This is a genomic window from Altererythrobacter sp. Z27, assembly GCF_052683155.1.
Window position 1 is genome coordinate 2,450,237 of sequence record NZ_JBQYMC010000001.1, and the last position, 57,671, is coordinate 2,507,907.

Sequence of the window (57,671 nt, forward strand, 5' to 3'; positions counted from 1 at the left end):
GAGCCGGAGGCGCGGCAATGGAGAACTCCATCAGGGAATCATCATGCGCCTCGTCCGGCAGCCGCTTGGCCTCACTGGGCAGGCGCGTGAGGCTCCCCGATCCGTGGCGACTGACAACGAAGCCAAGATCGCGCAGTCCGGCATAGGCTGCACCAATTGTGGTGCGGCTCACCCCAAGCACTTCGGCCAAATGACGTTCCCCGGGGAGGCGCACTCCAATTGGCAAGCGACCGTCAAGTATCAGCAGGCGCAGTGCGTGCTGGATTTGGCGATACGCGGGCACCTTCCCACCTACCCTATGCCATCCACCCATCAGTCGGGCGAGCGAAGCGGGGCCAATCTTGCGTGTCGACATCAGTCCACTGTCGCAAAAGTGGCTATTTAAATCAATACCACTTTGGGCGAAATGCCTGGCATGATTCGCAGATTGATCCAGCTATTCCTCGGCCTCGCGCTCTATGGCCTGTCCATCGGCTTTGTCATCCGATCGGGCCTTGGCGGCAATCCGTGGGACGTCTTTCACCAGGGCGTTTCGGACCATTCGGGCGTCAGCATCGGCACAGTCATCATCTTGACCGGTGCCGCTGTACTGCTCCTTTGGGTGCCGCTTCGCCAACGACCGGGCATCGGCACGATCAGCAATGTCTTCATGATTGGCATCTTTGCCGACTTCGGCCTTTGGCTACTTCCACAGGCTTCGAGCATTTCGTGGGCCTGGGTGATGCTCATCACCGGGATTCTCCTCAATGGAATCGCTGGCGGCGCATATATCGGTGCAGGCCTTGGCCCAGGCCCACGTGACGGCCTGATGACCGGGCTGGTCAAGCGCACTGGAGGCTCGGTTCGCCTTATCCGGACAAGTATCGAACTGCTGGTTTTGGCCATCGGCTGGATGCTTGGAGGCACCGCCGGAGTCGGCACGGTGATCTATGCTCTAGCGATAGGTCCAATTGTCCATCGCACGCTTCCGTTCTTCACGATTCCGGATAACAAACCACTGGTATTGGTTTCGTGCCAAACCCAGGATTGCGGTCAGCCCTTGATCCCACAGGAATGATCCGTGTTTGATTGATAGGAAAAGAAGGCGGAAAGCCCGCCTTTTGGGTCGAAGGCCAACCGGCTGGTACTGGGTGAAAGGCGGACATTAGCGATAGCTCAAACCATCGCGTTTGATGCCCTCAAGAGTCCCTTTGCATTCAGGACGATCGTGTCTTCTGCCGATGGCCTAGTCGATGTGCAGTTCTTCGGTGGCCAGCGCTCTTTGCACCGAAGGGCGCGCCAGCATCCTGTCCTTGTGCGCGGTCCATGCGGGGTATTGGCTCATGTCGATCCCCACAAGCCCGCCCCAACGGTAGAATACCAGCATGTAGGGATCGGCGATCGAAAAGCGCTCCCCGACGAGCCAATCGCCCGCCTTGGCCAATTCTTCGAGTTCATCGAAATGCCGCCTGATGGTTTCGAGCGCATCCTGCTCGATCTCAAGCCGTGCGTCCTGGCTGCTGGCGAACCGTTCGGACCGCCAAAGCTGCGCAAATGCGACATGCACGGTTGAGGTGAAGAAATTCAGGAGCTGCGCGGTTCTCCCGAGCGCCTGAAGGTCGTCGAGGTCCAGCAGTTGCGCCTGCCCGCCAAGGTGGCCGAGATAATGCAGTATGGCCGGCGCTTCGGTCAGTACGAAGCCGTCCTCGACCAGGGTCGGCACGCGGCCATGCGGATTGAGAGCCAAATAATCGGGCGTTTGATGCGCACCTTCCCTGATTGCGACCCTGATCGCTTCGAATGGAATGCCTATTTCCTCGAGCGCAATATGCACCGCAAGCGAGCATGCGCCGGGTGAATAGTAGAGCTTTCGCATGGCCGGATGATCCCTTCCCTTTCCGGGGTCGTCAGAAATTGCGCGCGGCTTCGTCCACGGTGCGCTGTGCCGCCTTGGCTGCAATGGCGCGCAGCGGCCACGCCTCGTAATGCTCCAGGGACTGGCGCACCGCGCGCTCGAGTTCCGCGCGTGTGTAGAGCTTTCCTCGCAGGACGACTGCCTCGAGGCTGTCCAGCGCACCGAGCGACTGCGTCGGATCCCGGCCGAAGATAAGAAGGTCGGCCTGCGATCCCTGTGCGATGCGGCCCGCCCCATTGCCAAGCGATGTGCCCGCCACATTGGTGGCGTAGGCCAGCACCTGTTCAGGAGCCACCCCCGCCTTTTCGAACAGGCGCATTTCCCGCCAGAATGACCAGCCGGGCGCGGTGAATGGCTGGCCCGCATCGGTCCCGATATGGAGCACGGCTCCCTGGTCGGACAGGCGCTTCACCAATTGCTGCTTGAGCGCAAGCGCACCGGCGGCCTGTGCGAAGCGTTCCTTTTCCAGCCCGCGGTAGACCGGAAGGCCCGTTTTCGAATTCCACACCACATCGGCGAAGAACGAGGGCAGCAAAGCCTTGGACCTGCGCGACGCCACCGCAGGATCGGTAAGCCCCTGAAAGCCTTCGAGCGTCGCGATGGTCGGAGTGTTCCGGATCCCCTTGGCGAGGATATGGGATTGCACGGCGTCGAGCCGTTCGGCTCCCACATCCGACCAATCGCCATTGCGATAGGTCACTTCATGCCCGTCGAGCGTCGAAGGGTCGGGAACACCGAAGAAATGCTGGACGTCGGGAATGCCCGACTTTTCCAGCGTCATTTCGACCGGAACGTGGCCGATCACATGCATGCCGCGCGCATCGGCGGCGGCAATCAGCCCGCGGATCAGCTCGGGTGTTAGCCCTTCATATGCCTTGATGCAGCCATTGCCACCTTCGGCGACCCTGGCGACCGCACGCTCCGCGTCGCTGACCGTCTCGACTAGCAGCGTATTGGGCCAGACCTTCTTGCCCTTCGAAACGAACGGGCCGCAGGAGATCATGCTCGGGAAGGGAATGTCCTTTCCGATCAGCTTCCTCGCCGCGGGATCCGCTGTGCCGTCGATATCGCCCGCGCTGCGAATGGTCGTCACGCCATGCGTCAGGTGCAGCAGGCCATAGTGCCGGGTCAGCTTGAGCAAATTGTCGCCCGGCAAATGGGTGTGCATGTCGATGAAGCCGGGCAGGACGAACTTGCCGCGATATTCGTCCAGCACAGGCAGGTTGGTGCCTGCGTCCGACAATCCGACCTTGCCGCCCTCCACCTCGATCCTCGCTTGCGAGGTTCGATCGAGCATCGGATTGACGATCGTCACATCCTCGAGCGCGAAGGCCTCATAGGCAGGCGAAGGGGGAGCGGGAACCCGGAAGACCAGCAGCCAGATGGCCACCGCGAGTAGAGCCAGCAGCAAGAGCGCGGCAAGCGAGCGCTTGAAGAACAGTTTCACGAATTGAGGCCCTTGATAGCCCGGAGTTCCGCCTGGTCCAGCGGCACGGCTTGTCCGTTGGCATCGACCAGTCCGATTTTCAGCCGCTCGCCGGTCTTCTTGTTCACCAACCGCGTCAGCGGGTCGTCGTCGCGCAGGACATTGTCGCCCCATTCCTTCATCGCGAGGATGACGGGCAGCAAGGCGCGTCCGGCTTCGGTCAATTGGTAGGCTTCGCGCGTGCGTTCGGTTTCGACCTTGTAAGGAACACGCTCGAGGACGCCGCTGTCCACCAGCATGGCGAGGCGCTTCTGCAAGGTTGCGGGAGGAACGCCCAGGTCCGCCTGAATGTCGCCGAAGCAGGAAACGCCATAGAAGACTTCGCGCATGATCAGCAGCGTCCACTTGTCGCCGAGCAATTTGGCAGACATCGCCATGCCGCAGTCGGAGGTTGCTATCGGCGCGCGCTGGCGCGGCGGAGGGTTCGCATCAAACTTCATTTTTTGAACTTAGCGCACGGATTCGCTGGCGTCAATTATTGAAGGCAGCTAATTGTGGCGCGGGTGGTTTTGTCGCGGGTTTGTCGGGTTTGGGCGATTAGCTCGCGCAATCGGCGGCCAACTCCGCGAGAGGCTGCTCAATATGGGCAGGCCCACTCAACGGATGCCCGGCAATTGGAGCCGCACGATGCGTTTCACGATCATTCTACTCGCCGCCATGCTTGCTGGCGGATGTTCGGCCATCAAGCCGGCCGCGATGCGCATGCCGTCCGGCCTCGATGTGGCGTCGGAGCGCCTTCCCTTCAGCGGTATCGGCGGCGGCACGAAGGGCCGCTTCGCCGTTGGCGCTTATCGCGGCGAATTCGAAAGATCGGAAAAGCGGCTCGCCATCTTCGACGTTTTCGAACGCAACTATGGCCATGCCGAATATGTGGTCGAGGGCCCTGCGATCAGCAGCACGATCGAAGCGAATTGCCGCTTCGCCGAGCGGCTGGTCGATCTCGAGATCGCCGAATTCAAGCCGAAGAAGATGGCCTATCGCTGCGAGTACACTGCCGAAGGGCGCCCCTTCCCCGCGCGCTTCGAATTGCAGGAGGTCAGCCGCGGGCTGGCCGGTGCGCTTTCGAAGAACGAACGCCACGGCGAGATTGCCCTTGGCGGAGAAACGGTGCAAATCCGCTCCGTACACAAGCTTGTCGGAACGCCAATCGCCATGGCCAATCCCATTGGATATGTTTTCGAGCAAGACGGCCGACCGGTCGGCGCAATCGAGCTCAACGGATCGCCCGTGATGTTCGTTTCCGACGGTGCCGACGAAGGGCTGGCGCGAACCATCGCCGTTGCATCGGTTGCGCTCGCAATATTCTGGGATCCTGCAAACAGTGCGCTTGATGACGACTAAGGTCGCTTCCGGGAAAGCTGGTGGGTCGGACCATCTGGTCGCCGCCACTCCCGATCCCGGCTTCCTGAAGCGTGCGCTCCTTTCGCTAGGCGGTGAACGCAAGCAAATCCTGCTTCTGATTTCGATTACCTGGCTGGTCTGCAGCACCTTGTTCACTTTGCCATTCATCACATTCGCACAGCAGATCGACTGGCCGGCGATGCTGGCGCACGCGATTGTCGGTGCGGTGGGCCTGCTCGCGTCGGTCGTACTGTTTGCTGCGGTGATCTGGGCGACCGGGTTCAGGCGGCGCCACGCGATACCGATCGTCTTTTCGGCTGCCATAGCATTGAGCGTGGCGATGAGTTTTGCCGACCTTGCGATTTTCGACATGATCGACAGCCGGCTTGGGCGCGAGTTCCAGCCCGGCGTTTCGGACCTGACCCGCTGGTTCGGCAATTTCGCGATCTTCATTTCGCAATTCGCTGTCATCGCCGCGATGACATGGAGCCTTGAGGTCTTCTCGAGGAACCGGCGGCAGGAAGCGGAAATCCAGGCTGCGCGGCTTGCCGCCGCACGGGCGCAGGGCGCGGCGCATGCAGCGAACCTCGCCGCATTGCGCTACCAGCTCAATCCGCACTTCCTGTTCAACACGCTCAACTCGATCTCCTCGCTTGTAGTGACCGGGCGCAACAAGCTCGCCGAACAGATGCTGTCGCAGCTGTCGGACTTCCTGCGCGTCACTCTCGCAAGCGATCCGAATGCCGCGCAGACGCTCGAGCAGGAGCTCGAGACGATCGAATCCTATCTCAATATCGAACGCATCCGCTTCGGCGACCGGATGGCGGTGGAATACAAATGCCCGCCCGAATTGCGCGATTCCGAAATGCCCAGCTTCATTCTCCAGCCACTGATCGAGAATGCCGTGAAGCACGGAGTCTCCGAACACGCAGGTTCGGTCGAGATCATGATCGAGGCGACGCTGGAAGGCGAGCATTTGGTCATGCTGGTCGACAACAGCATCGGCACTGAACACCGCGCCCAATCGGGGACGGGGGTCGGCTTGCGCAACGTGGCGGATCGCTTGCAGGCGCTCTACGGGACGGGCGCCTCGCTTGAGACAATCCGGCGCGAAACGGGATTCCTTTCGATCGTCCGGCTACCCTACCGGGTTGCCGGGCAGTGAAGTTGCTCAGGGCCCTGCTGGTGGACGATGAACAGCTGGCGCTGGACCGGCTGCACGGTTTCATCGACGATATTGGCGAGCTTGAAGTGGTGGGCACGGCCTCGACCGCCAGGGAGGCGAAGGATGCGATCGAGCAGTTCCGGCCCGATATCGTGTTCCTCGACATACAGATGCCGGGCGGCAGCGGCATGGCGCTTGCCTCGGACCTGCCGATCGACGATCGCCCGGAGATCATCTTCGTAACGGCGTTCGAACATTTCGCGCCCGACGCGTTCGATGTCGAAGCGGCAGATTACCTGCTCAAGCCTGTGCGATTCGACCGGCTTCGGCAGGCGCTGACGCGCGCGCGGCGTCGCATCAAGCTTGCCGAGACCGAGCGTTCGTCTGCCGGCGTGGACCAATCCGGCAATGATTACCTCAAGGAAGTCTGGATAGCGACGCGCGGGGGCCAGGTTCGCCTTGAGGTCGGGATGATCGACTGGATCGAGGCCGCCAAGGATTATGTGCTGCTGCACACTTCGACGCGCAGCTATCTGCACCGTGTCTCGATGAATTCGCTTGAGGCCAAACTCGATCCGCGGGAACTCATGCGGGTACATCGTTCGGCCTTTGTCAGGCCCGATCTGGTCGAACGGCTCGAGCGGCCGGGCAAGGGCAGCCTCAATCTCGTGCTGCGCGACGGTGCGATCGTCCAGGTCGGGCCAAGCTACGTCAAGGAAGTGCTTGGCCGTCTCGGCGCGAAGCAGGACTGATGTCCGCATCCAATTTGCTCACATCGCTGGCAACAGAAAATGCCCGCCCGGCAAAAGCCGGGCGGGCACGCTTCCGAGTTAGGGGTTGGGGGCGAGGAGTTAACTCAGAAGCGCAAACCTGCGGTGACCATCACCTGGTGGCGATCGGTTTCCAGATCGCTGTCGGAGAAGGAACCGTAATCCGAATAACGGTATTCGATGCGAGCGAAGGGCTTGCCGATCTTGAATTCCATACCGGCGCCCAGGCGATAGCCGCCGCTGGTGGCCGAATATTTGGTCACTTCGTCATCAAGCGTGTAGGCCGCTTCATAACGCAGGTCGGTGTAGCCGGCCTTGGCGTAGGCCATCATCCGGTTGCTGATCGGCAGGCCGACGCGGATGCCAGCATAGATGTCACGACCGGCCGAAAGGCGCAGTTCGTCGCCAGCCTCGATGATATCGGCGCCATGCGCGCTGACCGAGCTTTCGCCGAGTTCGGCTTCGATACCGAAGATCATCCCGGCAAGCTTCATGTCATAGCCAGCCGCAATGCCGTATGCGACGCCGTCTTCCGAACCGCTGTCGGTGCCGTCATTGGCGCCGATGCTGTCGTAACCGGTGGTTGCTCCGACCCACGGGCCTTCGAACGCGTTTTCTTCCTGCGCGAATGCAGGGGTTGCAGTGGCACCCAGGGCCAGCGCAGCAATAACCAACTGTTTCATCTTTGAACCCTCAAAACTGCGGCATTCACGACCGCCTGGCTTCGAAGCACCGGACGGTCCGGCCTTCGAGCGGCGCAATGTCAGTTTCGCCAGGGTTTCACATCGAGACTTATCCGAACGCACACGCTCGCGCGCCCAATGGCGACGCCATGCGACGAAACCGGCCATCGCTGCGACGAAGGTCAAAACCAGATGTCAGGCCGAGCGGCACCTGGGCAAAGAGGCATGCATGAACGTGGCCTCACGCCCCCTTTTTCAAGTTTGAGAGCAAGCATCGGGACGACGCCCTGAACTTACCCTCCTAGTGCCGCCGCCGGCGCAATTTGAAGCGCGGAACTATGGAGTCTGGAAGATGAAGCGAGAGTTGTTGAGCGGGATTGCTCTGGCGGGATTGGCCCCAGGCGTGGCCTTTGCGCAGGCCAATGCAAACCCGGTCACCGAAGCCGAAGACGCCTTCGGTTATCGCACCGGCGATGAAGCCGTAGGCATTTACGATGAGAGCTCCGTCAGGGGCTTCAGCCTCGAGGCGGCCGGAAACTATCGCGTGCACGGTACCTATTTCGTCAAGAATTCCGGAGTCAGCAGCTTCTTCCTCGAGAATACGACGGTCCGCATCGGCACCAACACGCTGGGTTCGGTCCTGCCCGGTCCATCGGGCGTGGTCGACTATCGCTTGCGCGACCCGGGCGCGGACGAGCCGAGCGTGATCAACCTTGGACTGGACGAATATCTGAAGCCTTATGCAGAGCTGCATTTGAAGGGGCGCGATCGGCGGAACCGCTACAGCTATTCGCTGGGGCTTGGCCGCGTATTTCAGGTACGCGACCTTCAAGGAGGGAATTACGGCGACACGATCCTGATCGCGGGCAGCGGGCGGATCGGATCGGGTCGGGCCATCGCGCGCGTGTTCGCAGGAGAATATCAGTATGAGCGCCCCGGCCAGTTCCGGGTGTCGCCCGGCGCCGAACAACTACCGTCCGAGATCGAGCGGGGCCGGTTCCTTGGTCAGGATTGGGCCAGAGAACGAGGTCAGAGGCGCATAGCTGGCGCGCTCTTCGACCTTGGCGAAACCGACGATATCGGCGGCGGAGCAACACTGGTCTTCTCGCAGGATGACCCGACCCGGGCCTTCCTGCAACTGTTCTCGGACCTGCTGCCAGACGGGACCGCTCACGCCAAAGTAGTCGCCACGCCGCAACAGCGATCAACCGCATGGTCGGGGCAGCTTCGCGCTCATGCCGGCGGCCAGACGGGCAAGGTCGCGCACCGGATCCACCTTACCCTTCGCGGCCGGGTGCAGCGCGCCAGCATTGGCGGTGCGCAGGTGGTCGACCTGGGGCGAACCGCCTTCGGAGAGCGCCCCTTGAGTGTCGTTGCACCGGAGTTGGACGATCACGAGGCCGCACTGCGGGATTCGGTCGACCAATACGGCGTCGGCCTGACCTATCTGGCTGTGGCCGGCACAAATTTGCGCGTCAATTTGGGCGTGCTCCGGAGCGATTACCGCAAGCGTATTCGCGCAGCAGACGGGATCGTCAGGGAGAGCAGTTCCAGCCCATGGCTGTTCAATGCCGCGGCCGGATGGCGGATTCTGGACAAGGTCGAACTCTACGGAAGTTACGCTCGCGGGATCGAAGAGGCGGGAGTCGCACCGCTTGCCGCAAGCAACCGCAACGAAGTTCTTGAAGCCATCCTTGTAACACAGCGCGAACTGGGCCTTCGTTGGTCTCCAAGCAGCAAGTTCAACCTGGTCGCGGCAGCCTTTCACACCGACAAGCCCTATGCGGGTATCAATGCTGCGTCAGGGGAATATGGCTTCCTGGGCCAGGTCAGACATCGCGGCATCGAGGTTTCTGCATCGGCGCGCCCGCTACCAGGGCTTACGATCGTCGCCGGCGGTGTACTGATTGATCCAAAGCTGAGCGGACCGTCGGTCGACAACCGCATCGTGGGCAACCGCCCGGTCGGCGTGCCGAAAGTGCGCAGCCTTTTGAGCGCCGACTTTAAAATTCCCGGAACCAAAGGAATGAGCGTGGACGCCTCGTTGAGCCATGTCGGCAGTCGAGCAGCCAGATCGGCGCTTGCGGCGGATGGCGGCCAATTGTTGGTCAAGCCCATGACCACTCTCAATCTAGGCCTCAGGCGAAGCTTTGGCATCGCCGGACGCGATCTTGTCGCGCGGTTGCAGGTACTCAATGCCTTCAACCAGTACTCATGGGACGTCAACAACTCGGAGACGCTGAACTACACGCCGCCACGCCGGTTCAGGCTCGTGTTGACGACGCCGATCTGAGCGGCGCCGTCCGCCCAGAAATGCCGCGATCGATCAACTGGATATCCAGTCTCTTGTTCGATCGCGGCAGGGCGAACGCATGGATCGGGTCTGGGCCGACATAGTCTCCAATCAGTCGAGCTCTATGATGACCTTGCCCCCGCCGCGACCAGTTTCGACGAGTTCGTGTGCCTCGGCAACCGCCTCAAGCGGCAGGACATGGCCGATATTGTGCAAGAGCCAGCCTTCGCTCGCTGCCTTGCTCACATAGGCGATGGCTTCCTGATGGGCTTCAGCGCTCATCACATAGACCAGAACGAAGCGAACGGTCGCATCGAGCACGACGAGCGGCCAGAACGGCAGCACAGGCTCCGGCTCAAGGTCAGACGCATAGGAGGCGATTACGCCATTGGGCTTGAGCATCCTCATCGACGTCGCAAGATTGGCGCCAAAGGCGACTTCGATGATGCGGTCGACGCTTCGTTCGTCCTCCGCTCCAGTGAAATCGGCTGCCGAGGCAACGATATCCTCCACACGGCGGTTGATGACCAGATCAGCCCCCGCGCGCCGCGCTGCGGCGGCCTGTTCCTCGGTGCTGACCGTCGCGATTACCCGCGCGCCATCGCGCTTGGCGAACTGGACGGCATAGAAGCCTACCGCTCCCGCTCCGCCGGTCACCAGAACGGTCTTACCGGTAACCGGACCATCGGCAAACACGCAACGATGCGCGGTAAGCGCAGGCACACCCAGACAAGCGCCTTCGGCGAAACTCAGCGAGTCTGGCATGGTTACGGCCTGGGCCGATGGAAGCGCAATGAATTGCGCCGCAGTTCCGTGAGCTCTGCCCAGTTGCGCCTCATAAAGCCAGACGCGTTCACCGATCCGGCTCTCCGGAACACCCTGTCCCACAGCGGCGATCACGCCCGCGCCATCCTGGTGCGCCACGATCCGGGGGAATGGCATGGCAAGATTTCCGCGGTTGCCGCCGCGGCCCTTGGTATCCGACGGATTGATGCCCGACGCCTTGATCGAAACGAGCACTTCGCCCGGTGCCACTTCCGGAACTGGCAGTTCGCCAATTGTCAGCACGTCCCGGGCCGGGCCCTTTTTGTCAAACCAGGCTGCAAGCATGTGTCGTTCCTTATCAGTCGCCCCTCGAGCGCGCGCTCAAGCCGCCTCTGCGCCATAATGGATGCGGAGTCAGACAATTTTCGTGAGATGCCATTCAACAATTACTGTGGCGACTTCGTCACCAGCCTCGTTCGACAAGGTGACGTCGACCGGAAAGCGCACCCTTCCATCGCGTTCGAGCTGTGCCATCAGATCGCTTGAGTCGCCGCGCACCTTTCCGATCCCTGTGATCAGCCCTTTGGCGACCTTGAGATAGCGAATGCTCGATTCGGCGGCGACCGGACGGACCTGCTGAAGGAGGGCAAAGAACGCGCCGACCATTGCCGCGCCAGACGCCGCCTCGGCCAAAGTGAACAGAGCGCCGGCATGGTGCGAGCCGATATGGTTCTTGATCTCGTCCCGCTCCTCCAGCGCTACCTTCGAGACGCCAGGCCCCACTTCGAGAATTTGCACGCCGGTATGGTGGGCGAAGGGAACGGTGGTTGCGAGCCGGTCACGCAACAGGTCGAACATTTGCAAGCTTTGTCTCCAAAATTGGCTTGGCAGGATCTCGTCGGTATTCAGTCGCCGCCAGTGAACGCCAGGACGTGCCTCAGCACACCTTCCGGATCTTCAAGCTCGGGCGTGTGACCGAGGGCTTCCAGCGTCACCGTCTCCACTTCATCGTAAATCTCGGCCAGACTGTGGGCGTTCCCCGCCGGGTGCGAACCATCGGCGCTGCCCCAGATCGACAGGATCGGCTGGCTCGGGCGCAGAAGTTCGCCATCGAGATCGAGATAGTGCTGATAGGCGCTGGCCAGCGACCACCTGGCTCCGTGATCGAAAGACTTGCTGGCACAGGCGCAGAACTGCTCGATCCTGTCGCGGCGACCAACGGACAGGTCGTACCACTTCGGCATCCGGCTGGTCGCCATCTTCCGCATCGCCAGTTGCCCGACAACCGGCGTGCCCAGGATGTTCTTGGGATCGCGCCCTTCCTTCCATCGCGCAAACGCAGCAACGCCGCCCGCCTGAATGAGGCAAAGCTTCGAAACGAGATGCGGGTAACGTTCGGCGATATCGAGCGCCGCGAGGCATGATACGCAGGAGAAGGCCAGAATGGCGTCACGTCCGGCCACAGCCATCAGGAATTCGGCCAGATCGTCATTGGTTTCGCGAAACCCAAAGCCATAGCCGGGGCGAACTGCCGAGAAGCCCATGGCCGGCAATTCGACAATCACCACGCGGAAATGGGTAGAGAAGGTCGAGATCAGTTCGTCATAGATCTCAAGCGTCATCGGCGGATCTGCAGCGAATACCAGCGTTCGCCCGGTTCCAGCGACGCGATAGCGATATTGCACCAGCGCGGACTGAAAAAAATGGATCTGCTTGGAAGTGGCCGAGGGCCAGCCGGCGCGGTGACGGCGCGCTGCGATATTGCCATCCCAAGTGTCGAGATAGGTTCCGATGCGGGCTAAAGGGGATGCCATGGGTTGACTCTCCTGCAGGGTGTTTTGGGAACAGCGGATGGGACTTGCGCCCGGGGGCAATTGCTGAACCACGCTGCATGGCCCTCTAGCGCCAAGGCCCAACAAAAAATGCTTGAGAATGCGGCGTTATAGTTGAATACAATTCAACCATGGGACCTACATCATCCTTGCCATGGCCAGCCTTGCGTGCATTTCGAGCAGCTGCGCGCCACGGCAGCTTTCGCGAAGCCGCCCTGACACTTCGCGTCACACCTTCGGCAATCAGTCACCAGATCAAGCGACTGGAGTCGCTGGTCGGCACGCCATTGTTCGAACGCGGGATCAGGCAAGTGAAATTGACCGACGCAGGCAATCGGCTCGCCCATGCGATCGAAAGCGGCATGGGTCAGATCGAATCCGCCTTCATGGAGGCCCGCCAGCAAGCTCAGTCCACGCAATTGGCAATATCGGCTCTGCCGCTGTTCGCATCGGCCTGGCTTTCGCCCCGGCTCGCAAGATTTGAAGCGCAATTCCCAGCCCTGACCATCTCCATCGACACCAGTCCCAACGTTGTGGATCTCGCCGGTAGCGAGGTTGATGTTGCCATCCGCAATATTGCGACTTCTGCGCCAGCCATCTGGTCACGCAAACTGATTGATTTGCGCGCAGTGCCAGTTTGTACGCCTGCGGTTGCAGCGGAGTTTGAGGGAATGGATGGCCTGGTCCAGCAACGACTTATCGGCCTGAATGTGGGGCGCAATGGCTGGGCCGAATGGTTTGCTGCTGCAGGCGCCAGCCACCTTGTGCCCGAACGACTCTTGCTGGTCGACACGATGATCGCAGCATTCGATGCCGCTCTGCAAGGCCGCGGCGTGGCTATGGCGCTGGCTCCAATGGTCTGGGACATGCCTGGAGCAGACGACCTGGTAGTGCCTTCCGGTGTTCCGGCTCCGGACGGGGGAAGCTACTATGTCGCTTGCCGCAAGGCCGATCGGAAGAATCCCGTCATCGGCGCCTTCGTCGATTGGCTGTGCAGCGAGATGCAGGCAGACCTGCCGCGGCTCCGCCAGTTGGGCACAAAGGGGTCGCACGCGAGAAGAAAAATGCCGCGCGTACCCCTCGAGCGGGACGCTGATTAAGCTGTGGAACGAAGAGCGAAAGCCCGACGCTACCTCTGCCAAACGCTCCAACTTAATATTGGGCCTTGTTTCTACATTGGGGCAAACGACCAAAAAACCGAAACCAACGGGGCAAGGCCCCAACGTCAGCAATTGGGTCGTTAGCCGAACGGCAGCTCTTCGGCCCCTGACGCCTGAAACCAGGCTGTCAGCAATCGGCCCAATTGCGGACATTGTTCGACGACGGTTTTCCACCTAGATTGAAACCCATGTCGCAATCGACCGCTTCACTGAAAATGCTAGCCTTCGGCATCATTGCCATCTCAGCAGTGTTTTCCGGCGACGCTTCATTGCCCATTCGCCTTATTTGGTGGACCATTGCTGGTTACTGCGGGGTGCGATACATTTTGATTGCTGGGAAGCGCCGAACATGCGGACACGGTATGGTATCGCAGTCTGGACCATTCTGGTATCCATGGATCATCGATCCTTGTCCTAAATGTGGCGCGGCAAGTTTCGGCAAGTAACGCGAGGCTGCAAGGTTCGGCGTCCGCTTTCCACCCAACCTCAGACGATAAAGTCATCGCGACCCTCTCCTGAAAGCGGTCGTTCGGCTTTTGGGCTATTGGAAGCCAACCTCGAAGGTCTGATATTGGGGCGCAATGCGGACGATCAGGTCTGTGGGCGAAATGATACAAAATTTGCTACAAAACAGAAAATCGTCCTGAAATAAAACATTGAAAATAAAGCAGAAAATTTCGAAAAGGTAAATTCCCTCCCTCTCCGCCAATATCGATTTAAGCTGTTGATATTAAACGATACAAAATCGCTTAGACATCAAATCCCTCTCCGCTGATACAGAGTATACTACAAAGATATCAGATGGATAGGTGACGTCGCCTGCTTCTGGTGAGAAATTTGATACAGATTTGGTGCGGCCCGTTGCGCTAGTCGGGCGTGTCCCCGGCCATTTGCGGACTGTCCGCCTACGACGCATTTGCAGGCAGCTGGCGAGAGAAGCGCGGTTCCAAGCAGCGGCATTTGCAACCGGACAAACGGCGGTCGAACGTGTCGCATGTCCAGTTTTCAACCAATAGAAGCGCGTTGATCAGGGAACTGCCCCAATGCAGCGTCCACGCAACTTGCGTCATGCTTGGACCAAGCCTCGTACACTCCGATGCCCCCAATGATGGCATGGGGCATGTCGGTCCGCACAGTGGTGATGTTTGCCGATTGGGACTGTCTTTACGTAGCTCGGTAGAAGATCGGCAAAAGATCGGCGCGCCATCATGGAATGATCCTGCCGGTAATGAGACCTTTGGCCTCCGCTTGGAAGCCGGAGGAAAAGATGCGTATCGAGCAGATTTTGGTTGTCACGATTGTCGCAGGCAGCCTCGCCGCGTGCGGCGGCGGATCCGTCCAGTCGACGCCAGCGCCGCCTGTTTCCTTGCCGCCACCGCCCCCTCCGCCGCCTCCGCCACCGCCTCCCGTCCCGCCTCCACCACCCAGCGGGCCGATCGGGCTCGTATCGGATGAGCCATTTGAGGTGCTGGGAGTTGTCTTTGACTACGCCAAGAATGCGTCAGGCAACTTCGGCTTGAGCGCGCCGGATCGGGCCGATGTTTCGCTCGAGTATCGTGCATCCGACAACGTCTACCTCATCTCGCTACCAGGCTACGGGGCGGGCGAACTGGAAACAAAGAGCTATTCGGGCAGTTGGATCGAGGGCAGCAATACGTGGCAATCGATCTATGGCTCGCAAAATGCCTTGCTGGATGGCGATTCCGGCCGACAAGACGCGCAGGTATTTCTGCGCTGGCCCGCCGGCTCACTCAATCCTGACGAGAAACTGACATATACGTCATGGGGTAGCTGGGGCGATGACTATGATATCGATGGCTCTGCCGAGGCAGGAAATTACGGATATTTCGTCTACGGCATTCCTACAGCAATGTCCGATGTGCCAACGACCGGGAGCGCCAGCTACACCGCGCAAGTTTATGGCTTTACCGACATTCCGTACGGCGGCTCACCCTATGGCGACTGGATTCTTGGCACCGCTCACTTGCGCTTCGATTTCGGCGCCGGGACGCTGGCGGGCGAGATGTTGCCGGAGATTTGCCCATGGGACTGCTATTCGTTGGGCACATACACCTTCACGCAGACAGTCTACGCCGTCGGCAGCACGTCGTTCTCGGGCCAGTTCGCAATCAGTGGCAAGACGGTCCCTTCGTGGTTCGAAGGCAGCTTCAACGGACCGCAGGCCGCCGAACTGATGGCGCGCTGGAAGGCGCCATACACATTCGAAGGCGTTTCAGGGACGATGGGAGGAACCTGGACCGGCATGAAGGACTGAGGAATGTTTTCCCTTTCCGTCGCTTTGCTGGCTCAAGTAGCCGCCGGACAGTCGCCCGAGATTGAGCCGCCCCCATCGGAGCAAACGACGGTGATCACCGCCAACAGCACCCAGATGCTGTTGCTGGCGGTGAGGGCACTTGCTTCGCAACAGGATGCCCTTGCGATCAAGATCCTCGAGACCTTGCTGAATGATCCGGAAGTGAAGGTGCGCAATGAGGCCCGCTTTCGCCTTGCGATGCTGGCCTCAAGAGACAGGCGCTGGAATGAAGCGGGTGAATATTTGCGGGCGATCCTCGATGAGGAGCCGGGTGCCCAGCGCGCGCGGCTTGAACTGGCGCGCGTGCAGGCCGAACTGGGTGAGTTGGATGCCTCCCGCCGAACCCTCCGAGAGGCACAGGCAGGGGGATTGCCCCCCGATGTGGCACGCCTGGTCGAACGCTTTTCTGCAGCGCTCCGCGAACGCAAGCCGTTCGGGGTCAACGTCCAGATCGCGATCGCACCGGACAGCAACATCAATCGCGCGACCCGATCGGGAACGCTTGGCACGATACTCGGCGATTTTGAGCTCGACGATGACGCCCGCCAATCATCGGGTATAGGCATCACGATGAGTTCGGAGGCGTACTATCGCAAACCTCTGTCGGCCAAGACATCGCTGCTGGCGCGGGCAGGCTTCACCGGCAATTTCTACCGCGCAGACCAGTTCAACGACATTGCTGCAATCGGAGCAATTGGCCCCGAATTCCCGCTTATCGGCGGGCGAGCCAATCTTCTCATCGGTGGCCAGCGGCGGTGGTTTGGCGGAGAGCGCTACAATGATGCTCTCGATGCCAATCTGCAGTGGCAGCGCGCCTTGGGGCGGCGCTCCCAATTGCGCACGGGGATGAGCTATTCACGCACATATTACCGATTCAACGAACTGCAGGATTCGGACACGCTGGCAGGCTTCGCCAGCTATGAGCGCGCACTCAGCCAGCGCGCCGGTGCCAGCCTTACAATCGCGGGGACCCGGCAGATCGCGGCTGACCCCGCCTATTCGATTAGCAGCGGCCAGGTCTCGGCGACGGGCTGGCGCGAGTTCGGGCGAACAACTCTGTTTGCTTCAGCGACCTACCAGCACCTCGAAGCCGATCGGCGCCTCGCGATTTATCCCAGCCGCCGCAAGGAGGACTTCCTGCGGCTGTCGTTGGGTGCAACGCTGCGCACGCTCAGCTGGAAGGGCTGGGCGCCTCAGGTCAAACTCATTTGGGAGAACAACTCGAGCCCGATCGAGATTTACCGCTATGACCGGTGGCGTGGGGAGTTTGGAATTGCGCGCGCGTTCTGAGTGAAAACGTGAGGCGAGTTTTTAGCTAGTCGCGCTTTCCTAAAATAGCGCCGCTGGCGGTTAGCCACTTTTGCCACTCGGGATTGTAGAAGGGTAATTCGAACTGCGCGGCCATTTCCACTGCATTCGGTCCAGCAAAGGTCCCATTGAAATGCCCGTTGGAGGCAGTGCCGCTGCTCGCTAAAGAACCGCTGAAATTGATGCTGCCGGTTGTGAATTTCGTTTCTGTCAAGGTATACACGACCGGGGCATAGCTGCAGCCCATAAGGCATGCCATCGCGATCGTGAGATCGCCCGCTAATGTTGCGTTGGCAAAATCGAAATCGAAGCGCGATTTACCTTGCAGCCATGTGGCTCCTGCATCGCCACTGAAATAACCCACTAGATTTCCAGAGTAAGTTGCTGTTCCAGTAATTGGTACTTCGCCAGGCTTTGTTGGCTGGATAAGAACGAATGCGCCATAAGCTGTTGTATTTGTGTTCGCATTTAGCGCGTTTGAGGCGAAAAGGTGAACCAAAGACATATAAGTGTAAAGCGAGTCTGAAAGGCCAGGCGCACTTATATCTAGGCTATTACAGCAATAACTGCTGGGTGACTTGATCGATGGGTCGGCAGGAAAGCTCGGTTCAAATGTCCATTTCCGGTAATCACCATTCTGCATTATTGTACCGGACCCAGCGAGTGGTGCAGTGACTAGGTAAGTGGCCGTCTCGGAATCATAGCTGATCGAAAGATCTTCGCTGATGCGCTGATTGCTGACCTCTCCTGTCCCAATCTGGTAGTTGAATTGCCACCCTTTTCCGAGCAAGTCCAACTGCTCGTTGTAGAGTGGTTCGACGAATATCCTTGCTGGGACAGGCTGGAACGATGTCGGCGTTGGCGACGGCGTTGGTGTTGGTGTTGGCGTCGGAGATGGCGAAGGCGGTGGAACCGACACGACTGGAGGTGCTCCTTCGCTCCTACACGACGCCAGCAGCAACGAGGTTGACGTCAATGAAAGGATCGTGCGACCTTTGCTCATCATTGGTTTCATCCTTCCTTCCCTTTCGTCCAGCGCCGCCGAAGAGGGGCGCAGCCGGGGTGACGTGCTTACGCCAGTCCTGCTGCGGCGGCGCCGGACGCGGCGGGGTCAATCGCCTGCCGGGAACTCGATCATCTTGGGTCCCTTTCGGCGGGGGCGCTCGGCTACCCAGATGTCGGGGGCGGGGGAGGCACTGCCGGGGCGGTTCGACGCGAAGAAGATCTGCGTTCCGTCGAATGATAGCGAAGGCCGCGCATCGAACCCGGGGGAATTAAGTTCGGGCAGGGTATACGCCGGGCCGAATGGCTCGGAGGTGCTGTCTCGTTCAGCGAACCAAAGATCGGGTCCGCCCTGACCTCCGGGGCGGGTAGAGTCGAAGGCGATGAACAGGCCGTCGCGCGAAACCCAGGCCCGATTGTTCCAGCCGGCGGCGTTGGGCCCACCTGCAACCGGTGTCGGTGTTCCACCGCCGACGCTTTGGAAGATTTGGCCGCCCGTCCCGTCACCGTTGTTGCGTGAGAAAATCGTTACTTCCCGGCCGTCATCATCTTCGAAGATGCTCACCGCCTCCTCAAGCAGCGGCGAGTTGAAGCTTGGGTTCAGCGTCACCGCTTCTTGCCAGTCGCCAGAATTGCGGCGGCTGACGAAGAGGTTGCCCGGGTCGGCGCCTTCGCTGCGGAGGAAGTAGAGTGTGTTGCGCCCGATTATGCTGGGACACGCCTCGGTCGCGCCTGTATTGACCGTGTTTGGCAAGCGGGTCGGAGCCCCGAAGCCCTCCGACAGGCTTCCCCGTTCCGCCATGTAGATGTCGAAATTCCCTAAGCGATTGGAGGTGAAGTAAATCTGCAGTCCGTCGCGCGACAGGCTGACGCAGCCATCGACTGCCGGCGTATTCAGATTGGGTGCCGAGCCGGAAAGCGCGGCCGCGTTGGTGGGGGTGCCCCATTCGCCATAGGGCGGTGCGCCAAGAGCGATCGCCGCTGCGCCCAGCAGGCAAGGCGCTGCAAGCCATTTGATCCGTTTGGTCGTAGTTGAGCCTTTCATGTTACGTCTCCTCGACAATATGCGCTTGCAGCCAAGGCAAGCTGATCAGGACGAGTAAGGTCGAGGAGAGCATTGTCCGCACGGCAAGGCCATGATCCCCCGCCGATGCGGGCTGATGGATTCCTGATGATTTGCCGATGATGGAAGAAGTTGCTTGAGCGCCTTGATTATACGGTGGTAATTTGCGCCGTGGCCAAGCGATTGCACAGCATTGCCGGGATGGTCGTTATCGCCTTGCCGGCTTGTCCCGCGGTGGCCAGCGCGGCCAACGAGGCGCCGAACCAATCCCAAACCGAAGCGGTCATCGTCGTGACGGGGGAGCGTATTCCGCGCTCGTTCGAACAAACGGCGTCAAGCGTCGCGTTCACCAGCGCACACGATCTGGAACGAATGCCGGATATCTCGCACCTCGATCAGTTGTTGGAGATGACGCCGAACCTGGTTCTCGGCTCGGGTGGGCAGGGTCCGACGATCCGTGGGCAGGATACAACGGGAGTGCTGCGCGATCTTCCCGCCTTTCTCGGCGGGAACAGGCCGCGGACAACGGTTGTCATCGATGGCAGATCAACTTCCTACAACGAGTTCGTGTTTGGCAGCCAGCCGCTATGGGACGTTGACCGGGTCGAGATATTTCGAAGCCCGCAAACTACCACGCAAGGGCGCAACTCGATTGCCGGTGCGATCTTCATCGAAACACAACTGCCAGAGAACGAGTGGGGAGGCAGGGCAAGGGCCATTACTGGCAGCTCCGACACAAGGCAGATTTCGGGCATGTTGGCCGGCCCGATTGTCGAGGAGCAGCTTGCCGTCCGGATTGTCGGCGATGTGCGGGAAAAGCGAACCTTTAGCGACCTGACGAGCCCTGCGGTTGGCGTTGATCCTAACAGGGATTGGCATGAACTCTTCCGCGCAAAGATACTCGCCACTCCGGCATCCATTCCCGAGCTTCGCCTTGATGCAACGTTCCAAACCTCAAAGTCGCAGGCTCCGCAGATAGAGGGCATCAGGCCGCCCTACCGTGAACGGAATGATCCGCGGGCGGGCTACGGCGTTTTTCGGGTTTCGACAGAGTCGCTGACTTTGCGCTCGCAACTCCAATTGGACCGGGGGATGGAACTTTCGGCGACCCTCTCAGGCGGCAGCTCGAATGCTCGCCGGTTTGCGCCAGCTGGAATTGGCGAAGCGCTTACAGATACTGACGATCAAGCAGTCGAGATTCTTCTCAAGCGCAATCGGGGGCGGCTCGACATGCTCGTCGGCGCGAGCGCCAGCCGCACGAAGCTGACGCAGGCAATCGATCTGTCGACGGTCGGGTTGGGCGTTGGGAATTTTCGTGACCGGCAAGACAGCCTGGGGCTGTTTGGAGAGATCAGCCTTGCCTTGGCTCCGCGCCTCAATTTGACGACCGGCGCGCGCTACCAATCCGACAGGCAGCTGCGCAGCGGGACACTGGCGAATACATTCGATTTCACGCCTTATGATTTCGATGGTCGTTTCAGCTCCTTTTCGCCCAAGGCTTCACTCACCTATGGAGTGGGCGAGGGAACGACGATTGGCGCACTTTTACAGCGGGCGGCCAATCCGGGTGGCGCGACGCTTTCGCCTTCGACAGGCTTGCTCGATACCTTCGCCGCCGAACACTTGTGGGATTATGAAATCTTCCTGCGGGGCAAACTGCCCAGCGCAAATCTCGAGTATTCTGCCAATCTCTTTTACTATGACATGTTCAATGCCCAGCGTTCGGCACTGAAGGTGATCGAAACACCCGGTGGCAGCTTTTTTTTGCTAGAGATCGGCAACATGCCGCGTAGCTGGAGCAAGGGCGCCGAGTTCGCGCTTGGCTGGTCACCCGGCGACCGGCTGAATATTCGGCTTGCGGCAGGCCTGCTCAAAACGCGGATAACGGAAGCGCCGCTCGATCGCGATCCCTTGCTTGGCAAGGAGTTCCAAAGGTCACCGAGATTTACGGGCTCTGCCGCGATCGACTGGCGCCCTTCGGACAAGCTCTCGCTCGGGCTCAGCTACAGCCGTAGGTCCGGCTATTTCAGCGAGGACAACAACGATGCGTCGCTGCGGGTCGGCTCTGCCGACACTGTCAACGCCCGCCTGGAATGGAGACAAGCGAACTGGCGATGGTTTGGCTTCGTCCGGAATGTCTTCGACCGCTTCAACCTGACCTCCCTGTCCTCCGGCGGCGACCTTGCGACCGCAGCAAGTCCGCGCGAGTTGGGGGGCGGCCTCGAATTTCAGTTCTGATCCCGATCGGTTCTATGCAATTGCGCGCAGGGACCTGCTCAAGTATTTGCGAATGAAATACTTCAGGCCGTGATGCGCTCGGGGGAAGCATCGATCTATGGATGAAGCTGCACCTGTTCCTGTTTCCGCGCTTGCGAAAAGGCGCGATTTTTTGGTCGGGGAGGCGACGGTCCGGCCGTCGACACGATCGATCGAAGGGCCAGTCGGCACAGCGACAATCGAACCGCGGGTCATGCAGGTCTTCCTTGCCCTGCTTGACGCGCAAGGAGAGGTGCTCAGCCGCGACGCCCTGTTGGAGCTATGCTGGCCCGGAGTGATCGTTGGCGATGATGCGATCAATCGCACAATTGCAGAGATCAGGCGCGCTCTGCGCGAAACCGGTGCGGCGGTATCGGTCGAGACGATCCCGCGGATCGGCTATCGGATCGAACAAGCCAGAAGCGCAAAGCGACCTTTGCGCGAGTTCTTGAACTTCGAGAAGCTCAAGTTCGATCGCAGAAAGCTCTTAGTCGGCGGTGTGACAGCGGTTGCTGCACTGGCTGCAGGTGGCACGGCTTATTCAAGCTGGCAACGCGCTTCGAAAGTCGACGGCTTGATAGATCGCGGCAAAATTGCACAGGCGTCCTCGGCCCCCAATGGTAATGCACAGGCAGAGGCTATCTTTCGTTCCGCAATCGAAATCGATCCGGGCAGGGCCGATGCATGGGGTTGGCTTGCGCGTGTAGTTCGAGACGTCGATGCAGCACGCGAAGCCGCCAGGCATGCGCTTGAGCTTGACCCTTCCGAGGCCAATGCTCGCGTGGTTCTGATTACGCAGCGGCGCGACCTTGTCGATTGGGCGGATTGGGAGGATGCGCTGCTGGAAGTGCTCGCTCAAGCGCCAGACAATACGCTTGCCCTCGATTTCCTGACCTTGTTCTATCAGGGGATGGGGCGCTGCCAGGATTCATGGGTGACCAACGAGCAACTCATCGCATCAGAGCCATTCAACACCACCGGACTTCATCGAAGGGCCATTAAACATTGGGTTTTTGGGCGGATCGGAGAAGCCGACAAAGTCGCCGATCAAACGCTAAGGCTCAGGCCGCGCGATCCCTTTGCCTGGAATGCGCGGCTAATGATCTATGCTTTCAGTGATCGCGTCGCGGCGGCCCTTGCCTTGCTCGACGATCTGCCGAGCCGCCCGGTAAACCTTACAGAGCCGAGTGTGGAATCCTGGCGGGCAGCCCTGCGCGCAATAGATACCCGCTCATCAAGCGATATCGCCAAGGCCGTCGAAGTTTGTACCGAAGCGGCAAGCCTGGCGCCGGGACTTGCCGCGAATGCGATCATGATCTTTTCGTATCTTGGGCGTCTCGACGATGCCTATCGCGTGGCGGATGGACTGTTCGAAGGGCGCGGAGCGATTGTCCAGCAGTCGCGCGGCCAAGGGATTAAGGACCTCTATTCGGGATCTGAATGGGCCCGTACGCAGTTCCTCTTCATCCCTGCAACTGCTGCGTTTCGCGATGACGAGAGGTTCACCGGTCTATGCGAGCGGATGGGGCACGTTGCCTATTGGCGCAAGCGAGGCATTTGGCCCGATCCCTTCGTGCGTGGTTCGCTCAAGCCAAGCTGAAAGAGTTCTCCTACCAACTTTTGTCGAATAGCAATGATTTGAGAGAGGAAACCTACCTGCCATTCAAAGTGCGCCCGCAAGAACCGGGAAGCTCAATGGGTCCGTCGGGGACCTCCAATACCTGCCGATCCACGCGGAGGTTCGCTTGTCAGGACAGATGCCATTCTTCCATGCGAGCGCCTTTTGGGCTTTCATTGGCTGGCGCCGCCCATACTATGGATCTGGGGCGATCCGAAAGGGGGGCAGCCGCTAGCTACTCTTTGCAATCAAGAGCGGAAGGCGACTTCCTGCTTCAGTTATCATTATGATATTACAAGAGAAATTCCAAATCCGCCAACTGCGCGTGATTAGAATCAGCGGTAGGAATATAGATCCCTTGTCCGGTTCTACATGCAGTGTCGTCTTTCTCAATTGCAGACGCTTGTGCCCCTCTCGCCACTCGGGCATCGGTATGCTTGCGCCTAGAGAATCCCGACTGTCAGGCTTCCGATGCCTTCGAAGGAAGCTTTCACGAGATTGCCGCTCGCGACTTCGTGAACTCCGGTGATCGCACCACTTGAAATCCACCAGCCGGGTTTGGGCGCAATGCCGCGCTGGGCGAGGTTTTCGAGAAGGAACCTCGCTGCGCCGAAAGGCCCGTCGAGCATGGTCGCTGTTGTCGCCCGCCCCACTGTTTGCCCGTCGACTTCCAGTGACACTTCGACATCGTCGAGGCGCTGCCAGAATTCCCGCGGAACCACTGGGCCGAGCGCCAGGCCCGCATTGTTGCCATGGTCTGAGATCGTGACGCATGGCCCGTCGGCATTGATGGCCGCATAGGGCGATGACGCGATTTCGATGCCGATCCGGATTTCGTCGATCCAGTCCATCGCCTCGGCATTGTCGCGCGGCAAGGGGGTATCGCGCGGCGCAAGCCGCAGCATGAACTCGGCCTCGGCTGCGGCGAATCCGCCCTGGAAGATGGCGAATTGCGGCGCTGGCGATCCCGCTTCAAGGATCGTGTCGCCGAAGACCGGCCCGGCCAATCGAATCGCGCCCAAGCGGTCGCATTCGGGAGGATTGATCCGGCCCACTTTCCAGCCTCCGACGTCGCGGTCCCAGATCGAAAGCGCGCAATCCTGGATTGCATAGGAAGTTGCGAGGTCGGTCGGGCGATCGCCGGGATATTGGGCGATTGAAGTGCCTTTGCGCCGAGCTTCGACGAACGCACCAGCAATCTCGCGTGCCTGCACAGCCACTTTGCACCCCTCGTCCCGCACTTGTGATTTGCCCGTTTTTGACGAAAAAGGAAACCGGTGTCAAAATGAATTTGCGAGTGCGCCTTCCGATCATGTCGAGGGCTCTTTCGCTTTTGGGAGATTGCAGACTAAAAGCGGGGCTAGTGTGAAGGGAAGTGTAGACGACCGCATGGCCAAGAAGAACAGGGCACCGACGATCAACGATGTGGCCCGCGCGGCTGGCGTCTCGAAAAAGACCGTCAGCCGGGTGATCAATCGTTCGGCGCTGCTCAAACAGGACACTCGCAAGAAGGTCGAGGCGGTGATCGCCGAGCTTGGCTATGTGCCCAATCCGCAGGCGCGTGCATTGGCGCTGCGGCGCAACTTCCTGCTTGGCCTGCTGCATGACAATCCCAATGCGCAGACCGTGCTCAATTTCCAGGAAGGCGTGCTCGATGCCATCCGCGACACGGAGTTCGCGCTGGTCGTGCGCCCGGTCGACCGCCATTCGCCCGACTTGCTTGAGGACATTCGCGACTTCCTAGAGAAGCAGCGGCTCTATGGGGTGATGGTCCTTCCGCCCGTTTCGGAGAACGACGATATCGCCGCGATCTGCGAGGAGCTGAATTGCGGCTACGTGAGGATGGGTTCGGCCGAACTCGACGAGCCCGAACATCTCGTCGAATCGAATGACCGCGAAGCGGTCGGCTGGGCGGTCGATCACCTGGTCGAGCAGGGGCATCGGCGGATTGCGCTGATCGAGGGCCCTTCCGGTTTCCGGTCCGCGCACGAAAGGCGTGAAGGATTTCTCGCGGCGATGAAGCGTCACGGGCTGGATGTCCCGCCCGAAGCCATGGCGCAGGGAACCTACCGATTCAATTCCGGCATCGCTGCCGCCGACAAGCTGCTCGATGCATCGCCGCGCCCAACGGCGATTTTCGCGAGCAATGACGAAATGGCGGCGGGCGCGCTCCACGCGGCAAGGCAGAGGGACCTGAGCGTTCCGGGAGACCTGTCGCTGGTCGGCTTCGACGATTCGCCGATCGCGGCGCATATCTGGCCGCCGATGACGACGGTCGGTTGGCCGATCCGCGAAATGGCCAAGGCCGCGGCGCTCAAGCTGATTGCCCCCGGTGAGGCGGACGCCCAGCCGTTCAAATTCCTTTCGCGGCTCGTGCAAAGGGATTCGGTTGCCCCTCCGCCGGGCGATATGTGAAACCGAGGTTGAAATGTGCCGGAGTTTGGCGCTATAGCAATAATGACACCGGTTTCCTAAGGTCCATGCGCGTTGCGCTTGTGGCGTTTGAATTAGGCCCAACAAGGGCAGGAGAGGCATTATGAAAGTCGCGCTGATCATCGAAAACAGCCAGGCCGCCAAGAGCGCCATCGTCCACGAGGCACTCACCAGCGTCGCCGAACCGCTCGGCCACCAGGTCTTTCATTACGGCATGTACGCGCCAGAGGATGAGGCGCAGCTGACCTATGTGATGAACGGCCTGCTGGCCGGAATCTTGCTCAACTCCAGGGCTGCCGACTTCGTCATCACCGGTTGCGGCACGGGGATGGGTTCGATGCTGGCCTGCAACTCGATGCCCGGCGTGTTCTGCGGCCTGGTGATCGACCCGACCGACGCGTTCCTGTTCAGCCAGATCAATGACGGAAACTGCATGTCGATGCCCTATTCCAAGGGTTTCGGCTGGGCGGCAGAGTTGAACCTGCAGGACTGCTATCGCAAGATCTTCGAGAACGAAGGTGGGGCGGGCTATCCCAAGGAGCGTGCCGAAATCATGCGGAAGAACCGCGGCATCCTGAAGGACCTGAAGTCGGCGGCCTGCAACGACATGCTGACCGTGCTCAAGAATGTCGACCAGGACTTGCTGCGTTCGGCCATCGCAGGCGAGAAGTTCGCCGAGTATTTCTATGCCAATTCGCAAGACGAAGCGATCAGCGACTACCTTCGTAGCCTCTGAGTGAAGCCGGGGGAGGGCATCATGGCAGGCAATCCATTCGACCTGACCGGTCGCAAAGCCATCGTCACCGGGGCCAACACCGGCATCGGCCAGGGGATCGCGGTGGCGCTGGCAAAGGCCGGTGCCGATATCGGGCTGGTCGGGCGCAGCGCCGCTTTGGAGACGCAGGAACTGGTCCAGGCCCAGGGACGCAAGGCGGTGCTGATCGGTGCCGATTTGTCGTCGATCGGGCCAGTCGGCGAAGTCGTTGCGGAAGCCGTGAGCGAACTCGGGCGGGTCGACATCCTTGTCAACAATGCGGGGATCATCCGGCGCGACGATGCACTCGACTTTACCGAAGCGGATTGGGATGCGGTGGTCGACACCAATCTGAAGACACTGTTCTTCCTGACGCAAGCGGTCGGGCGGCACATGGTCGAATGGGCAAGCCAGGACGGCGAGCGCGGCAAGATCATCAACATTGCCTCGATGCTGACCTTCCAGGGAGGGATCCGCGTGCCGAGCTACACCGCGTCGAAGAGCGGGGTCGGCGGCCTGACCAAGCTCCTCGCCAATGAGTGGGCGATCAAGGGCATCAATGTGAACGCCATTGCCCCCGGCTACATCGCCACCAACAACACCGCCGCGCTGCAGGCCGATGCGACGCGCAACCGGCAGATCCTCGAGCGAATTCCGGAAGGCCGCTGGGGCGATCCCGCAGACATTGGCGGCGCGGCGGTCTTCCTCGCCAGCAAGGCAGCCGATTATGTCCAGGGCCATATACTGGCGGTGGACGGCGGATGGCTGGCGCGATGAGCGGAGCGGCCTCAACCGGGCCGGTCGTCTGCTTCGGCGAAATGCTGTTGCGGCTTTCGTCCGAGGCTGGAACGCCCTTGTCGCATGGCAATTCTCTGCATCTCGCCGTGGGCGGGGCCGAAGCCAATGTCGCGGTCGCGCTTGCGAGCCTCGGCCAGCCAACGCGAATGCTCACGGTGCTTCCGCGCAATCCGCTCGGCAGGCGCGCGCTTGGGGCGCTCCGCGAAGCCGGGGTCGACATGAGCTACGCCAGTCATTCCGATGGTCGGATCGGCCTCTATTTCTTCGAACCGCCCTCAGGTCCTATCGGGGGCCGGGTAACCTATGATCGTGCCGGCAGTGCCTTCGCGCAATCTCAACCGGCTGACCTCGATTTCACCGGGGCCTTGGCAGGCGCGAGCTTGCTCCACCTGTCGGGCATCACTCCGGCACTGGGGCCGGATGGGGTCAAACTGGCGCTAGCCGCAGTCAGGGCGGCGAGCGATGCGGGCATTCCGATCTGTTTCGACGGAAACTATCGCGCCAATCTGTGGGAATCCTGGGACAGCGATCCGCGCGCAATCCTGACTGAGCTGGTCAGCCATGCGACGATCCTGATCGGCAATCACCGCGATATCTCGCTCTTGCTTGGCAAGACATTTTCGGGCGATGGGCCGGACCGGCGGCGTGAAGCCGCCGAAGCGGCGTTCGAGGCCTTCGGCAGGCTTGAAATGATCGCTTCCACCGCACGCCATGTCGATAGCGCCACTGCGCAACGCCTGTCGGCACGCGTCGACCTGCGCGCAAGCCACTGGCAGACAGACGAGGTTCGTATTGCCCCCGTGGTAGACCGCATCGGCACGGGAGATGCCTATGCAGCGGGAGTTTTACTCCGCTGGCTTGAGGGAGGCAGCGCGCAGGACATGGCGAAGACGGGGCTCGCGCTTGCCGCCATGAAGCATGGCGTTGTGGGCGATTCAATTTCAGTGACGCGAGCCGAACTCGAGACGTTCGATCCGGCCGGGGCCGATGTCAGCCGCTAAGGGACTGACCCGCCGCGAGGTGTTCGCGGTTGGCGCGGGAATGGCTTCGCTTGCATCGCCACTGTCGGCGTGGGGGCAGGACCCGAGCGTGTTGGGCTGGCAGGGCTTTATAGATCGCGGCACTCCGGCGTTCCTTGGCATCCGCTATGCAAGAGCCGCACGATTTGCTCCGCCGACCAGGGAGCCGCTTCCGTCCAGTCCTGCAAAGGCGGTCCAGTTCGGGCCGCTGGCGCCGCAGAGTAGCCGGATCACACCGGCGACAAGCGAGGATTGCCTGTTCCTCAATGTCTGGACGCCCGATCCCGATCACCGCGCGCGTCGCCCCGTCATGGTCTATTTCCATGGCGGCGCCTACAATTCGGGTTCGGTCACAGACCCCGTAACGCAAGGCCCCTATCTCGCCGCGCAAGGCGAGGTTGTGGTCGTCTCGGTCAACCACCGGATCAATGTCTTCGGTTACGGCTGGCTTCACCCATATGGCGAGCGGTTCCGATCAAGCGGCAATCTGGGCCAGCTCGACCTCATCTGCGCGCTCGAATGGGTGCGCGACAATATCGCGGCGTTCGGCGGCGATCCTTCGCGCGTGATGGCGTTCGGCCAATCGGGGGGAGGCGCCAAGATCGCAACGCTGATGGCCATGCCTGAGGCCGAGGGCCTGTTCCATTCCGCTGCAACCATGAGCGGGCAGCAGGTGACCGCGCAAGGACCGGGCAATGCGAGAAAGCGCATGCAGGCTTTCATGGCGCAGCTCGGCTTAGGGGAGGGTGATGTCGAAGCCCTGTTTACGCTACCTGCCGAACGGCTGGTCGAGGGGTTGGCTGCAGTCGATCCGATCATCGGCGGGAGCCTATATTTCGGGCCGGTGCTCGATATGGTCCACCTCCACCGGCATCCGTTCTGGCCCGATGCCGCGCCACAGTCGCTCGAAATCCCGATGATTCTGGGCAATACCAGCGACGAAACTCGCGCGTTCATTTCCCCGAAGGGACCCGTCGCCAGCGGGCTCGACTGGTCGAACATCGCCGAGCGCCTTGCGCCACAGATCCGCATCGACTTGCCGGCCGATTGGGTGGTTGAGCAGTATCGAGCGCAATTTCCCGAATGGAGCGCCGAGAAGCTGTTCTATGCGGCGACCACGGCCGGGCGCAGCTGGCCCGGGCAGGTCATCGAAGCGGACGAACGGGCGAGGGTGGGTGCACGCAAGACATGGGTCTACCAACTGGACCGCGCCTCACCGGTGGATCCATCGCGCGGGGCCGCGCATACGGATGACTTGCCCTATGTCTTTGGGACTCTGGATGCGCCGGGAAGCTACTCCGGCACGGGCGAGCGCGCACGCGAAGTAAGCCGCGCGATGATCCAGGCCTTCGCCGGAATGGCACATAGCGGGAGGCCGGGTTTGGCGGATTGGAGCCCCTATACCCTGCCGGACCGCGCAACGCTGATGATTGCCGAGGATCGCATCGCAGTCGAAAACGACCCGCGCCGATGGGAGCGCGAGCTGTGGGCCAAGGCGCCTTATATCCAGCCGGGAAGCTGAGCCGACCTATTTCGTGACGGGGTATGCGATGATGATCGATAGCGGTTCATCGCCGACCTGCCTGATCCCCACGATTGCGCCCGCATAAAGATATGCCGCCATGCCGGGTTCAAGTTCGGCTTCGACACCGTCCGAGATCACGACCCCTTGGCCGGATGTGACGTAATAGACCTCGTCATGGCTGATCGGATGCTCGCCAATGGCGGCGCCCTTGTCCAGCACTCGCCTGCGGAACTCCATGGTCCGCGGCTGTGGGGCGGCATCGCTGATGCGATAGGCGGTCGACATGCCGATCGCGCCATGCGGCGGGGCCTCGCGAACTTCGACCTCGCTTTCGTGAACTACCACCATCGGTGGTGCCCCGGTCGTTTCTGCCGACGCCGCGCAGGCGGATGCAAATGCAAGCAAGGGGATGCTAAGTACGGCCCTCATTGCTGGCCGCCGCGCATCATCCGGTCGCGCGGCGAAAGATGCTCTTGCGCGCCTTCCTTCTGGCCGGGGAAGATCCCGGATTTGGGAGTCATCGTATCGAGGTTCCAATCGGCCTTCACGAAAGGCGCATGCGCTTCCGAAAACTTCGGATAGCCGCCAACCTCATCTTCCGAATCGATCACTTCGCCACGACCTTCGGCGATGTAGAACAGCACGCGGATTTCCATTTCGCTTCGATCCCAGGGCCGCGCGCCGGCGGTGGCGAGAACCGTCGTTTCGACGTCGATGCTCGGCATGATCTCGTAAGCCGATACATCGTGAAGCGGCGCATCCTGCTCGATGATCCTGGCGCTGGTTACGCCATAGCGGCCATACATCGGTAGGGCCCCGCCGTGGCGGTCAACCGCGACATTGTCCTTGCCGTAGTAGAGCAGGTCACCGACCCCGCCGATCATCAGGAACGGTAGCCCCGGATCGGTGCTGTTGCCGCCGCGCATGACATTGCCGATTGCGGTCAGCTTGCCGTCAACCGGCGCATGGCCGGCCCATTCGAGATCCATCAGATTGTAATGCACCGCGCGGTACTGCGGGTCATAGATCAGATTGTTGATCATGAGCGCTTCGACGCCGCCCTTCAGCAAGGGCGAACGTTCGACATTGTGCGCCCAGACATTGCGCTCGAAGACTATGCCGGTGGCATTGTCATGGATCAGCGAACCCTTCGAATGTTCGCCCTTTGGATGAGTCGAATCGGCCAGGCCCTCGGCCGCGAGGTTCGAACGGAACACGATGTCATGGCTGGTTCCGGCACGCCATTCCTCGACCGTCTTGCCAGTGAAGCGCGGGCCCGAGGCAGACATGTTCTCGTCGATCGCCCAGAAGAAGCTGTTGTTCTCGACAAGGACATTGTGCGCGGAACGCGTGGAGAAGGCATCGGCTTCCCATCCCTGTCGTTTGGGAAGGCCATCGCTGCCGACCACGACGCGGAGGTGCTGCAGCTTAACGTCATGGGTGTTGAGGTCGAACCCGCCGCGGATGATGGTGATCCCCGGCGACGGTGCCGTCTGCCCTGCAATCGTTACATAGGGCTCGCTGATCTCAAGCGTCGATCGCTCAAGATCGATGATCCCGCCTACCTCGAACACGATGATGCGCGGCCCCTTCCGGCGCAGGGCTTCGGCGAGGCTGCCAGGGCCGTCTTTCGCCAGAGTCGTTACGCGAACGATCTCGCCACCCTGTCCACCCCGCGTCGGATTTCGGGCATCCGCCAATGCAGGCGAAGGCAGAATCAGTGCGGCGAGCATGGCAAAGTGTAGGGCGATCGAGCGAAAAATCAGACGCATAGCAACTCTCCTCCAACATAACTTGACAGCCCTGCCGTCTCTCGGCAATAGTGAATGACACCGGTTACCAAAAAATCGGGTGGGAGAGTCGGATATGAGAAGGCACGAAGTCTGCTTCTCAGGGAAACCGGTGTCACCTACCCGAACATGTGTGAGGGAGGTTGGAATGCCTGATTTTCGTAAGGTCTCGCGATACAAGCTTGCGCTGCTGATCGGCGGGGCGGCCTTCATGCCGCAGGCCGCATTCGCACAGGACGCTGGCGACGACCAGTCGGTCGCCGCACAGGACGGCGCTAACGACGAAAACGTCATTATCGTTTCGGGCTTCCGCCAGTCGCTGAATGCGGCGGTTGCTGCCAAGCGCGAAGCGATTGGCCAGGTCGACGTGATCGTGGCCGAGGACATTGCCAAGTTCCCCGATACCAACCTCGCCGAATCGCTCCAGCGTATCCCCGGCGTCGCGATCGAACGCGATGCGGGCGAAGGCCGCCAGATCACCGTTCGCGGCCTCGGCGCCCAGTTCACGCGCGTGCGCGTCAACGGGATGGAAACGATCGCGACTTCGGTCGACGGTGCTTCGTTCAACCGCGATCGTGCGTTCGACTTCAACGTGTTCGCATCCGAACTGTTCAACTCGATCGTCGTCAACAAGACGGCCGCTGCGGCGCTGGACGAAGGTTCGCTCGGCGCGGTTATCGACCTCACTACCGGCAATCCGCTTGCTTACGGCGCAGGTACGAAAGTCGTCGCGTCTGCGCAGGCCCGCTACAACGACCTCAATGACGATCTCGCGCCGCGCCTCGCTGGCCTGTTCGCATGGAACAATGCAGACGAAACCTTCGGTTTCTCGGCATCGGCAGCCTGGTCGAAATATGAAACGCCCGAACTGGGCAATAACTCGGTACGCTGGGCCAACAACGCCAGGTTCCGCTCGGTCGACGGCGTTGCCTGCCCCAGCACGACTACCGATCCGGGCTGTATCGAAGTACGCGATGCCTTCCACCCGCGCATCCCGCGCTATGGCCTGGTGAACCATGACCGCGAGCGTTTGGGCGCTACCGCGGCCATCCAGTTCCGCCCGAGCGACAGCACCGATATCGAGATCGACGCGCTCTATTCGAACTTCAAGGAAGACCGTGACGAGTATTGGGGCGAAGTCCTGCTGCGTTCGAACGAAGGCAGCATCGACATCTCGAACTATGTCATGGATGACAATAACAACGTCATCTCGGCTGACCTGACCAATGCGTGGATCCGCAACGAGCGGTATCATCGCGAAAGCGAGACCGATTTCTACCAGATCTCGGGTCGTATCGAGCAGCAGATCGGTGATAGCTTTACTGCGAAGCTGCTTGGCGGTTTCTCCAAGTCCGACGCCACGATCCCGGTCGAAACGACGATCATCTTCGACGATCGCGACGGGGTCTACAGCTACGACTACACCAATATGAAGTCGCCGCTGTTGGTGTTCACTACCGATGTGACCCAGCCGACGAACTTCCAGCTGGCCGAATTCCGCGACCGCCCGAGCCAGGTTGAAAACAAGTTCAAGACGATCGCTCTCGACCTCGAGTGGGAAGCGACCGACGGCCTGAAATTTTCGACTGGACCGTTCTATCGCCAGTTCGATTTCTTCACGACCAGTTCGGCACGCGACAGCACCTATTGTGCAGCGTTTACCTGCGCGACGGGCCAGTATGGTGCATTTGTAACTCCCGACCTCGCCGAACTGTTCAAGCTAGGTGATGCAGGTCAGCCGGCCGGGAACACCAACTCATGGATCGTTCCAGACCTGGCTGCCACGACCGATTTCCTGGGCCTTTACGACCGGACGGCCGTGACAGCGCTGGGCAATGAGCGGGGCGTGACCGAAAAGGTGAAGGGTGCCTACATCCAGACCGATTTCGAACTCGATCCCGGTATCCGTATCAACGGCAATGTGGGTGCCCGCTATGCGCATACGAAACAGTCATCGTTCGGCTATGTAGGAACTACATATCAGTCGATCACTCGCACCTATGACGATTTCCTGCCGGCGCTGAACGTGAACCTGTTCCCGTCCGACAACTTCATCATCCGCGGCGCCGTTGCGAAGGTCGTTACCCGTCCCGCCCTTGGCAATGTTACGCCGGGCGGTTCGGTCGACGAATTCAACTTCCGCATCACGCGCGGCAATCCGTACCTGACGCCCTATCGGGCGTGGAATTACGACCTTTCGCTCGAATGGTACTTCGCTCCGGGTGCGATCGCTTCGCTTGCCTTGTTCAAGAAGGACATTTCGAGCTTCCCGACTTCTGTCAGCAACCAGATCACATATGCTGAAAGCGGATTGCCGACCTCGATTCTCACGCCCGGCCGTCCGGCATATGTCGCGGTGGTGGATGGGGCCGATCCCAATCGTGAATTCGAGGAACGAACATCGACCAATGGTGAAGGCGCCAGCATCAAGGGCCTCGAACTCGGCCTGAACCTGCCGCTTTCGGTCTTCAGTGAGGCGCTGGAAGACTTCGGGGTTCTTGGCAACTTCACCTATGTCGACAGCTCTGCCGACTACACCTTTGGTGGCCAGGACTACACCGTGTCATTCTCGGGCGTGTCCAAGTATTCGGCCAATGGCACGGTCTACTATGACAATGGCCGGTTCTCGATCCGCGTCTCAGGCGCCTATCGCAGCGACTACAACACCGGGACAAGTGGCAACGGCAACTTCCTTGAAGGCTTCGCTTCCACCTTCAACCTCGATGCCGCGATCCGCTACAAGGTCACTGACAAGATCGAGCTGACGCTGGATGGAAACAACCTGACCGACGAGTATCGCTACCGTTGGGCGGACTTGGACGCTCGCCGGAACTACGAGAACAACCACTTCGGGCGCATCATCATGGCTGGCGTTCGCATCGAAATGTGACGCCAGACCGGCACTGACACGGAGGCCCGCGGCATGAATAGCGATCGCAGATCACTTCTCACCGCGGGCCTTATGCTTTCTGCTTTCGGCGCAAACGGGCTGGTGGCCCAGACCGCGCCACCCACTGCGGGCAGCGCGCTTCCTCCCGGATTGCCGCAGCCTGTCGAAACAATCGACCTATGGCCCTCGGGTGCGCCCGGCATGCCCACCCGGCCGCCGGTCGAAAAGACGACCGAACGATCCACCGATGCGCTTGTGAGCGATCGCGCGGTACTGGGGCTCACTGTGCCGCGCATGGCAGTGTTCCGGCCCGATCGGCCGAATGGTGCCGCAGTCCTGCTGATTCCAGGCGGCGGCTACAACCATGTCGTGGTCGACAAGGAAGGCTATGAAATGGCGCGCTGGCTGACGGCGCGCGGGTTCACCGCTTTCGTGCTGTTCTACCGTCTGCCCTATGACGGCTGGGCGGCTGGCCCCGACGTTTGCCTTTCCGATGCGCAGCGCGCGATGCGGCTGATCAGGCATCGCCATGCGGAATTTGCGATCGACCCCGAAAGGGTCGCCGCCATGGGCTTTTCGGCGGGTGGTCACTTGTGTGCCGACTTGGCCACGCGGTTTACGGCGGCGACCTATGGCAGCGTCGACGAGGCGGACCTGCTTGGCGCTCGCCCGTTCTGCGCGGCACCGATCTATCCGGTCATTTCGATGAAGCCCGGCGTTGCGCACCCGGGCTCACGCGAGAAGCTGTTGGGCGCGGCACCTCCCTCCGCGCTCGAGGCGGCGCATTCGCCAGACAGGAACGTTCCGGCCGATGCGCCGCCATTCTTCATCCTGCATGCCGAAGATGACGATGTCGTCCCGGTCGAGAATGCGATCCTGCTGCGCCAGGCGCTCAAGGCCATGAGCATTCCCGTCGAAACCCATCTGTTCGAACATGGGGGACATGGCTTCGGCCTGCGCAAGGCGATCGGCAAGCCGGTCGAGATCTGGCCCGAGCTCTGGCGCAATTGGGCGCGATCGATCGGCTTTGCATGAGGGCGCACCGCAGGGATTTTGCTCGCGGCGTTGCTGCGCTGGGCATGGCTGGCGCGATGCCCATGGGGTTGTCCGCGCGCGAAGCCGCTTCCCCCACTTTGGCCGCGCTTCCGTATCTTCGGGGCTTCGACAACCAGAGAATTCCCGATCTGGGGGATGGCACCTTTCTCAACCCCGTCATTTCAGGCGATCGGCCCGACCCGGCAATCCTCAAGGATGGCGAGGATTACTACGTCACCTTTTCGACTTTCGACGCTTATCCCGGGCTGACCATCTGGCATTCGCGCGACCTGGTGAACTGGCGCCCGCTCAAACCTGCCCTGCACCGCAACATCGGCTCGGTCTGGGCGCCCAGCCTCCACAAGGATCGCGGGCGCTACCTGCTGTACATTCCGGTCAAGGCGCAGCCCCGCAATGACATTTTCGTCAGCTGGGCGGAAGATATCGAAGGGCCGTGGAGCGATCCCGTGCCTCTCGGGCTGCCGAACCACATCGATCCCTGCCATGCAATTGCCGAGGACGGCACCCGCTGGCTGTTCCTGTCGGGCGGGGATCGGGTCCGGCTGGCGGATGACAACCTCTCGCTCGCGGGTGACGTCGAACATGTCTACGATCCGTGGCGCTATCCGAGCGACTGGATCGTGGAGGGCTTCTCGCCCGAAGGCCCCAAGATCCATCGCATCGGCGAATGGTACTACATGTTGACTGCAGTGGGCGGCACGGCCGGGCCGCCGACGGGGCACATGGTCATCGCCGCGCGTTCCCGTTCGTTGCACGGACCGTGGGAACATCACCCGAAGAACCCGCTGGTCCGCACGACTTCCATCGATGAAGCCTGGTGGTCACGCGGCCATGCCTCGCTGGTCGAGGCTCCCGACGGGAGCTGGTGGTCGCTCTATCACGGATATGAGAACGGCTATTGGACGCTCGGGCGTCAGTGCCTGCTCGATCCCGTGCGCTTCACGGCTGACGGCTGGTTCGAAATGACTGGCGGCGACCTCTCGCGACCGATGGCGAAGCCGGGCGGAGGAGCGCCGCAGCCGCACGGCATGGGCTTGTCCGACGATTTCTCCGCTCCGCTCAAATTGGGCAGCAAGTGGGCGTTCTTTCGCCCGGCATCTGATGAAGCCGAGCGAATTGCCGTAAGCGACGGGACGCTCACCTTCGCGGCCAAGGGCGACGCGCCGTCGACGGGTTCGCCATTGCTGCTGACCGCAGGCGACCGCAGCTATTCCTTCGAATGCGACATCGAGGTTCCAAGCGGGGGGAAGGCCGGGCTGGTACTGTTCTATGACGACAAGCTCTATTGCGGCCTTGGCTTCGATGAGGAACGTTTCGTCACGCATCAATATGGCATCGAGCGCGCTCGCCCGGCCAATCCGCACGGCTCGCGCATGCGGATGCGCGTGACCAACCGGCAGCATATCGTCACTTTCGATACGAGCGGCGATGGCGGCCAAACCTGGTACCGCTTCGATCGCGGAATGGAAGTCTCGGGCTATCACCACAATGTAAGAGGGGGCTTCCTCATGCTGCGTCCGGGCCTCTATGCTGCCGGAAAGGGTCAGGCTCGTTTTCGCGATTTCCGCTTTCGGGCATTGGACGACTGACATGGGGGAGGACCATCTGACTATGCCGTTGCGCGGCCGAATTTCGAGGCGCGGACTCCTTGGCGCGGGGGTCGCATTGTCAGCATCTGCTGCCTTGCCGGGATGCAAGGCGCGCATGTCGGGGATACTTACCGGGGCCGATGCCCATCCGGCCGATTACCCGACGGTCCAGGCGGTCGAATTCATGGGGCGCTATCTTTCCGAGAAGACCGCCGGGCGGCTCGGCATCAAGGTTTTTGCCGGGGGGCAGCTTGGCAGCGAGACCGACACGCTCGAGATCACCAGCTTTGGCGGTATCGATTTCAACCGCGTCAATTTTGCGCCGCTCAACTCGATCGAGCCGATGACATTGCCCTTTTCACTACCGTTCATCTTTGACTCGGTCGCACATATGCGCAGGGTCGTGGACAGCGAAGTGGGCGATGAAGTCCTGGCCGCGCTTGATCGGCATGGGCTGATCGGATTGTGCATTTACGATTCCGGCGCGCGCAATTTCTACAATACGCGGCGCTCGATCTACACGCCCGCGGACATGGTCGGGCTCAAGCTGCGCGTTCCCGCATCCGACCTTTATGTCGCGATGGTCAATGCGCTGGGGGCCAATGCCGTGCCGATCCCGTTCGGCGAAGTCTACCAGTCGCTCGCTCAGGGCGTAATCGACGGGGCGGAGAACAACTGGCCCTCTTTTGTGAGCGCACGGCATTATGAGGTCGCCAACTATCTCAGTGTGACCGAGCACCTGCTTACGCCCGAAGCGCTGGTGATGAGCAAGGCGAGCTGGGAAAAGCTTTCGGGCGACGACCGCGAACTTGTCCGTGAGGCGGCGAAGCAGTCCGTTCCCGAAATGCGCAAGCTGTGGGACGCAAGGGTCGCTGAAGCGAAACAGACGATCGCGCAATCGAAAGTGCAGGTGAACCAGCTGGACAAGGAGCCCTTCGCCGCACTGATGCGGCCCGTATGGGACCAGTTCATCACCACGCCTGAACAAAAATCCGTGGTCGAACGGACCCTGGCGATGAAGGAGGGATGACCATGGCGGCAAGAGTTGCGCATTGGCTGGTTCGGCTGGGATCGCTTGGGTTGGTTGCGATGGCGGCGATCATCGGCTGGCAGGTCTTCGGTCGGTTCGTGCTCGATTCGAGTCCGTCCTGGACCGAGCAAGCCTCGCTTATCCTGATGATCTGGTACGTCATGTTCGCTGCGGCAGCAGGCGTCTACGAAGGTTTTCATATCCGCATAGCTCTCCTCGAAGAAAGAATGGGTGATCACGCCGCTCCCGTCCGGCGAGCAGTCGCTGCAATCGTCCTGCTGCTTGGCCTGGTGCTGCTGGTTTACGGGGCGCAGCTGACCTGGCTGGTGCGCGAGAACGTGGTGCCGTCGCTCGGGGTGAGCCGCTCGGTCGCCTATATACCCATGCCGATTTCGGGCCTGCTGATGGCATTGTTTGCGCTGCCGCAGATCATCGACGGCAAGCCGCGCGGCACAGAGGAAGACGCCTGATGGAAGTGCTCGTCCTGTTCGGGGGGCTTTTCCTCCTGCTCATCATCGGTGTGCCGGTTGCCTATGCGCTGCTGGGCGCGGCGCTTGCCTGCTTCGCGGTGATGGGAATCCCGCCGATTGTCGCGGTACAGCGGGTCGCTGCAGGGATCAGCGTCTTCACGCTGATGGCGATACCGTTCTTCATCTTCGCCGGCGATTTGATGTACCGGGCGGGCATCGCGGACCGGCTGGTGCGCGTCGCCGATGCTGCGATGGGGCGGGTGCGCGGCGGGCTTGGCCTGGTCGACGTAGGCGCATCGATGATGTTCGGCGCGGTCTCCGGCTCGGCCATCGCCAGCGCCTCGGCGATCGGATCGACCATGGTGCCGCTTATGAAGGAAAAGGGCTATCCCGGCGACTTTGCAGTCAATGTGACTGTGACTGCAGCGATCGTGGGCCTGCTTATCCCGCCTTCGCATAACATGATCATCTATTCGGCAGCCTCGGGTTTGGGCGTCTCCATCGGGGACCTGTTCCTCGCCGGCGTGATCCCGGGCCTGCTGACCGGCTTCATGCTGATGGGCACCACCTGGCTGGTGGCGCGCCGTCGCGATTTGCCGCGCGGCAGCTTCCCCGGCTGGCGGGAGTTCGCGCGGGCGGCGATCTACGCCGTGCCGGGGCTGATGACCGCGGTGATCATCATGGGCGGGATCCTGAGCGGGTTCTTCACTCCGACCGAAAGTTCCGCCGTTGCGGTGATTTACACCGTGCTGGTGGGGACCCTCGTCTATCGCAGCCTTGGCTGGGAAGGCTTTTGGGAAGCAGCGGCAAAATCGGTGCGGACCGCAGCCATGGTGCTGTTCATCATCGCCGCTGCCACGGCTTTCGGTTTCGCCATGGCGCTGCTCGAAGTTCCTGAGCAGTTGGGCGGGTTGATCGGCTTCATCACCGAGAACCCGTTGCTGACCCTGCTGATCATCAATTTGATGCTGCTCGCACTGGGGACTTTCATGGACATGGCGCCGCTGATCGTGATCACGACGCCGATCTTCCTCCCGGTCGCGATGGGGGTAGGCGTCGATCCGGTCCACTTCGGGATCATCATGATGCTCAATCTTGGGATAGGGCTCGTGACCCCGCCCGTCGGGTCGGTGCTGTTCGTCGGATCGGCGGTAGGCAAGATTCCCGTTACCACGCTTGTTCGCAGCATCGCGCCCTTCTACCTGACGCTCATCGCCGCGCTGATGTTGATCACCTATATCCCGGCGCTGTCGCTGTGGTTGCCTGGGGTATTCGCCGAGTAAGGATGCGTCGAAGCTATAGGGTGACGCCGCGTTTCCAAAGCGAGATGACCCGATGCCCACCGCGTTCGGCGGCGGCCTGTTCGCCACTGGCGATGGCAAGCAATCGCTCCGCGAAATCCTCGGCGACTGCATCGGGATCGCCCGCCAGCATCTGTCCAGCATCGAAATCGATCCAGCCCTGCTTGGCATCGGCGAGGCGGGAGTTGGACGAGATCTTCACTGTGGGAACAGGGAAGCCGAGCGGCGTTCCGCGACCGGTGGTGAACAGGATCATCGTTGCCCCTGCCGCAGCAAGGGCGGTTGAGGAAACCGCATCATTGCCCGGCGCTTCGAGCAAGGTCACCCCCCGTGCACTTGCGACGCCGCCATAGTCGATCACATCGGCGAGCGGGGCCTTGCCCGCCTTCTGCACTGCCCCAAGCGACTTTTCCTCAAGCGTGGTGATCCCGCCCGCAATATTGCCGGGTGACGGGTTCTCGGACACCGGCTGGCCCTGGTCGAGGAAGTAGCGTTTGAAGCGGTTGATCAGTGCGGCTGCCGCTTCGAGGACTTCCGGCGAGGTGGAGCGGGAAAGGAGCGCATCTTCGGCTCCGAAGATTTCCGGAATTTCCGTGAGCACCAGCCTGCCGCCACTCGCTGCCACACGTTCGCTGAAACGGCCGAGCAGGGGATTTGCGGTCAGTCCGGACAAGGCATCCGAGCCGCCGCATTTGAGCCCCACACAAAGCGCCGAGGCAGGCGCTTCCTCTCGCTGTAGCGGGGCCAGTTCCTCGACCAGCTCGTCGATCAGCGCGTGTGCCCGCTCAGCCTCATCGCCCGGATCCTGCGCGCGCATGATCCGCAATTTGGCGCGGCTGCGCTCGGGGACCTGCGTAATCAGATCATCCAATTGGTTGGACTCGCAGCCCAGGCCCACCAGGACAACGCCGCCCGCATTGGGGTTGTCGCACAGCGCCGCGAGCGCGGCGCGTGTGCCCGCAAGATCGTCGCCCAATTGCGAGCAGCCGTGCGGGTGCCCAAAGCCGACTATCGCATCGATTGCGCCTTTGTGGCGGATCAAAGCCTCGCGCGCGACCATTTCGACCAGTGGTGCGACGCAGCCCACGGTCGGCAGCAGCCAGATCTCGTTGCGGGTGGCGAAACGGCCGTCACTGCGCCGATAGCCTCGCCAGCTGGGCAAGGGGTTCGCATCGCTGCGCACTCTACTATGGCCTAGCGCGGCGTAATTGCGCTCGCCCGAAAGTGCCGTGGCGAGATTGTGCGAATGGACATGCGAGCCTGTGCCGATCGAGTTGGTAGCAAGCCCGATCTGTTCGCCATATCGGATTACCGCCTCGCCTTTCCGATGATCGCGCAGCGCGAATTTGTGGCCGGATGGAATATCGTTGGTGAGGGAAATCTCCTGTCCCGAGACTTCGAGGTCCTGCCCGGCAGCCAGCGCCTGCAAGGCGACGGCAACGCTGTCGCTTGCGTGCGACTTCCAGGCCAGCGGTGCGGCCGATCCCGGCCGTGCATTCCTATCCATGGCTTCCATGCCGCCAATCGCCTCTCGCAAAGGTTGATTTGCTCCGCAAACCGTGCGATTTCACTCTTTGACACCGGTTACCATAATGCGGGCAACGCAGCAATGCCAAGGCTCGCCGCAAAGCGTCGGAATAAGCAAGCGAAAGCGAGAGAGATGTCGAGGCGGCTAGAACTTCATCCCGATCGGTTGTTTCCGGCGGACCCAGCAACCCGTTCGATTGCGCGGGAGCTTTATCGCGAAGTTGCAGGGCTTCCGATCATCAGCCCGCACGGCCACACCGATCCGGAGTGGTTCGCCACCGATGCGCCCTTCGGAAATGCGGCCGAGCTTCTACTGGTGCCGGATCACTACCTGTTTCGTATGCTCTATTCGCAAGGTATCAGGCTGGAGGATCTGGGCATTGGCGGGCATCCCGCCGACCCGCGAGCCGCATGGCGTATCCTTGCAGAGAATTACCACCTGTTCCGCGGCACGCCTTCGAGAATGTGGCTCGACTGGGTCTTTGCCGAGGCGTTCGGACTTGAGCTGCGGCTCGATAGCGAGACCGCCGATCTCTACTTCGACACGATCACCGAAGCGCTGCAGCGTGACGAATTCCGCCCCCGCGCGCTGTTCGACCGCTATGGCATCGAGCTGCTGGCGACCACCGAAAACCCGCTCGACACGCTCGAGCATCATCGCACCATTCGCGACAGCGGGTGGAAAGGAAGGGTGGTCACGGCCTATCGCCCCGATCCGGTGGTCGATCCGGAGTTCGAAGGATTTGCGGCGAACCTCGTCACATTCTCGCAGCTGACGGGCGAGGATTGCCACAGCTGGCAGGGCTATCTCGCCGCGCATCGCAAGCGCCGCGCCTTCTTCGCCGAGCATGGGGCAACCTCGACCGATCACGGTCATCCGAGCGCGGCGACCGCGAACCTGTCGGCGGTTGAAGCCGAAAGCCTGTTCGATCGCGTGAAGCATGGCGGCGCGAGCCCGCAGGATGCCGAACTGTTCCGTGCCCAGATGCTCACCGAAATGGCCGGGATGAGCCTTGACGACGGGTTGGTCATGCAGATCCACCCCGGATCATTCCGCAACCACAACCACCTGCTGTTCGAACGCTTCGGGCGCGACAAGGGTGCCGATATCCCGACGCGCACCGACTATGTGCACGCGCTCAAGCCACTGCTCGACCGCTATGGCAATGAAGCGCACCTTTCGATCATCCTCTTCACGCTCGATGAAAGCAGCTATGCGCGCGAACTCGCTCCGCTGGCGGGCCATTACCCTTGCCTCAAGCTGGGCCCGGCGTGGTGGTTCCATGACAGCCCCGAAGGCATGCGCCGCTTCCGCCTGATGACCACAGAAACGGCGGGCTTCTACAACACCGTCGGCTTCAATGATGACACGCGGGCATTCCTTTCGATCCCCGCCCGCCACGACGTTGCGCGCAGGATCGATTGCGGCTTTCTGGCGCAGCTCGCCGCCGAGCACCGGATGGAAGATTGGGAAGCGGCCGAGGTGGCACGCGACCTCGCCTACAACCTCGTCAAGAAGGCCTATCGCCTGTGAGGCTTTCGCACGAAACGGCTAATAGTTTGCCGCCGGAAATTGTTCGATATCGCTATGATCGAGATGCGCAAAAGGTAGGGATCGTCCACTTCGGGATCGGTGCGTTCCATCGTGCCCATCAGGCCTGGTACACGGATCTCGCGATGGACGCCGGTGATCGGGACTGGGCGATAAGCGGCGTATCGCTGCGATCGCGTTCGGTTGCCGAGCAGTTGAACCCGCAGGCCGGGCTCTACACACTGACCGAGCGCAGCGGGGAAAGTTCAGCAACCCGTTTGATCGGCTCCGTCAGCGAGGTCCTCTATGCCCCGGAAGAAGGTGAGGCGGTGGTGGAGCGTATCGCTTCTCCTGATTGCCATATCGTCAGCTTCACAGTCACCGAAAAGGGCTATGCGCGCGGGGCGGCGGACGCGCTCGATTTTGAGAGGGCGCGCGCCAGTTTCTATCCGCTGCTCGCCGAAGGGCTTGAGCGGCGGTGCCAGCGCGGCCTTTGCGGTATCACTCTGCTCTCTTGCGACAATTTGGCCGACAACGGCCGCGTCCTTGGAGCACTCATGCGGAAATGGCTTGCCGTCGAAGCTCCTCAGCTGCTCGATTGGTTTGCCCGAGAATGCACTGTTCCAGCGACCATGATCGATCGGATCGTCCCGCGCACGAGCGCGGAAGACCTGGCTGCGCTCGACGAGCGACTGGGCCTCGAAGATCGCGCAGCCGTCTTCACCGAAGCCTTCAGCCAGTGGGTGATCGAGGACGATTTTGCCGGGCCGCACCCCCGCTGGGAAGCGCAGGGCGTCCAGTTGGTGAAGGATGTCGCGCCCTTTGAAACCGCCAAATTGCGGATGCTGAACGGGGCGCATTCGCTGCTTGCCTATTGCGGCCTGCGGGCAGGCCACGAGTTCGTTCATGAGGCCGTGGCCGATCCGGCGTTGTGCTCGCTCGCCGAGCGGCTGATGCGCGATGAGGCTATGCCCACAATCAATGCTGCTTCGGGGCAGGACCTTGCGGCCTATGCCGACCAGCTGCTCGCGCGATTTGCCGATCCGGCCCTGCGCCATCGACTGTCCCAGATCGCGATGGACGGTACGCAGAAGATCCCGCAGCGCTGGCTCGATACGGTGCGGGCGCTTCGCTCCAAGGGACAGGAACCGGTGGCCCTATGCGAGGCTTTCGATGCCTGGCTGTGGCATCTTAAAGATGGCAGGTTTGTCGACGATCCCTGTGGTGAGGAATTGAGCCGACTAGCTCGCTCTGGCGGCCGCGATGCAGTGCTTGCGCGTTGCTTTGGAAGTGACAAGGGCACTCCGGCAATCTGGCCGGGCTATGAGGATTTGCATGGTTCGTTCGCCAGTGTGGCAGTGCAATCGAGCGGAGCGGCCTGATTGGTAAAGTTTCGACGTTCAGGCAATCGGGCGAATAGAACCTAACTGACTGCATTCAGGTGGCAAATACCTGAATATCCTGCTCAGTGTCCTGACCGATTTTCGACCCGAGACTAGACATAAATGGTGTCATCGGCCTAGTTCGCGATCCGTGCTGGAAAGAGATTAGCGGAATGAAGGCCTGGCGCTTTGCGGTTGATCGTGGCGGCACTTTTACCGACGTCGTAGCGACGACTCCAGGCGGTAAGCTAGTGACTGACAAGCTGCTGTCGCAGAACCCCGGCTTCTATTCCGATGCCGCCAGTGAAGCGGTGCGGCGGCTGATGGCGCGCCATGGCGAAGGACCGATTGCCGAACTTCGCATCGGAACCACAGTGGCGACCAATGCCTTGCTCGAACGCAAAGGAGAGCGGCTGGCGCTGGCGATCACGCGCGGCTTCGGCGATGCCTTGCGCATCGGGACGCAGGCGCGACCGGCGATCTTTGCGCGCCATATCGTGCTGCCCGAACAATTGCCCGAACGGGTCGTCCAGATCGAGGAGCGGATCGACGTCGACGGCGCGGTGCTGCGCGAGCTCGATGAGGAGCAGGCACGGCGCGACTTCGCGGTGCTGCGCGAGGACGGCTTCGAGGCCATCGCCATCGTCCTGATGCATGGCTGGCATTACCGCGCACATGAAGAGCGCCTGGCCCGGATAGCGCGCGAGGCCGGTTTCGCACAGGTCAGTGTCAGCCACGAGGTCGCGCCGCTGATCAAGCTCGTTCCCCGCGGCGATACGACCGTTGTGGATGCCTACCTCTCACCGGTCCTGCGCCGTTATACCGACACGCTCCAGGCCGAACTGCCTGAGGCAGGGCGGCTACGGTTCATGCAATCGAATGGCGGCCTGGCCGAAGTCGGCGCGTTTCGCGGCAAGGATGCGATCCTGTCGGGGCCGGCGGGCGGCGTGGTCGGCATGGTCGCCGCGTCAAAGCCGCTGGGATACGACAGGCTGATCGGCTTCGACATGGGCGGGACCAGCACCGACGTTTCGCATTACGCAGGCGAATATGAACTGACCGCCGACAGCATCGTGGCAGGGGTGCGGGTTGCGGCTCCGATGATGCAGATACACACCGTTGCGGCCGGTGGCGGCTCGATTTGCCGCTTCGACGGCTCGCGATTTCGCGTTGGGCCCGAAAGCGCGGGGGCTGATCCCGGGCCTACCTGCTATCGCAAGGGCGGCCCGTTGACTGTAACCGACTGCAACCTTTTCCTCGGCCGGATCGACCCGGCATTCTTCCCCAGCGTTTTCGGACCCGATGGCAGCGAACCGCTTGATCCCACCGCGTCCCGGCGCCGACTGGAGGAAGTCGCCGAGGCATTGCCCGAACCCAGGTCGCTGGCGGAGATAGCCGAAGGTTTCCTTGAGATCGCAGTGGACAGCATGGCCAATGCGATCCGCAAGATCAGCGTGGCGCGTGGGCACGATGTCACGACCTATGCGCTGGCGTGTTTCGGCGGGGCGGGCGGCCAGCATGCCTGCAAGGTCGCCGACAAGCTCGGCATCGAAACCGTGCTGGTCCATCCGCTGGCGGGTATGCTCTCTGCCTATGGCATCGGCCTGGCACCGGTGAAGGCCATCCGTGAAATCAGCCTCGTGCGGCCGCTGGGCGAGAGTTTCGTGGCCGAACTCGAGGCGCTTGAGGCCGAGGCCCGCAATGCGCTGCTCGAACAAGGAATTGCCGGCGGCCTGATCCGGATCGACCGCCGGGCACGTTTGCGGTTCGAAGGCAGCGACAGCATCCTGACTGTCGAATGCGACGATCCGGCCGCGATGGATGCCATGTTCCGCAGCCGACACCGCCAGCGCTTCGGATATTCCGACGCAGGGGCACGGATCATAGTCGACGCCTTGAGCGTGGAGGCCAATGGCAGTTCGGGCGGGCTGGCCGAAGCGATTGCCGAGCCGATCGCCACTGGCGGCATGGCTTCCGGAGAATGGCACGCGGTCGAAAGAGCAAGCCTGCAAACGGGAGATACGGTCGAAGGGCCCGCATTGGTGATCGATCCCGGTTCGACCACCACGATCGAGGAAGGCTGGCAAGCGCAACTGGCGGAGGAAGGCAGCCTCGTCCTCACCCGGACCAGGCCGGTCGAACGCGACCTTGCGCTCGGCACCGAGGTCGATCCCGTTCGGCTGGAGATATTCAACAACCTGTTCATGGCCATCGCCGAGGAAATGGGCGTTGTGCTCCAGTCGACCGCCACTTCGATCAACATCAAGGAACGGCTCGATTTCTCCTGCGCGCTGTTCGATGCAAACGGTGCGCTGATTGCCAACGCCCCGCACATCCCGGTCCACCTTGGCTCGATGGGCGACAGTATCGCGCGCGTGATTGAGGCGCGCGGCGATATGCGCGATGGGCGCGGCTTCAGGAGCGGCGATGCCTACGTGCTCAACGACCCCTTTCGCGGCGGCACCCACCTGCCCGACATCACAGTGATCGTCCCGGTATTCTATACCGAGGACAGCCAATCGCCCGACGCCTTCGTCGCAGCGCGCGGCCACCATGCCGACATTGGCGGGATTGCACCCGGTTCGATGCCGCCCGAAAGCCGCACCATCGAGCAGGAAGGCGTGATGATCGACAATCTGCTGATGGTCGATGAGGGAGCGTTCCGCGAAGATGCCGTGCGCGAGGTGCTCGGCTCGGCGGAATTCCCTGCGCGCAATCCCGATCGCAACCTTTCCGATCTGCGCGCGCAGCTTGCCGCCTGCACGCGCGGCGCGGAACTGCTGCAGGGGGCAGTCGGCGATTACAGCGGCGAAGTGATCGCGGCCTATATGGACCATGTGCTGGCCAATGCCGAAGAGAGCGTGCGCCGCTTGCTGGGGCGGTTGCGCGATGGCCAGTTCACCTATCGGACGGACAATGGCGCTACGGTGAAAGTGGCCATCCGGATCGATCATGCGGCGCGCTCTGCAGTGTTCGATTTTACCGGAACCAGCGAGCAACTGCCTGACAATTTCAACGCACCCCGTTCGATCACCCGTGCCGCCGCGCTCTATGTTCTGCGCACGCTGATCGACGATGCAATCCCGATGAACGACGGTTGCCTGCGCCCGGTCGAACTGGTCGTTCCGCATGGCTCCATGCTCAATCCTCTCCCCGGCGCGGCGGTGGTGGCGGGCAATGTCGAGACCAGCCAGGTGGTCACCGATACGCTCTTTGCGGCGACGGGCATGCTGGCGCCAAGCCAGGGGACGATGAACAATTTCACCTTCGGCAACGACCGGCACCAATATTACGAGACGATCTGCGGCGGGTCGGGCGCCGGGCCTGACCATGACGGGACGAGTGCGGTCCAGACCCATATGACGAACAGTCGGCTGACCGATCCCGAGATTCTCGAGGCGCGGTTGCCGGTGCGGGTGGAGAGCTTCGCAATCAGGCGCGGTTCGGGCGGCGAAGGCAGGCATTGCGGCGGCGACGGGGTAGAGCGGCGGATTACCTTTCTTGAGCCGATGCGCGCCAACATCCTCGCCAACCGCAGGAAAGTGCCGCCCAGGGGCATTTGCGGAGGTAGCGATGCCAAGCCGGGCCGCAATTGGGTCGAGCGAGCCAACGGATCGCGGGAAGAATTCGAGGCAACCGCATGGGTGGACATGGAACCGGGCGATACGTTCGTCATCCTGACGCCGGGCGGCGGCGGGTTCGGGGAGAAATAGCGAATGAATTACTGGCCGTTGCTGGGCATTGCGATCGTCGTGTTGGGGTTCGCCCTGCGCTTCAATCCGTTGCTGGTTGTCGTCGGCGCCGCGGTGGCGACGGGCGTCCTTGCGGGGCTCGATCTCGTATCTGTGATCGAAGCTCTGGGCAAAGCATTCAACGACAATCGCTACATCAGCGTCACCTGGATCATCCTGCCCGTCATCGGCCTCTTGGAACACTATGGCTTGCAGCAACGCGCACGCGCAGTGATCGAAGGCGTGCGCGGGGCGACCATGGGTAAGCTGCTGGTGATCTATCTCCTCTTCCGCCAGCTTACGGCCGCATTGGGAATGAAGGATATTGGCGGCCATGCGCAGGCGGTACGCCCGCTGGTTGCGCCCATGGCTGAGGCGGCGGCGGAAAAGTCGTACGGCGCGCTTCCCGAAGGCGAGCGGCAGAAAGTTCTCGCGATGGCAGCGGCCACAGACAATGTCGGCTTGTTCTTCGGTGAAGACATTTTCTTCGCGATTGCCTCGATCCTGCTCATCCAGGGCGTTTTCGAAAGCGCGGGCTACCCGCTCACGCCGCTGCACCTTTCCGTCTGGGCGATCCCCACCGCGATTTGCGCCTTCATGATCCACGGCGGTCGCATCCTAGCCTTTGACCGTCGATTGGGGAGGCTGGCCCGATGATCACTTACGAATGGCTCTATATTCTCGCGGGCGCCTTCTTCACCTTCTGCTCGCTGCTCAGTCTGCGTGACAGGCGCTGGGGCAATGCCGGCTTCTGGGCGCTGCTGGCGGCGAGCTTCCTGCTCGGCAGCCATGTTTCGGACTTCGTCAATGGCCTCTTGGTACTCGCCATGGTCGCGATAGCGGGCATGGGAGGGCTGAAGCGCAGCGACCCTGCGACCACGACCGTTGCAGAACGCCTCGAATTCTCGGCCCTGCTCGGCAATCGCCTGTTCCTCCCTGCGCTGATCGTTCCTGTCACTGCCGTCGCGGGCACGCTGCTCTACAATTACACGCCTTTCGGCGAGACCGGCCTGTTCGAAGCGCGACGCGAGACGTTGATCCTGTTCGGGGTGGGCGTCGTAATCGCGCTCGTCGCGGCAATGGTATGGCTGAGGCCGCCCATGCTTGCCCCCGCGCAGGAAGGGAGGCGATTGCTGGACTCAATAGGCTGGGCGGCGATCCTGCCGCAGATGCTGGCCGCACTGGGCGCCCTGTTCGCTCTGGCGGGGGTAGGCGACCTGATCGGCACCATGGCGGGAGGGATGATCCCCAAGGGCAGCATCTTCCTCACGGTGCTGGTCTATGCGCTCGGCATGGCGCTGTTCACCATGATCATGGGCAATGCCTTCGCCGCATTCCCGGTGATGGCAGCGGCGATCGGTATCCCGCTACTGGTGGAGCAATATGGCGGAGATGCCGCCGTGATCGGAGCGGTCGGGATGCTGGCGGGCTTTTGCGGCACCTTGCTGACCCCGATGGCGGCCAACTTCAACATCGTGCCAGCCGCGCTGCTTGAACTGAAAGACCAGCACGGCGTGATCCGGCAGCAGGTCGGAACGGCAATCCCGCTATGGGCATGCAACGTCGTGATCATCTATGTCGGAGCGTTCCTGATATGGAGCTGACCGACCATGTCGCGCGCAATTTCGCCCGGATCGCGCTGGGGCATGTGGCGCGGCCCTATCCGTACAAGGACGACCATGTCTTTACCGATGAGGCGGATGTCAGGCCTCCGCGCGAGGCGCATCCGGTCTTCTTCGGCAGTTTCGACTGGCACTCCTGCGTCCATGGCTGGTGGACCTTGCTCACGCTGCGACGGCAGTACCCTGACATGCCGGAGGCAGAGCAGATCACCGCGCTGGCCGAGGAAACCTTCACGGAAGAGAAGCTCGCCGTGGAACTTGCCTATCTCGAACGGCCGTCATCGCGCGGGTTCGAGCGGCCCTATGGCTGGGCCTGGCTGCTCTATCTCCACCACGAAGCCGAACGCCATGGCGACCGCGAATGGGGCAAACGGCTGGAGCCGCTCGCCAGGGCCTTTGCGGAGAGGTTCCGCGACTATCTTGCTGTCCTCACTTACCCGATCACGGTGGGAACCCACTTCAACACTAGTTTCGCGCTGGCGCTGGCGCACGAATGGGCCATGCATCGCGATGCCGACTTGCTGTTGGCTATCGAGAATTGGGCCGAACGCGTTTTCGCGCCGCGATCTGACTATCGCGGATGGGAGCCGGGCGGCGACGAGTTCCTGTCCCCGGTGCTCACAGCGGCGCTGCTGATGAGCAGAGTGCAGGGCCGCGACGAATTCATGCCGTGGCTGGAAGGGTTGATCCTGGACACCGGCTGGATCGACGAACAGTGCAAACCGGTGTTCGTGTCCGACCGCAGCGACGGCAAGATCGCCCATCTCGACGGGCTCAACCTCAGCCGCGCGTGGTGCCTGCGAAAGCTCTCGCGCAAGATCGCGCCGCATCCGTGCACCGGGCAGTTCGAAGCGCTTGCGGACCTACACCTTGAGGCCTCGATGCCGCATGTCGCGGGAGACTATATGGGCGAACACTGGCTGGCGAGCTTCGCGCTTCTGGCGTTGCTGGCAGAGGAATGATCGCGGCGAAGGCGCCGATCCCTCGTGTCCGGACAGGCACCGCCTAACCGAAAGGAGAGGGGCGGTAAGTTGCTCGGTGCGGCAGAAACGGTTTGCCGTGTCCGTTGGTATCTGGGATCATTTACAGGCGATGGCGGACGCAGCTTCGAAAAGTCGAGAAGGAATGGGCATGGCGCATTTTGACCTGATCATCCGAGGGGGAACGATTCACGACGGAACTGGTGCGCCACCGCAGACCGGCGATGTGGCCATAAGGGACGGACGGATCGTGGAGGTCGGCCAGATTGACGGCGATGCCGACGAAGTGATCGATGCCGGCGGCAAGATCGTCACGCCGGGCTTCGTCGACGTTCACACCCATTTCGATGGCCAGGTTACTTGGGAAAACCGCCTTTCGCCTTCGTCCGGGCATGGCGTCACCACTGCCGTCATGGGCAATTGCGGGGTAGGGTTTGCGCCTTGTCGTCCCGAGCAGCGCGATACTCTCGTCAAGCTGATGGAGGGGATTGAAGACATTCCTGAAGTCGTGATGGTCGAAGGGTTGCCGTGGAACTGGGAGACTTTCCCCGAATACCTGAACGCACTCGAACAGCGTGAGCTCGACATCGATATTGCCACGCAGATCCCGCATTCGGCGTTGCGCGTATATGTGATGGGCGATCGCGCAGCCCGAAAGGAACCTCCGACGGGTGAGGATCTCGCTGCCATGCGCAAGCTTGTGGCCGAAGGGATCGAAGCGGGCGCCTTTGGCGTGACCACTTCGCGCAATGTCATGCACCGCACAAGGGCGGGTGATCTGGCGCCCAGCCTCTATTCGGATGTCGATGAGCTATGCGCGCTGGCGGCCGGCCTGAACGATGCCAATGGCGGGGTGTTCCAGATCATTCCCGCTCCCGCGGAACCGGCGGAAGTTGAATTTCCGATCCTGCGCCAGGTGGCGGAGCAGTCGGGCCGACCAGTATCCTTCACTCTGCTCGATGTGCCGAACCAGCCGGGCGATGGTTGGCGCCACCATTTGGCGGGGTTGGAGCAGGCGGCTGCCGACGGGCTGGTCATGCATGGCCAGGTCGCACCGCGCCCGGTCGGGATGTTCTTCGGGCTCGATCTTTCTTTGCATCATTTCAGCAGTCACCCGAGCTACAAGGCGATCGCGCACCTGCCGCTTGCCGAGCGCGTCTCGATCATGCGCGATCCGGCCTTCAAGGCCCGGCTGCTTGCGGAGCAGCCCGAAGATACCAATCCGACCACGCTGATGCTCATTGCTGCCTTCCGCGCCGCCTATCAGTGGGACGACAAGCCGAATTACGAACCGCAACAGCAGGACCGCGTCGATGCGCGCGCCGAAGCGGCTGACCTGTCGCTTGACGAATATGCCTACGACGCATTGCTGGGCAATGACGGGCATGTGGTCTTCTACCTGCCTGCGGCCAACTACACCCAGGGCAATCTGAAGCCGGTTCGGGAGATGCTGGGGAGTTCGCACACAGTGATGGCGCTGGCCGATGGCGGCGCCCATTATGGCCTGATCTGCGATGCCAGCTTCCCGACCTTCTACTTGCAACGCTGGGTGCGCGATGCCGCACCGGATGAGCGGATCGACCTGCCTGATGCGATCGCGGAACTCACCAGCCATGCGGCGGCGCTGGTCGGCCTGACCGATCGCGGACGGATCGCGGCAGGAATGAAGGCGGACCTCAATGTGATCGACCTTGACGCGCTAAAACTCCATGTTCCGACCATCGAATATGACCTGCCTGCCGGCGGCAAGCGCATGCATCAGAAGGCAGACGGCATCGTCGCTACACTGGTTTCGGGCAAGGTGACCTATCGCGATGGGGTTCACACGGGTGCGCTTCCCGGGCGACTTGTTCGGCGTGGGGAATTGGCCGCCGCCTAGGCGATGGACCAGGAAGCAGGCCTCGTTCCATTGAAAAGTACCTGCTTGCACTCCTTATCGGAATTTGGGGTTGCGCCAGTCGCGGCTCTTTTGTGTAAGCGATTTGAGCGCCGCGTATGAGAATCGCACATTTGCAGTTCGGTGGCGCGCAAACGAGCATGGCGAACTCCGGTTAGGGACCATGACGCAAAAGGAGAGATACGATGGCAACGGCAGCCGAGACTCGGCCCGAGGACGACCTCGAAACATTCCGTGGGGAGGTCAAGACCTTCCTCAAGGCGAATTTCCCGGACGAACTGAAGGGCAAGGGCAGTGCCCTGCGTTCTGTTGAGGGTCCGACCGAGGAAACTGAGGCGGAGAAGAACTGGCGTGTCGCAATGGGCAGCCGCGGCTGGGGCACCCCGACCTGGCCCAAGCAATATGGCGGTGGCGGCCTCAGCAAGAAGCAGGCGCGCGTGCTCGAGCAGGAAATGGCCATGGCGGGTGCATGGAACCCGATCGGCGGCATGGGCGTGATGATGTTCGGCCCCACGCTGCTCGAATATGGCAATGAAGCGCAGAAGCAGGAGCATATTCCGCCGATCTGCCGCGGCGAGATTCGCTGGTGCCAGGGCTATTCCGAACCCAATGCCGGTTCTGACCTTGCGAACCTCCAGACCTTCGCGGAGGACAAGGGCGATCACTATGTCGTAAATGGCCAGAAGACCTGGACCAGCGGCGGCCAGTGGGCCGACAAGTGCTTTTGCCTCGTTCGCACCGATCGCAGCGACAAGCACACCGGCATTTCCTTCCTGCTGATCGACATGGATGCGCCCGGCGTCGAAGTCAGGCCGATCCAGATGATCAGCGGCATGAGCCCCTTCTGCGAAACATTTTTCACCGAAGTCCAGGTGCCCAAGGAGAACCTTGTCGGCGAAGAAGGGCAGGGCTGGACCATCGGCAAGCGCCTGCTCCAACACGAACGGACCAATATCTCGGGTGGCGGCGCGGCGATGCTCAATGCGCAACCGCTGTCGAAGATCGCCAAGGACTATCTCGGCACCGACGAAAACGGTCAGCTGGCAGATGCCGATTTGCGCGGGCGGATCGCCGATTACGAGATCGCGTGGAACACCTTCCTGCTCACCGCTCGCCGCGCAATCGAGGAATCGAAGGCGCAGGGCGGCGTGTCGGAAATCAGCTCGATCCTCAAGAACGTGGGTTCGAAGCTGGGGCAGCAACGCGCCGAACTCCTGATCGAGATCATGGGCTTCCGTGGCCTCGGCTGGGAAGGCGAAGGCTTCACGCAGAAGGAGCTGGAGCACGTCCGCGGCTGGCTCTTCGGCAAGGCCACCACGATTTATGGCGGCTCGACGGAAATCCAGAACAACATCATCGCCAAGCGCATCCTTGGCATGCTCGATCACCAGTAAGGGAGCGCGGAGACAATGGCAGTCCTCAATGAAGAACAGTCCATGCTGCGCGACATGGCACGCGAATGGGCAGTCAACGAAAGTCCGGTCAACGCATGGCGCAAGGTGCGCGACGCAGGCCTCGATTTCGATGCCTCGAAATGGACCGAAATGGGCCAGATGGGCTGGACCGGCATCATCGTTCCGGAAGAATTCGGCGGCACCGATTTCGGCTGGATGAGCCTTGGCCTGGTGGTCGAAGAACTGGGCAAGACTCTTACCGCCAGCCCGCTGGTCGCTTCGTCGCTCGCCGCCAGTGCGATCGCATTGGGCGGTTCGCAGGCGCAGAAGGAGAAATACCTGCCCCAACTCGCCAGCGGCGAGCTGATCGGCACGTTGGCCTTCGACGAAGGTCCGCGGCATCGCGGCGCAGTTGCCGAAGCAAGCGTTTCAGGCGGCAAGCTCTCGGGCACCAAATCCTTCGTGCACGAGGCGAACGGGGCGGGCCTGTTCGTCGTGCTGGCGAGCGACGGGGTCTACCTCGTCGAGAAGGGCGAGGGCGTGTCAGTGTCCGACCGCGAACTGGTCGACCGCCGCGATCATGCCGAAGTCACTTTCGCTTCGGCACCAGCGGAAAAGCTTACCGATGGCGGCGATAATCTTGCCGAGGCGATCCTCGACCGGGCGCGCATCCTGACTGCGGCCGAGATGCTCGGCATGGCGCAATATGTGTTCGACACCACGCTCGCCTATTTGAAGCAGCGCGTGCAGTTCAACCAGGTGCTGAGCACGTTCCAGGCGCTCCAGCATCGCATGGCCGGACTGTACACTGACCTTGAGCTGATGCGGACCGCAGTGGAGGCAGGCCTCACTGCGCTCGACACCGGCTTCAAAGTGCCCGAGGCGGCGTGCCTCGCCAAGGCCCGCGCCAATGACGTGCTGCACCTGATGAGCCGCGAAGGCGTCCAGCTCCATGGCGGCGTGGGGATGACCGACGAATATGACGTCGGCTTCTACCTCAAGCGCGCCCGCGTGCTCGAGGCGAGCTGGGGCGGCAGCGGCTTCCTGAAAGATCGCCACGCCAGGCTCAACGGCTACTGAGCCGCGCGGCATAAACCAGCTTCAGGGCGGGCTCGGGCGAATGTGTCCGGGCCCGCTTGATTTCCGTTCCCGCAGGCGCGCTCGCCCCGTTCAACTGTCTGCGAACAGCGCCCCCAGATCCTTCTTGAGGATCTTGCCATTGGCGTTCCTTGGCAGAGTTTCGCTGAGGAACACGATCTTTACCGGCACCTTGAACTTGGCCAGCCGGTCAGCGACCCAATCCTGCAGTTCCCGTTCGCTTGCCGACATGCCGGGCGCGAGGTGGACCACTGCCGCCGGCTCTTCGCCTAGCGTCTTGTGGGGGATCCCGATCAGCGCCGCGTCGGTCACCGCCGGATGGTCGTAAAGGACATTCTCCACTTCGGAGGAATAGATGTTCTCGCCCCCGCGGATCACCATGTCCTTTGCGCGGTCCACGATATAGCAGAAGCCTTCCTCGTCGAGCCGGGCAAGGTCGCCGGTGCGGACCCAGCCGTCGACGAAGGTCTCGGCGGAGGCTTCCGGCCTGTTCCAATAACCCACCACGATTTGCGGCCCGCGTGCCCACAATTCGCCGACTGCGCCTGTGGGAAGGGTATCGCCCTTGTCGTCAGTGATCTTGAGGTCGCTCACCGGCACTGGCGGCCCGCAGCTTTCGGGGCGGTTGAGATAGTCTTCGCCTGCATGGCTGGTGACCGTGGCCATGGTTTCGGTCATGCCCCATCCATTTCCCGGCATTGCGCCGAAGATCTCGTAGATCTCGCGCACCAGTTCGGGCGCGGCGGGTGCACCGCCATAGGAAATCGATTCAAGGCTTGAGAGGTCGTATTTCGCGCGATCGGGGTGTTCGATCATCTGCCAGGCGATCGTGGGAACGCCGCCCGCCAGATTGACGCGCTCGCGTTCGATGATCTCGAAGGCTTTCACCGCGTCCCAGCGATGCATGTAGATGATTGTGTGCCCGGCGAAGAGTTGCCCCATCAACCCGGCCGAGCAGGCGGTGACGTGGAACAGCGGGATCACCGTCAGCCCGACCTTTGGAGCGGGCGCGGGCAATTCCTCGCCGCGCCGCATGACCGATCGCGCTGCGGCATAGGCGGTCGAGAATATGTTGGTGGTGAGATTGCGATGGCTGCCCAGTGCGCCCTTCGGATGGCCGGTGGTCCCGCTCGTGTAGAAGATCGTGGCCGGATCGTCGGGCGACAGCTCGACATCGGGGATCGTCGCTTCGGGCAGGCCCGCCCACTCATGCGGCGTGCCGATGATGCCTTCCAGCCTCTCGGCTCCCCCTTCCAGAGCATCCGCTCGCGAGACAAGCACCGTCCGAAGGTCAGGGCATTCGGAGCGGTGAGGAGCGATCCGATCCCAGCGCTCGGCATCGCAGATCAGCATGGTCGCGCCCGAATTGGCCAGGCCATAGGCGAGTTCCGGGCCGGTCCACCAGGCGTTGAGCGGCACGCAGATCGCGCCAATGGTAGTCGCGGCGAAAAATGCCACCGGCCATTCGGGAAGGTTGCGCATGGCAAGCGCAACGCGGTCCCCCTTCGCCACGCCCCGGCGTTGAAGTTCGGCGGCCAGCGTTGCCATTGCGCGGTACCACGCGTCATAGCTGATCCGCTCATCATCATAGATCGTCATCAGCCGCTGGCCGTGGCTGCGGGCGTGAACGGCCAGCACCCTCAGCGATGCGGGCGCATGCTTCCACACGCGGGTCGGCACACCCCGTATCTCGACCGTTTCCATTTCGAAACGCTGGCCCGGCGCGCACAGCGTGGCCTCGATCTCGTCCAGCGACATCGCGGGCCAGCTTGCAGGTTTTGTCCAAAACGACAGTGTCGCCAAATTGCTTTTGTCGCTCAACTGGCCTCTCTCTCAATCCGTTGTGACTTTCGCAAACCCGATGCTAGGTGCGAAGGTCTTCACTCACAAGCACTGCTATCAGGGAAACGAACATGACCAGCCCATTTGTCTGCGCTGATCCGGCTTCGCTCGGTTTTGACCTCCAGCGGCTCGAACGGATCGGTCCGTTCCTGCAGGCGAGCTACCTCGACAGTGGTCGCTTGCCCATGACGCAGCTTATGGTCGCGCGCGACGGGCAGCCGGTCTACTACGATGCACGCGGAAGGATGGGCGAAGGGCGCGCGGCGCTGCGCGACGATGCGATCTTCCGCATCGCTTCGATGAGCAAGCCGCTTACGTCGATCGCCTTCATGCAACTGGTCGAGCAGTGCAAGGTGGCCTTGGAGGAGCCGGTCACCAAGGTCCTGCCCGAGTTCAAGAATCTCAAGGTCTATGGCGGGGGCGGCGGAAGCATTCCGTTCGCGCCGGGCACTCCCGCGCCGGCGATGCGTTTTGTGGACCTGCTGACGCATATGTCCGGGCTGACCTATGGCTTGCAGAACCGCACCAATATCGATGCCGTCTATCGCGAGCACAATCTCGATTTCGCGCGCAGCCGCCACACTTCGGATGAGGTCATCCGCATCCTGGCCGACCTGCCGCTCGAATTCGCGCCCGGGCAGGGCTGGAACTATTCGATTGCGACCGATGTGCTGGGCATTTGCGTCGAGCGGATCAGCGGCATGCGGCTGGGCGACTATTTCCGTGAGCATATCTTCGGCCCGCTCGGCATAAGCGATACCGCTTTCGGCATTTCCGAGGGGCAACAGGACCGGCTGGTGGATGCCTATCAATATGCCCCTGGCGGCCCGCCCAAGATGATCGACGCCGGGCCGACCAGCAAGCTCACCGAGCCGGGGCGGTTCGACAGCGGCGGCGGCGGGCTGTGCGGCACGATTGCGGACTATCACCGCTTCACTTCGATGCTGCTCAACGGTGGCGAACTCGACGGCGTACGCATCATCAGCCCCAAAACCCTGCGGCTGATGCGGACCAACCATCTGCCGGGCGGAGTGGATTTGACCCAGGTCTCGAGCAGCCTGT

Annotated in this window: 46 protein-coding genes (2 of these 46 running past the window's edge); 31 read left to right on the forward strand and 15 right to left on the reverse strand. The window is 61.5% G+C overall.

What is annotated here, in order from left to right; all coding sequences use genetic code 11:
• Window positions 1-355: the 5' end (the start) of a MocR-like transcription factor YczR gene (gene yczR, locus ACUJ47_RS11965; protein WP_445538613.1), read on the reverse strand. The gene continues 1,091 nt to the left of window position 1, outside the view; the window shows 355 of its 1,446 coding nt (coding positions 1-355); its start codon is at window positions 353-355; its stop codon lies off the left edge, out of view.
• Window positions 356-415: 60 nt separating this feature from the next.
• Here yczR and yczE point away from each other — a divergent pair, with 60 nt between their 5' ends.
• Window positions 416-1,057, forward strand: coding sequence for a membrane protein YczE (gene yczE, locus ACUJ47_RS11970; protein WP_445538614.1), 642 nt, complete (start codon window positions 416-418; stop codon window positions 1,055-1,057).
• Between the two features lie 168 nt (window positions 1,058-1,225).
• On the opposite strand, the gene ACUJ47_RS11975 is transcribed toward yczE, so the two are convergent.
• The 3 genes from ACUJ47_RS11975 to ACUJ47_RS11985 are packed head-to-tail and all read right to left on the reverse strand — an operon-like array spanning window position 1,226 to window position 3,820.
• Entirely contained in the window at window positions 1,226-1,855 is a 630-nt protein-coding gene (locus ACUJ47_RS11975; RefSeq protein ID WP_445538615.1) for a glutathione S-transferase family protein, read from the reverse strand.
• A 31-nt stretch (window positions 1,856-1,886) separates the two neighbouring features.
• A complete protein-coding gene (locus ACUJ47_RS11980) occupies window positions 1,887-3,341 on the reverse strand; it encodes an amidohydrolase family protein (protein WP_445538616.1) in 1,455 nt (484 codons plus the stop codon).
• Window positions 3,338-3,820 (reverse strand): winged helix-turn-helix transcriptional regulator, encoded by a 483-nt coding sequence (locus ACUJ47_RS11985; protein WP_445538617.1) that lies wholly within the window; start codon window positions 3,818-3,820, stop codon window positions 3,338-3,340. Before ACUJ47_RS11985 ends, ACUJ47_RS11980 begins: the two co-directional genes overlap by 4 nt.
• Window positions 3,821-3,962: 142 nt before the next feature.
• Here ACUJ47_RS11985 and ACUJ47_RS11990 point away from each other — a divergent pair, with 142 nt between their 5' ends.
• From ACUJ47_RS11990 to ACUJ47_RS12000, 3 genes are read left to right on the forward strand one after another with little or no spacing between them, the layout of a single operon-like run.
• Window positions 3,963-4,721 (forward strand): hypothetical protein, encoded by a 759-nt coding sequence (locus tag ACUJ47_RS11990; RefSeq protein WP_445538618.1) that lies wholly within the window; start codon window positions 3,963-3,965, stop codon window positions 4,719-4,721.
• A complete protein-coding gene (locus ACUJ47_RS11995; protein ID WP_445538619.1) occupies window positions 4,711-5,886 on the forward strand; it encodes a sensor histidine kinase in 1,176 nt (391 codons plus the stop codon). The genes ACUJ47_RS11990 and ACUJ47_RS11995 overlap by 11 nt, the downstream gene beginning before the upstream one ends.
• Entirely contained in the window at window positions 5,883-6,638 is a 756-nt protein-coding gene (locus ACUJ47_RS12000; RefSeq protein WP_445538620.1) for a LytR/AlgR family response regulator transcription factor, read from the forward strand. Before ACUJ47_RS11995 ends, ACUJ47_RS12000 begins: the two co-directional genes overlap by 4 nt.
• A gap of 104 nt (window positions 6,639-6,742) precedes the next feature.
• Here ACUJ47_RS12000 and ACUJ47_RS12005 read toward each other — a convergent pair whose 3' ends face one another.
• Entirely contained in the window at window positions 6,743-7,339 is a 597-nt protein-coding gene (locus ACUJ47_RS12005; protein ID WP_445538621.1) for an outer membrane protein, read from the reverse strand.
• A gap of 304 nt (window positions 7,340-7,643) precedes the next feature.
• Between ACUJ47_RS12005 and ACUJ47_RS12010 the strand changes: the two genes are divergently transcribed.
• Window positions 7,644-9,632, forward strand: coding sequence for a TonB-dependent receptor domain-containing protein (locus ACUJ47_RS12010; protein ID WP_445538622.1), 1,989 nt, complete (start codon window positions 7,644-7,646; stop codon window positions 9,630-9,632).
• 111 nt (window positions 9,633-9,743) lie between these two features.
• Here ACUJ47_RS12010 and ACUJ47_RS12015 read toward each other — a convergent pair whose 3' ends face one another.
• From ACUJ47_RS12015 to ACUJ47_RS12025, 3 genes are all read right to left on the reverse strand, one after another.
• Window positions 9,744-10,700, reverse strand: coding sequence for an NADPH:quinone reductase (locus ACUJ47_RS12015; protein ID WP_445538623.1), 957 nt, complete (start codon window positions 10,698-10,700; stop codon window positions 9,744-9,746).
• Between the two features lie 111 nt (window positions 10,701-10,811).
• Entirely contained in the window at window positions 10,812-11,255 is a 444-nt protein-coding gene (locus ACUJ47_RS12020) for a PaaI family thioesterase (protein ID WP_445538624.1), read from the reverse strand.
• 47 nt (window positions 11,256-11,302) lie between these two features.
• Window positions 11,303-12,211: an alpha/beta fold hydrolase gene (locus ACUJ47_RS12025; RefSeq protein ID WP_445538625.1), complete on the reverse strand. Its 909-nt coding sequence runs from the start codon at window positions 12,209-12,211 to the stop codon at window positions 11,303-11,305.
• Between the two features lie 149 nt (window positions 12,212-12,360).
• On the opposite strand from ACUJ47_RS12025, the gene ACUJ47_RS12030 reads away from it, so the two are divergent.
• From ACUJ47_RS12030 to ACUJ47_RS12040, 3 genes are all read left to right on the forward strand, one after another.
• Window positions 12,361-13,329 (forward strand): LysR substrate-binding domain-containing protein, encoded by a 969-nt coding sequence (locus ACUJ47_RS12030; protein ID WP_445538626.1) that lies wholly within the window; start codon window positions 12,361-12,363, stop codon window positions 13,327-13,329.
• Window positions 13,330-14,602: 1,273 nt separating this feature from the next.
• Window positions 14,603-15,664: a hypothetical protein gene (locus ACUJ47_RS12035; protein WP_445538627.1), complete on the forward strand. Its 1,062-nt coding sequence runs from the start codon at window positions 14,603-14,605 to the stop codon at window positions 15,662-15,664.
• A gap of 3 nt (window positions 15,665-15,667) precedes the next feature.
• Complete coding sequence (locus ACUJ47_RS12040) at window positions 15,668-16,993, forward strand: surface lipoprotein assembly modifier (protein ID WP_445538628.1); 1,326 nt, start codon at window positions 15,668-15,670, stop codon at window positions 16,991-16,993.
• 25 nt (window positions 16,994-17,018) lie between these two features.
• Here the strand turns inward: ACUJ47_RS12040 and ACUJ47_RS12045 are convergent, their stop codons facing one another.
• Together ACUJ47_RS12045 and ACUJ47_RS12050 are read right to left on the reverse strand one after the other, a co-directional pair.
• Window positions 17,019-18,017: a transferrin-binding protein-like solute binding protein gene (locus ACUJ47_RS12045; RefSeq protein ID WP_445538629.1), complete on the reverse strand. Its 999-nt coding sequence runs from the start codon at window positions 18,015-18,017 to the stop codon at window positions 17,019-17,021.
• 105 nt (window positions 18,018-18,122) lie between these two features.
• Window positions 18,123-19,058 carry a hypothetical protein gene (locus ACUJ47_RS12050; RefSeq protein ID WP_445538630.1) on the reverse strand — a complete coding sequence of 312 codons (936 nt, stop codon included), beginning with the start codon at window positions 19,056-19,058 and terminating at the stop codon, window positions 18,123-18,125.
• 189 nt (window positions 19,059-19,247) lie between these two features.
• Between ACUJ47_RS12050 and ACUJ47_RS12055 the strand changes: the two genes are divergently transcribed.
• Both ACUJ47_RS12055 and ACUJ47_RS12060 read left to right on the forward strand, forming a co-directional pair.
• Window positions 19,248-21,314: a TonB-dependent receptor gene (locus ACUJ47_RS12055; protein ID WP_445538631.1), complete on the forward strand. Its 2,067-nt coding sequence runs from the start codon at window positions 19,248-19,250 to the stop codon at window positions 21,312-21,314.
• 97 nt (window positions 21,315-21,411) lie between these two features.
• Window positions 21,412-22,932: a winged helix-turn-helix domain-containing protein gene (locus ACUJ47_RS12060; RefSeq protein ID WP_445538632.1), complete on the forward strand. Its 1,521-nt coding sequence runs from the start codon at window positions 21,412-21,414 to the stop codon at window positions 22,930-22,932.
• Between the two features lie 461 nt (window positions 22,933-23,393).
• On the opposite strand, the gene ACUJ47_RS12065 is transcribed toward ACUJ47_RS12060, so the two are convergent.
• A complete protein-coding gene (locus ACUJ47_RS12065) occupies window positions 23,394-24,170 on the reverse strand; it encodes a 2-keto-4-pentenoate hydratase (protein ID WP_445538633.1) in 777 nt (258 codons plus the stop codon).
• A 169-nt stretch (window positions 24,171-24,339) separates the two neighbouring features.
• On the opposite strand from ACUJ47_RS12065, the gene ACUJ47_RS12070 reads away from it, so the two are divergent.
• From ACUJ47_RS12070 to ACUJ47_RS12090, 5 genes are all read left to right on the forward strand, one after another.
• The gene (locus ACUJ47_RS12070) at window positions 24,340-25,365 is read left to right on the forward strand and encodes a LacI family DNA-binding transcriptional regulator (protein WP_445538634.1); all 1,026 of its coding nucleotides are present in this window, start codon (window positions 24,340-24,342) and stop codon (window positions 25,363-25,365) included.
• 121 nt (window positions 25,366-25,486) lie between these two features.
• Window positions 25,487-26,119 (forward strand): RpiB/LacA/LacB family sugar-phosphate isomerase, encoded by a 633-nt coding sequence (locus ACUJ47_RS12075; protein ID WP_445538635.1) that lies wholly within the window; start codon window positions 25,487-25,489, stop codon window positions 26,117-26,119.
• 21 nt (window positions 26,120-26,140) lie between these two features.
• Complete coding sequence (kduD, locus tag ACUJ47_RS12080) at window positions 26,141-26,914, forward strand: 2-dehydro-3-deoxy-D-gluconate 5-dehydrogenase KduD (protein WP_445538636.1); 774 nt, start codon at window positions 26,141-26,143, stop codon at window positions 26,912-26,914.
• On the forward strand, window positions 26,911-27,936 hold the full coding sequence (locus ACUJ47_RS12085; RefSeq protein ID WP_445538637.1) for a sugar kinase: 1,026 nt from the start codon (window positions 26,911-26,913) through the stop codon (window positions 27,934-27,936). Before kduD ends, ACUJ47_RS12085 begins: the two co-directional genes overlap by 4 nt.
• The gene (locus tag ACUJ47_RS12090) at window positions 27,923-29,476 is read left to right on the forward strand and encodes a carboxylesterase/lipase family protein (RefSeq protein WP_445538638.1); all 1,554 of its coding nucleotides are present in this window, start codon (window positions 27,923-27,925) and stop codon (window positions 29,474-29,476) included. Before ACUJ47_RS12085 ends, ACUJ47_RS12090 begins: the two co-directional genes overlap by 14 nt.
• A gap of 6 nt (window positions 29,477-29,482) precedes the next feature.
• Here ACUJ47_RS12090 and ACUJ47_RS12095 read toward each other — a convergent pair whose 3' ends face one another.
• Together ACUJ47_RS12095 and ACUJ47_RS12100 are read right to left on the reverse strand one after the other, a co-directional pair.
• Window positions 29,483-29,827, reverse strand: a complete 345-nt coding sequence (locus ACUJ47_RS12095) for a cupin domain-containing protein (RefSeq protein ID WP_445538639.1) — start codon at window positions 29,825-29,827, stop codon at window positions 29,483-29,485.
• Window positions 29,828-29,904: 77 nt separating this feature from the next.
• Window positions 29,905-31,251 carry a pectate lyase family protein gene (locus ACUJ47_RS12100; RefSeq protein WP_445538640.1) on the reverse strand — a complete coding sequence of 449 codons (1,347 nt, stop codon included), beginning with the start codon at window positions 31,249-31,251 and terminating at the stop codon, window positions 29,905-29,907.
• A 166-nt stretch (window positions 31,252-31,417) separates the two neighbouring features.
• Between ACUJ47_RS12100 and ACUJ47_RS12105 the strand changes: the two genes are divergently transcribed.
• The 6 genes from ACUJ47_RS12105 to ACUJ47_RS12130 all read left to right on the forward strand — a co-directional run bounded on the left by ACUJ47_RS12105 (window position 31,418) and on the right by ACUJ47_RS12130 (window position 39,587).
• On the forward strand, window positions 31,418-34,159 hold the full coding sequence (locus ACUJ47_RS12105) for a TonB-dependent receptor (protein ID WP_445538641.1): 2,742 nt from the start codon (window positions 31,418-31,420) through the stop codon (window positions 34,157-34,159).
• A gap of 33 nt (window positions 34,160-34,192) precedes the next feature.
• Entirely contained in the window at window positions 34,193-35,194 is a 1,002-nt protein-coding gene (locus ACUJ47_RS12110; RefSeq protein ID WP_445538642.1) for an alpha/beta hydrolase, read from the forward strand.
• A complete protein-coding gene (locus tag ACUJ47_RS12115; protein WP_445538643.1) occupies window positions 35,191-36,804 on the forward strand; it encodes a family 43 glycosylhydrolase in 1,614 nt (537 codons plus the stop codon). The genes ACUJ47_RS12110 and ACUJ47_RS12115 overlap by 4 nt, the downstream gene beginning before the upstream one ends.
• A gap of 115 nt (window positions 36,805-36,919) precedes the next feature.
• Window positions 36,920-37,834 (forward strand): TRAP transporter substrate-binding protein, encoded by a 915-nt coding sequence (locus tag ACUJ47_RS12120; RefSeq protein WP_445538644.1) that lies wholly within the window; start codon window positions 36,920-36,922, stop codon window positions 37,832-37,834.
• A gap of 2 nt (window positions 37,835-37,836) precedes the next feature.
• Window positions 37,837-38,304 (forward strand): TRAP transporter small permease, encoded by a 468-nt coding sequence (locus ACUJ47_RS12125; protein WP_445538645.1) that lies wholly within the window; start codon window positions 37,837-37,839, stop codon window positions 38,302-38,304.
• Entirely contained in the window at window positions 38,304-39,587 is a 1,284-nt protein-coding gene (locus ACUJ47_RS12130) for a TRAP transporter large permease (protein WP_445538646.1), read from the forward strand. The genes ACUJ47_RS12125 and ACUJ47_RS12130 overlap by 1 nt, the downstream gene beginning before the upstream one ends.
• Window positions 39,588-39,600: 13 nt before the next feature.
• Here ACUJ47_RS12130 and ACUJ47_RS12135 read toward each other — a convergent pair whose 3' ends face one another.
• Window positions 39,601-41,112, reverse strand: coding sequence for a UxaA family hydrolase (locus ACUJ47_RS12135; protein WP_445538647.1), 1,512 nt, complete (start codon window positions 41,110-41,112; stop codon window positions 39,601-39,603).
• A gap of 153 nt (window positions 41,113-41,265) precedes the next feature.
• Between ACUJ47_RS12135 and uxaC the strand changes: the two genes are divergently transcribed.
• The 9 genes from uxaC (at window position 41,266) to ACUJ47_RS12180 (ending at window position 54,749) form a co-directional block, all read left to right on the forward strand.
• Window positions 41,266-42,666: a glucuronate isomerase gene (gene uxaC / locus ACUJ47_RS12140; protein ID WP_445538648.1), complete on the forward strand. Its 1,401-nt coding sequence runs from the start codon at window positions 41,266-41,268 to the stop codon at window positions 42,664-42,666.
• A gap of 26 nt (window positions 42,667-42,692) precedes the next feature.
• A complete protein-coding gene (locus ACUJ47_RS12145; protein ID WP_445538649.1) occupies window positions 42,693-44,045 on the forward strand; it encodes a mannitol dehydrogenase family protein in 1,353 nt (450 codons plus the stop codon).
• Between the two features lie 173 nt (window positions 44,046-44,218).
• A complete protein-coding gene (locus ACUJ47_RS12150; RefSeq protein ID WP_445538650.1) occupies window positions 44,219-47,758 on the forward strand; it encodes a hydantoinase B/oxoprolinase family protein in 3,540 nt (1,179 codons plus the stop codon).
• Window positions 47,759-47,761: 3 nt separating this feature from the next.
• Entirely contained in the window at window positions 47,762-48,433 is a 672-nt protein-coding gene (locus ACUJ47_RS12155) for a DUF969 domain-containing protein (protein ID WP_445538651.1), read from the forward strand.
• Entirely contained in the window at window positions 48,430-49,380 is a 951-nt protein-coding gene (locus tag ACUJ47_RS12160; RefSeq protein ID WP_445538652.1) for a DUF979 domain-containing protein, read from the forward strand. The genes ACUJ47_RS12155 and ACUJ47_RS12160 overlap by 4 nt, the downstream gene beginning before the upstream one ends.
• Window positions 49,371-50,360, forward strand: a complete 990-nt coding sequence (locus tag ACUJ47_RS12165; RefSeq protein WP_445538653.1) for a DUF2891 domain-containing protein — start codon at window positions 49,371-49,373, stop codon at window positions 50,358-50,360. The genes ACUJ47_RS12160 and ACUJ47_RS12165 overlap by 10 nt, the downstream gene beginning before the upstream one ends.
• Before the next feature lie 169 nt (window positions 50,361-50,529).
• Window positions 50,530-52,257 (forward strand): N-acyl-D-amino-acid deacylase family protein, encoded by a 1,728-nt coding sequence (locus tag ACUJ47_RS12170; RefSeq protein ID WP_445538654.1) that lies wholly within the window; start codon window positions 50,530-50,532, stop codon window positions 52,255-52,257.
• Window positions 52,258-52,460: 203 nt separating this feature from the next.
• Complete coding sequence (locus tag ACUJ47_RS12175) at window positions 52,461-53,669, forward strand: acyl-CoA dehydrogenase family protein (protein ID WP_445538655.1); 1,209 nt, start codon at window positions 52,461-52,463, stop codon at window positions 53,667-53,669.
• A gap of 15 nt (window positions 53,670-53,684) precedes the next feature.
• Window positions 53,685-54,749, forward strand: a complete 1,065-nt coding sequence (locus ACUJ47_RS12180; protein WP_445538656.1) for an acyl-CoA dehydrogenase family protein — start codon at window positions 53,685-53,687, stop codon at window positions 54,747-54,749.
• 90 nt (window positions 54,750-54,839) lie between these two features.
• Here the strand turns inward: ACUJ47_RS12180 and ACUJ47_RS12185 are convergent, their stop codons facing one another.
• The gene (locus ACUJ47_RS12185; RefSeq protein ID WP_445538657.1) at window positions 54,840-56,525 is read right to left on the reverse strand and encodes a class I adenylate-forming enzyme family protein; all 1,686 of its coding nucleotides are present in this window, start codon (window positions 56,523-56,525) and stop codon (window positions 54,840-54,842) included.
• A gap of 155 nt (window positions 56,526-56,680) precedes the next feature.
• On the opposite strand from ACUJ47_RS12185, the gene ACUJ47_RS12190 reads away from it, so the two are divergent.
• Window positions 56,681-57,671 carry the 5' portion of a serine hydrolase domain-containing protein gene (locus tag ACUJ47_RS12190; protein WP_445538658.1) on the forward strand. 254 nt of this gene lie beyond the right edge of the window, so 991 of the gene's 1,245 nt are visible here — the first part of the coding sequence; it begins with the start codon at window positions 56,681-56,683; its stop codon lies off the right edge, out of view.

Coding starts and splice junctions, on each gene's coding strand:
- yczE (WP_445538614.1), top strand. CDS start 416: ATGATTCGCAGATTGATCCAGCTATTCCTCGGCCTCGCGCTCTATGGC.
- ACUJ47_RS11975 (WP_445538615.1), bottom strand. CDS start 1,855: ATGCGAAAGCTCTACTATTCACCCGGCGCATGCTCGCTTGCGGTGCAT.
- ACUJ47_RS11985 (WP_445538617.1), bottom strand. CDS start 3,820: ATGAAGTTTGATGCGAACCCTCCGCCGCGCCAGCGCGCGCCGATAGCA.
- ACUJ47_RS11990 (WP_445538618.1), top strand. CDS start 3,963: ATGGGCAGGCCCACTCAACGGATGCCCGGCAATTGGAGCCGCACGATG.
- ACUJ47_RS11995 (WP_445538619.1), top strand. CDS start 4,711: ATGACGACTAAGGTCGCTTCCGGGAAAGCTGGTGGGTCGGACCATCTG.
- ACUJ47_RS12005 (WP_445538621.1), bottom strand. CDS start 7,339: ATGAAACAGTTGGTTATTGCTGCGCTGGCCCTGGGTGCCACTGCAACC.
- ACUJ47_RS12020 (WP_445538624.1), bottom strand. CDS start 11,255: ATGTTCGACCTGTTGCGTGACCGGCTCGCAACCACCGTTCCCTTCGCC.
- ACUJ47_RS12025 (WP_445538625.1), bottom strand. CDS start 12,211: ATGGCATCCCCTTTAGCCCGCATCGGAACCTATCTCGACACTTGGGAT.
- ACUJ47_RS12030 (WP_445538626.1), top strand. CDS start 12,361: ATGGGACCTACATCATCCTTGCCATGGCCAGCCTTGCGTGCATTTCGA.
- ACUJ47_RS12035 (WP_445538627.1), top strand. CDS start 14,603: ATGATCCTGCCGGTAATGAGACCTTTGGCCTCCGCTTGGAAGCCGGAG.
- ACUJ47_RS12040 (WP_445538628.1), top strand. CDS start 15,668: ATGTTTTCCCTTTCCGTCGCTTTGCTGGCTCAAGTAGCCGCCGGACAG.
- ACUJ47_RS12045 (WP_445538629.1), bottom strand. CDS start 18,017: ATGATGAGCAAAGGTCGCACGATCCTTTCATTGACGTCAACCTCGTTG.
- ACUJ47_RS12050 (WP_445538630.1), bottom strand. CDS start 19,058: ATGAAAGGCTCAACTACGACCAAACGGATCAAATGGCTTGCAGCGCCT.
- ACUJ47_RS12060 (WP_445538632.1), top strand. CDS start 21,412: ATGGATGAAGCTGCACCTGTTCCTGTTTCCGCGCTTGCGAAAAGGCGC.
- ACUJ47_RS12070 (WP_445538634.1), top strand. CDS start 24,340: ATGGCCAAGAAGAACAGGGCACCGACGATCAACGATGTGGCCCGCGCG.
- ACUJ47_RS12075 (WP_445538635.1), top strand. CDS start 25,487: ATGAAAGTCGCGCTGATCATCGAAAACAGCCAGGCCGCCAAGAGCGCC.
- kduD (WP_445538636.1), top strand. CDS start 26,141: ATGGCAGGCAATCCATTCGACCTGACCGGTCGCAAAGCCATCGTCACC.
- ACUJ47_RS12085 (WP_445538637.1), top strand. CDS start 26,911: ATGAGCGGAGCGGCCTCAACCGGGCCGGTCGTCTGCTTCGGCGAAATG.
- ACUJ47_RS12090 (WP_445538638.1), top strand. CDS start 27,923: ATGTCAGCCGCTAAGGGACTGACCCGCCGCGAGGTGTTCGCGGTTGGC.
- ACUJ47_RS12095 (WP_445538639.1), bottom strand. CDS start 29,827: ATGGTGGTAGTTCACGAAAGCGAGGTCGAAGTTCGCGAGGCCCCGCCG.
- ACUJ47_RS12100 (WP_445538640.1), bottom strand. CDS start 31,251: ATGCGTCTGATTTTTCGCTCGATCGCCCTACACTTTGCCATGCTCGCC.
- ACUJ47_RS12105 (WP_445538641.1), top strand. CDS start 31,418: ATGCCTGATTTTCGTAAGGTCTCGCGATACAAGCTTGCGCTGCTGATC.
- ACUJ47_RS12110 (WP_445538642.1), top strand. CDS start 34,193: ATGAATAGCGATCGCAGATCACTTCTCACCGCGGGCCTTATGCTTTCT.
- ACUJ47_RS12115 (WP_445538643.1), top strand. CDS start 35,191: ATGAGGGCGCACCGCAGGGATTTTGCTCGCGGCGTTGCTGCGCTGGGC.
- ACUJ47_RS12120 (WP_445538644.1), top strand. CDS start 36,920: ATGTCGGGGATACTTACCGGGGCCGATGCCCATCCGGCCGATTACCCG.
- ACUJ47_RS12125 (WP_445538645.1), top strand. CDS start 37,837: ATGGCGGCAAGAGTTGCGCATTGGCTGGTTCGGCTGGGATCGCTTGGG.
- ACUJ47_RS12130 (WP_445538646.1), top strand. CDS start 38,304: ATGGAAGTGCTCGTCCTGTTCGGGGGGCTTTTCCTCCTGCTCATCATC.
- ACUJ47_RS12135 (WP_445538647.1), bottom strand. CDS start 41,112: ATGGATAGGAATGCACGGCCGGGATCGGCCGCACCGCTGGCCTGGAAG.
- uxaC (WP_445538648.1), top strand. CDS start 41,266: ATGTCGAGGCGGCTAGAACTTCATCCCGATCGGTTGTTTCCGGCGGAC.
- ACUJ47_RS12150 (WP_445538650.1), top strand. CDS start 44,219: ATGAAGGCCTGGCGCTTTGCGGTTGATCGTGGCGGCACTTTTACCGAC.
- ACUJ47_RS12155 (WP_445538651.1), top strand. CDS start 47,762: ATGAATTACTGGCCGTTGCTGGGCATTGCGATCGTCGTGTTGGGGTTC.
- ACUJ47_RS12160 (WP_445538652.1), top strand. CDS start 48,430: ATGATCACTTACGAATGGCTCTATATTCTCGCGGGCGCCTTCTTCACC.
- ACUJ47_RS12165 (WP_445538653.1), top strand. CDS start 49,371: ATGGAGCTGACCGACCATGTCGCGCGCAATTTCGCCCGGATCGCGCTG.
- ACUJ47_RS12170 (WP_445538654.1), top strand. CDS start 50,530: ATGGCGCATTTTGACCTGATCATCCGAGGGGGAACGATTCACGACGGA.
- ACUJ47_RS12175 (WP_445538655.1), top strand. CDS start 52,461: ATGGCAACGGCAGCCGAGACTCGGCCCGAGGACGACCTCGAAACATTC.
- ACUJ47_RS12180 (WP_445538656.1), top strand. CDS start 53,685: ATGGCAGTCCTCAATGAAGAACAGTCCATGCTGCGCGACATGGCACGC.
- ACUJ47_RS12185 (WP_445538657.1), bottom strand. CDS start 56,525: ATGTCGCTGGACGAGATCGAGGCCACGCTGTGCGCGCCGGGCCAGCGT.